This is a genomic window from Polaribacter sp. AHE13PA, assembly GCF_019278505.1.
GTDB lineage: Bacteria > Bacteroidota > Bacteroidia > Flavobacteriales > Flavobacteriaceae > Polaribacter.
On record NZ_CP058985.1, the window covers coordinates 2,402,402 to 2,457,500 of the forward strand.

General features: G+C 31.0%; 39 protein-coding genes and 2 riboswitches (2 of these 41 cut by a window edge). Of the genes, 8 read left to right on the forward strand and 31 right to left on the reverse strand.

All coding sequences use genetic code 11. From position 1 onward, the window contains the following. The 17 genes from H0I28_RS10455 to H0I28_RS10535 all read right to left on the reverse strand — a co-directional run. Nucleotides 1-106, reverse strand: partial view of a homocysteine S-methyltransferase family protein gene (locus tag H0I28_RS10455; protein WP_218759065.1) — the beginning only. It extends 896 nt beyond the left edge of the window; the window shows 106 of its 1,002 coding nt (coding positions 1-106); the start codon lies at nucleotides 104-106; its stop codon lies beyond the left edge, outside the window. Between the two features lie 51 nt (nucleotides 107-157). Beyond that, nucleotides 158-283: riboswitch (SAM riboswitch) on the reverse strand. A 61-nt stretch (nucleotides 284-344) separates the two neighbouring features. Continuing rightward, nucleotides 345-1,232, reverse strand: coding sequence for a cysteine synthase CysM (gene cysM, locus H0I28_RS10460; RefSeq protein ID WP_218731403.1), 888 nt, complete (start codon nucleotides 1,230-1,232; stop codon nucleotides 345-347). Between the two features lies 1 nt (nucleotide 1,233). Then, nucleotides 1,234-1,992 (reverse strand): serine O-acetyltransferase EpsC, encoded by a 759-nt coding sequence (gene epsC / locus H0I28_RS10465; protein ID WP_218759066.1) that lies wholly within the window; start codon nucleotides 1,990-1,992, stop codon nucleotides 1,234-1,236. Between the two features lie 8 nt (nucleotides 1,993-2,000). Then, entirely contained in the window at nucleotides 2,001-2,333 is a 333-nt protein-coding gene (locus H0I28_RS10470) for a 2Fe-2S iron-sulfur cluster-binding protein (RefSeq protein WP_218731405.1), read from the reverse strand. 163 nt (nucleotides 2,334-2,496) lie between these two features. Then, the gene (locus H0I28_RS10475) at nucleotides 2,497-3,552 is read right to left on the reverse strand and encodes an NAD(P)/FAD-dependent oxidoreductase (RefSeq protein ID WP_218731406.1); all 1,056 of its coding nucleotides are present in this window, start codon (nucleotides 3,550-3,552) and stop codon (nucleotides 2,497-2,499) included. A 1-nt stretch (nucleotide 3,553) separates the two neighbouring features. Then, a complete protein-coding gene (locus tag H0I28_RS10480; protein WP_165733131.1) occupies nucleotides 3,554-4,138 on the reverse strand; it encodes a bifunctional precorrin-2 dehydrogenase/sirohydrochlorin ferrochelatase in 585 nt (194 codons plus the stop codon). A 4-nt stretch (nucleotides 4,139-4,142) separates the two neighbouring features. Then, nucleotides 4,143-4,913: a uroporphyrinogen-III C-methyltransferase gene (cobA, locus tag H0I28_RS10485; protein WP_218731407.1), complete on the reverse strand. Its 771-nt coding sequence runs from the start codon at nucleotides 4,911-4,913 to the stop codon at nucleotides 4,143-4,145. Between the two features lie 16 nt (nucleotides 4,914-4,929). Beyond that, nucleotides 4,930-7,023, reverse strand: a complete 2,094-nt coding sequence (locus H0I28_RS10490; RefSeq protein ID WP_218759067.1) for a HEPN domain-containing protein — start codon at nucleotides 7,021-7,023, stop codon at nucleotides 4,930-4,932. Between the two features lie 97 nt (nucleotides 7,024-7,120). Continuing rightward, nucleotides 7,121-8,368 (reverse strand): sulfate adenylyltransferase subunit 1, encoded by a 1,248-nt coding sequence (locus tag H0I28_RS10495; protein WP_218759068.1) that lies wholly within the window; start codon nucleotides 8,366-8,368, stop codon nucleotides 7,121-7,123. Nucleotides 8,369-8,555: 187 nt separating this feature from the next. Next, nucleotides 8,556-9,461 (reverse strand): sulfate adenylyltransferase subunit CysD, encoded by a 906-nt coding sequence (cysD, locus tag H0I28_RS10500; RefSeq protein ID WP_218754439.1) that lies wholly within the window; start codon nucleotides 9,459-9,461, stop codon nucleotides 8,556-8,558. Between the two features lie 10 nt (nucleotides 9,462-9,471). Further along, nucleotides 9,472-10,086, reverse strand: a complete 615-nt coding sequence (locus tag H0I28_RS10505) for a phosphoadenosine phosphosulfate reductase family protein (RefSeq protein ID WP_218731411.1) — start codon at nucleotides 10,084-10,086, stop codon at nucleotides 9,472-9,474. Continuing rightward, nucleotides 10,086-10,349, reverse strand: coding sequence for a DUF2061 domain-containing protein (locus tag H0I28_RS10510; RefSeq protein WP_208891073.1), 264 nt, complete (start codon nucleotides 10,347-10,349; stop codon nucleotides 10,086-10,088). Before H0I28_RS10510 ends, H0I28_RS10505 begins: the two co-directional genes overlap by 1 nt. A 329-nt stretch (nucleotides 10,350-10,678) precedes the next feature. Then, nucleotides 10,679-11,092: an Rrf2 family transcriptional regulator gene (locus H0I28_RS10515; protein WP_165733138.1), complete on the reverse strand. Its 414-nt coding sequence runs from the start codon at nucleotides 11,090-11,092 to the stop codon at nucleotides 10,679-10,681. Between the two features lie 144 nt (nucleotides 11,093-11,236). Beyond that, complete coding sequence (locus tag H0I28_RS10520; protein ID WP_254712692.1) at nucleotides 11,237-12,448, reverse strand: polysaccharide lyase family 7 protein; 1,212 nt, start codon at nucleotides 12,446-12,448, stop codon at nucleotides 11,237-11,239. Nucleotides 12,449-12,585: 137 nt separating this feature from the next. Beyond that, a complete protein-coding gene (locus H0I28_RS10525; protein ID WP_218754440.1) occupies nucleotides 12,586-13,755 on the reverse strand; it encodes an O-succinylhomoserine sulfhydrylase in 1,170 nt (389 codons plus the stop codon). A gap of 167 nt (nucleotides 13,756-13,922) precedes the next feature. Continuing rightward, the gene (gene thrA, locus H0I28_RS10530) at nucleotides 13,923-17,327 is read right to left on the reverse strand and encodes a bifunctional aspartate kinase/homoserine dehydrogenase I (protein WP_218759069.1); all 3,405 of its coding nucleotides are present in this window, start codon (nucleotides 17,325-17,327) and stop codon (nucleotides 13,923-13,925) included. 104 nt (nucleotides 17,328-17,431) lie between these two features. Next, nucleotides 17,432-18,706 (reverse strand): O-acetylhomoserine aminocarboxypropyltransferase/cysteine synthase family protein, encoded by a 1,275-nt coding sequence (locus H0I28_RS10535; RefSeq protein ID WP_218759070.1) that lies wholly within the window; start codon nucleotides 18,704-18,706, stop codon nucleotides 17,432-17,434. A gap of 123 nt (nucleotides 18,707-18,829) precedes the next feature. Continuing rightward, nucleotides 18,830-18,953, reverse strand: a riboswitch (SAM riboswitch). Between the two features lie 421 nt (nucleotides 18,954-19,374). On the opposite strand from H0I28_RS10535, the gene metK reads away from it, so the two are divergent. The 8 genes from metK (at nucleotide 19,375) to H0I28_RS10575 (ending at nucleotide 28,565) form a co-directional block, all read left to right on the forward strand. After that, entirely contained in the window at nucleotides 19,375-20,631 is a 1,257-nt protein-coding gene (gene metK / locus H0I28_RS10540; protein WP_208891070.1) for a methionine adenosyltransferase, read from the forward strand. A 374-nt stretch (nucleotides 20,632-21,005) separates the two neighbouring features. Next, the gene (gndA, locus tag H0I28_RS10545; RefSeq protein WP_254712764.1) at nucleotides 21,006-22,904 is read left to right on the forward strand and encodes an NADP-dependent phosphogluconate dehydrogenase; all 1,899 of its coding nucleotides are present in this window, start codon (nucleotides 21,006-21,008) and stop codon (nucleotides 22,902-22,904) included. A gap of 20 nt (nucleotides 22,905-22,924) precedes the next feature. Continuing rightward, entirely contained in the window at nucleotides 22,925-24,199 is a 1,275-nt protein-coding gene (locus H0I28_RS10550) for an Nramp family divalent metal transporter (RefSeq protein WP_218759071.1), read from the forward strand. 43 nt (nucleotides 24,200-24,242) lie between these two features. Next, a complete protein-coding gene (locus H0I28_RS10555; protein WP_218759072.1) occupies nucleotides 24,243-24,953 on the forward strand; it encodes a FadR/GntR family transcriptional regulator in 711 nt (236 codons plus the stop codon). 29 nt (nucleotides 24,954-24,982) lie between these two features. Continuing rightward, nucleotides 24,983-26,098 carry a polysaccharide lyase family 7 protein gene (locus H0I28_RS10560; protein WP_254712765.1) on the forward strand — a complete coding sequence of 372 codons (1,116 nt, stop codon included), beginning with the start codon at nucleotides 24,983-24,985 and terminating at the stop codon, nucleotides 26,096-26,098. 56 nt (nucleotides 26,099-26,154) lie between these two features. Further along, the gene (locus tag H0I28_RS10565) at nucleotides 26,155-26,925 is read left to right on the forward strand and encodes an SDR family NAD(P)-dependent oxidoreductase (protein WP_218731427.1); all 771 of its coding nucleotides are present in this window, start codon (nucleotides 26,155-26,157) and stop codon (nucleotides 26,923-26,925) included. Between the two features lie 87 nt (nucleotides 26,926-27,012). Further along, nucleotides 27,013-27,447, forward strand: a complete 435-nt coding sequence (locus tag H0I28_RS10570; RefSeq protein WP_218759074.1) for an RbsD/FucU family protein — start codon at nucleotides 27,013-27,015, stop codon at nucleotides 27,445-27,447. A gap of 53 nt (nucleotides 27,448-27,500) precedes the next feature. Then, entirely contained in the window at nucleotides 27,501-28,565 is a 1,065-nt protein-coding gene (locus H0I28_RS10575) for a polysaccharide lyase family 7 protein (RefSeq protein WP_218731430.1), read from the forward strand. Nucleotides 28,566-29,147: 582 nt separating this feature from the next. On the opposite strand, the gene H0I28_RS10580 is transcribed toward H0I28_RS10575, so the two are convergent. The 14 genes from H0I28_RS10580 to H0I28_RS10645 all read right to left on the reverse strand — a co-directional run. Further along, nucleotides 29,148-30,476, reverse strand: a complete 1,329-nt coding sequence (locus H0I28_RS10580) for a RagB/SusD family nutrient uptake outer membrane protein (RefSeq protein ID WP_218759075.1) — start codon at nucleotides 30,474-30,476, stop codon at nucleotides 29,148-29,150. A 19-nt stretch (nucleotides 30,477-30,495) separates the two neighbouring features. After that, nucleotides 30,496-33,687 carry a TonB-dependent receptor gene (locus H0I28_RS10585; RefSeq protein WP_218759076.1) on the reverse strand — a complete coding sequence of 1,064 codons (3,192 nt, stop codon included), beginning with the start codon at nucleotides 33,685-33,687 and terminating at the stop codon, nucleotides 30,496-30,498. A gap of 731 nt (nucleotides 33,688-34,418) precedes the next feature. Continuing rightward, nucleotides 34,419-35,183 carry an SDR family NAD(P)-dependent oxidoreductase gene (locus tag H0I28_RS10590; RefSeq protein WP_165733151.1) on the reverse strand — a complete coding sequence of 255 codons (765 nt, stop codon included), beginning with the start codon at nucleotides 35,181-35,183 and terminating at the stop codon, nucleotides 34,419-34,421. A gap of 32 nt (nucleotides 35,184-35,215) precedes the next feature. Next, nucleotides 35,216-36,514, reverse strand: coding sequence for an MFS transporter (locus H0I28_RS10595; protein ID WP_218731434.1), 1,299 nt, complete (start codon nucleotides 36,512-36,514; stop codon nucleotides 35,216-35,218). A gap of 17 nt (nucleotides 36,515-36,531) precedes the next feature. Further along, a complete protein-coding gene (locus H0I28_RS10600) occupies nucleotides 36,532-37,233 on the reverse strand; it encodes a FadR/GntR family transcriptional regulator (RefSeq protein WP_218731435.1) in 702 nt (233 codons plus the stop codon). A gap of 1,386 nt (nucleotides 37,234-38,619) precedes the next feature. Continuing rightward, complete coding sequence (locus H0I28_RS10605) at nucleotides 38,620-40,113, reverse strand: PKD domain-containing protein (protein WP_218759077.1); 1,494 nt, start codon at nucleotides 40,111-40,113, stop codon at nucleotides 38,620-38,622. A gap of 21 nt (nucleotides 40,114-40,134) precedes the next feature. Continuing rightward, nucleotides 40,135-41,310, reverse strand: a complete 1,176-nt coding sequence (locus tag H0I28_RS10610; protein ID WP_254712694.1) for a hypothetical protein — start codon at nucleotides 41,308-41,310, stop codon at nucleotides 40,135-40,137. A 13-nt stretch (nucleotides 41,311-41,323) separates the two neighbouring features. Next, the gene (locus tag H0I28_RS10615) at nucleotides 41,324-42,895 is read right to left on the reverse strand and encodes a RagB/SusD family nutrient uptake outer membrane protein (protein ID WP_218731439.1); all 1,572 of its coding nucleotides are present in this window, start codon (nucleotides 42,893-42,895) and stop codon (nucleotides 41,324-41,326) included. A 6-nt stretch (nucleotides 42,896-42,901) separates the two neighbouring features. Next, entirely contained in the window at nucleotides 42,902-46,156 is a 3,255-nt protein-coding gene (locus H0I28_RS10620; RefSeq protein WP_218759078.1) for a SusC/RagA family TonB-linked outer membrane protein, read from the reverse strand. A gap of 133 nt (nucleotides 46,157-46,289) precedes the next feature. Next, nucleotides 46,290-46,664, reverse strand: coding sequence for a cupin domain-containing protein (locus H0I28_RS10625; RefSeq protein ID WP_165733157.1), 375 nt, complete (start codon nucleotides 46,662-46,664; stop codon nucleotides 46,290-46,292). 27 nt (nucleotides 46,665-46,691) lie between these two features. Then, entirely contained in the window at nucleotides 46,692-48,959 is a 2,268-nt protein-coding gene (locus H0I28_RS10630; RefSeq protein WP_218759079.1) for an alginate lyase family protein, read from the reverse strand. Between the two features lie 371 nt (nucleotides 48,960-49,330). After that, nucleotides 49,331-51,640, reverse strand: a complete 2,310-nt coding sequence (locus H0I28_RS10635; protein ID WP_218759080.1) for a chondroitinase-B domain-containing protein — start codon at nucleotides 51,638-51,640, stop codon at nucleotides 49,331-49,333. Nucleotides 51,641-51,916: 276 nt separating this feature from the next. Continuing rightward, a complete protein-coding gene (locus tag H0I28_RS10640) occupies nucleotides 51,917-52,993 on the reverse strand; it encodes a T9SS type A sorting domain-containing protein (RefSeq protein WP_218759081.1) in 1,077 nt (358 codons plus the stop codon). Nucleotides 52,994-53,005: 12 nt separating this feature from the next. Then, nucleotides 53,006-55,099, reverse strand: the 3' portion of a protein-coding gene (locus H0I28_RS10645) for a polysaccharide lyase 6 family protein (protein WP_218759082.1). It continues 288 nt past the right edge of the window; 2,094 of the gene's 2,382 nt are visible here — the last part of the coding sequence; its start codon lies beyond the right edge, outside the window; it ends in the stop codon at nucleotides 53,006-53,008.

The window sequence follows — 55,099 nt, forward strand, 5'->3', positions numbered from 1 at the left end:
CTCCTCTAAAATCTTCTTCCGTGAATTTATAGGCTTGTAGCATGGTACCCATAGCACCATCTAAAACCAAAATTCTTTCTTGTAAAGCTTTGTATATATTTGACATTCCTGAAAATTAATTTTTGTGTTATCAGGAAAAGAAGAATTGATACTTTTTCCGTTATCTCTCTGAAAGGTTCTGAACCTAGTTCAGAAAGAATCAGTAGAAATTAGCACCTTCTTTAAAGATAAAGGGTTGCCAAGGCTTCCTCGGGTCTAATCCCTCAACCTTTCTTGATAACAATATTTAATAAATGAACTAAATTACGTTACAAAGTAACGAACTTTTTTCTTGTTTTTATAATTTATTCGTAGATATCTGATGATAAATAACGATCTCCTCTATCGCAAATAATAGCAACAATTACACCTTTATCTATTGATTTTGCTACTTTTAACGCGGTAGCAACAGACCCTCCACTACTCATTCCTGCAAAAATGCCTTCTTCTTTTGCTAAACGAACCGTCATTTCTTTTGCTTCTTCTTCACTTACTTCAAATATTTGATCTATTTTTTTAGCTTTAAAAATAGCGGGCATATATTCTTCAGACCATTTTCTAATTCCAGGTATTTTAGCTCCTTCTTTAGGCTGCGCTCCAATAATGGTGATGCTTTCGTTTTGCGATTTTAAATAATCAGAAACTCCAGTTATGGTTCCAGTAGTTCCCATGGCAGAAACAAAATGAGTTACTTCTCCTTCTGTGTCTCTCCAAATTTCTGGTCCTGTTGTATTAAAATGTGCTTTAGGGTTATCAAAATTATCAAACTGATTTAAACGAAAGTATCCTTTTTTATATTTTAACTTTAAAGCATAATCAATAGCACCTTCAATCCCTTTATCAGCAGGAGTTAAAATTACTTTTGCACCGTAAGCTCTCATCGTTTTAACTCGTTCTATAGTAGAGTTTTCCGGCATTGTAAGCACCATATTTACACCTAAAACTTTTGCCATTAAAGCCAATGCAATACCCGTGTTTCCACTTGTTGCTTCTACTAAAGTATCACCTTTCTTTATATTTTTTCTTTTGATTGCTTCAGAAATCATATAATAAGCTGCTCTATCCTTTACACTTCCTCCAGGATTATTTCCTTCTAGTTTTAATAATAAAGTAACACCTTCTTTCTTTAAGATATTTTGTACCTCTACAAGTGGTGTATTTCCAACAAAATCTATGATACTTTTGGTTTTCATTCTAATTTCTTTTTTGAAAAATATTATTTTCTGATTTCACTGTTACCACCGAATTTTCTGGAACGGATTTCATAATACAAACATTGGCTCCAATTACAGAGTTTTTTCCTATTACAACATCTCCTCCTAAAATAGTAGCATTTGCATAAATAACTACACCACTTTCTATTGTAGGATGTCTTTTCGTAGATGCTAAACTTTTCTTTACTTGTATTCCTCCTAAAGTTACGCCTTGAAAAATCTGTACATTATCTTTTATAATTGCAGATTCTCCTATTACAGTTCCTGTTCCGTGATCTATATGAAAAGAAGCTCCTATTTCTGCTCCTGGATGAATCTCTGTACCGGTTTTACTGTGCGCATACTCACTCATTATTCTTGGAAAAACAGGGATTCCTAAGTTTAATAATTGGTGACTTAAGCGATACACTGCAATGGCATAAAAACCAGGATATGCTAAGTAAATTTCTTCTAAACTTTTAGCAGCAGGATCATTTTTTTCTGAAGCAGCAGCATCTAAATCTAATTTTTGACGAATAGAAACAAAAGAACTTTCAAAATCATTCCACAAATTTGCTCCATTTTCTATGGATAATCTTTCTAAAATTTTCAAAAACTTTAACCTTGTTTCTGCACCACTTTCAGACAAATGGCGTTCATCAAACAAGTTATTGATTAACTGTTTCGTAAAAACCTCTACTGCATCTCTTAAACACATGCTGTAGTTTTTAAACGTAATTATTTGTGCTGTTTCTTTCATGTTAGCTTTTACATTTCTGGAGCTAATACTACTTCTAACCCGTCCATTGCTGGCGTCATTTGTATTTGACAGCCCAATCTACTATTGTCTTCTACATTAAACGCTTCTGCTAACATAGCATCTTCATCATCTGTCATTTCTGGTAATTCGTGATCTGAATTTACATAACACTGACAAGAAGCACACATGGCCATACCGCCACAAATACCTATGGTACCTTCTTCTGCTAATTCGTAAGAACGAACAACTTCCATAAGATTCATTGCCATGTCTGTAGGTGCTACAACTTCATGTAGTACACCATTTCTATCAGTTATTTTTATATTTATATCTACGCTCATTATACATTTTTTACCAAAGCCAAAAGTAATAAATTTGTTTGGTTAGACCTCAAAGGTTTTAAAAACCTTTGAGGTCTATGTTATTCTCTTTTATTAATTGTCTACTAAATTAAGTAAACCTAACAATTTATACCAATAAGGTTTTTGAAAACTTGCTAAAAAATTACTGAATAGCTTTTACAACTGCTTTTGGCGCATCTTTTCTTGTTCCATCAAATCCTTCTACACCACCAACAGTAGTATATTTCATAACGTATTTCTTATCTGGAAAAATTCTTTTGTAAGCACTCTGACACATTAAAGTTGCTTCGTGAAAACCACAAAGAATTAATTTTAATTTACCAGGATATGTGTTTACATCTCCAATAGCGTAAATACCAGGAATATTTGTTTGATAGTCTAATGCATTATTTACTTTAATTGCATTTTTCTCAATCTCTAATCCCCAGTCTGCAATAGGTCCTAATTTTGGAGATAAACCAAATAAAGGAATAAAATGATCTGTATCTACAATAAAAGCATCTTCTCCTTTTTTCTCTACAGCAACACCCGTTACTTTATCTGTTCCGATAATTCCTTTTACTTCTGCAGGAGTTATCATTCTAATTTTACCTAAATTCTTTAATTCTTGTACTTTTTCTACAGAATCTAAAGCGCCTCTAAATTCATTTCTTCTATGAATTAAAGTTACTTCAGATGCAACGTCTGATAGGAAAACAGCCCAATCTAAAGCAGAATCTCCACCACCAGAAATTACTACTTTTTTATCTCTATAAAATTCTGGTTCTTTAATAATATATTCTACACCTTTATCTTCAAAATCTGCAATATTAGGTATCAATGGTTTTCTTGGCTCAAAAGAACCTAAACCACCAGCAATTGCAACAATTTTAGCATGGTGTTTTGTTCCTTTATTGGTTGTAACAATAAAAGTACCATCCTCTTGCTTATCTATTGTTTCTGCTCTTTCTCCTAATGTAAAACCAGGTTCAAACTGCTTTGTTTGCTCAATTAATTTATGTGTTAAATCTCCTGCTAAAATTTCTGGATATGCAGGAATATCATAAATTGGTTTCTTAGGATAAATCTCAGAACATTGCCCACCTGGTTGTGGTAATGCATCAATTAAATGACATTTTAATTTTAATAAACCAGCTTCAAAAACTGTAAATAAACCTGTTGGACCTGCTCCAATAATTAGTATATCTGTTGTAATCATCTTAAGACTCTTTTTTCTCTATTAATCCTTTGGTGAATTCGTTTAGTGTTTCCACTTTTTCTTCGAAATCTCCTTTTATTGTTTTTCTAAACTCGTTTAAATTCTTTACCAAATCGTCTACATTTTCCGGAATTACATCCTCAAAAAACTGACGTAATCTTTTGGCTGTTGTTGGCGATTTTCCGTTGGTAGAAATGGCTACTTTTACATTTCCTTTGGTTACAATACCGCCCATATAAAAATCACAAAAAGGAGGATTATCAGCAACATTTACCAATATACTTCGCTTTCTACAATGTTTATAAACCTTTTCGTTAACTTCTGGAAACTCTGTTGTTGCCACAACAATATGTTTTCCTTTTAAGTAACGTTTATTATATTTTTCTTTAATCAGTTTTACGTTTCCCTTCTTTGCTAATGCAGTTGTGCCTTCCCTAAACATAGGTGAAACCATGGTTACATTTGCATCTGGACTCGATTTTAATAAAAACGTTAATTTTTCTTCTGCTACAAAACCACCTCCAATGATTAAAACCTGAAGATTTTTAGTTTTTAAAAAAATAGGATATAAATTATTTCTTTCCATAAACCTATCCTTTTAACTCATTTGCATACTGTTCTTGAATATCTAAAATTACCTGACGATGTTTTACTACTTCACCCAAAACAATAATTGCCGGATTTTTCAATTCATTATCAGCAACAATTTTTTCTATGGTGTCTACAGTACCTATTCCTAATTTTTCTCTAGAAGTAGTACCTCTTTGAATAATTGCAACTGGTAAGTCATTTTTACCTTCTGCTTGAAATAATTTTACAATTTGAGGCAGTTTGCTCATTCCCATTAACACCACAATGGTTGCATTAGACTTTGCAGCCAACTCAATATCATTAGAAATTTTATGATCTTTTGTGGTTCCAGTAATTACCCAAAAACTCTCTGCACTACCACGTTTTGTTAAGGGTATATTTTGATAAGCTGCTACCGCTAACGAAGATGAAATTCCTGGAACAACTGCAACTTCTAAACCTAAATTTGCGGCATATTCCATTTCTTCTGCACCTCTACCAAAAATAAATGGATCTCCACCTTTTAAACGAACTACATGTCCGCTAGATTTTGCTCGTTCAACAATTAACTCATTAATTTGTTCTTGCTGATATTTATAACACCCTCTACGTTTTCCAACGAAAATTTGTTCAGCTTCCGGATTTATATATGCTAATAACTCTTCATTCACCAAAGCATCGTATAAAACTACATCGGCAGTTTTTAAAACCTTAATGGCTTTTACTGTAATTAAATCTATATCTCCAGGGCCTGCACCTACAACGGTTAACTTTGGTGTTTTTAAACTCATTTTATTCTTTTATAACTTACTTTGCAATTGCAGTTTCAGCATTTCTAAAAGCTCTTACTTTCTGTAAAAACGTATTCGCATCGCTAATATACTTCTTTGCAAATTCTTCTGTTGGCGCAAACTTATTAATTTGATAAATTAAATCCGCAAAAGAACCTCCTAAATCTATTTTTTCTGATGCAATAAAGTACTCATCAAATTGAGAAACGATACTTGCATGTGTATTTGTTTTCTTATCTGCTGCTAATAAAGACGCTTTTGCAGAGTTTACAATAGACTGATATGCGTAATAAATAGCTCCTGAATATACTTTGTTTTCAAAAGCTTCATTTGCATTTTCAATTTTCTCGTCACTTTCTAAAAATAAAGTTGCAATTAAATCGATTACAACACCAGCACATTCTCCAATTCCTATTTCCTTTACATATTTATCTGCCTCTCCCCAATCGATAAAATCTTCTTGAGTTAAATTAGTAACATCTTGTAAATCGTTTAATAAATCATAAAAATAACGTTCTCCCGTCACTTTATAATACTCTACAAATGATTTTCCATCAGCATTTGCTTCAAAATCATTAAAAATTCTACGCAATGCTTCCGGACCTCTTTTACTTGGTACTTTTACTACTTTATCTGCAAATAATGCATTTCCGTTTCCTAAGTTTCCTCCACCTAATAAAACTTGTAATGCTGGAGCCACTAATTTATCTGGAGTTCTAACAGTCATTCCTTGAAAACCAATGTTTGCCATGTTGTGTTGTCCACAAGCATTCATACAACCACTAATTTTAATTACTAAATCTTCATTTTTTAAGTATTGAGGATATTCAGCCGCAATCACTTTTTCTAGTTCTGCTGCAATCCCCGTACTACTTGCAATACCTAAATTACAGGTATCAGTACCAGGACAAGCGGTAATATCTACTGCTTTGTTATAACCTGCTTCTACAAATCCTAATTTTTCTAACTCTTGATAGAAATAAGGAACTAAATCTTCTTTTACAAAAGGAATTACAATATTTTGACGCAAGGTTAAACGGATTTCTCCTGCTGCGTAAGTATCAACTAAATCTGCTAATAAACGTGCTTTATCTGTGTAAAAATCTCCTAATAAAACTTTAATTCCGATAGCAACATAACCTGCTTGTTTTTGCGGAATTAAGTTGGTAGATTTCCATAAATCAAATGCTTCTTTATTTTTTATCTCTACTTGTGGAGCATCAACAGCAACTGGAGTTGATGCAACATAACCATCAGCATCAATAGCAACTGATTTTAATTCGATAGCCTTTTGTTCTTGTGCTACCAATTCTTTAAAAGCTTCTAAACCGATGTCTTTTAATAAGAATTTCATTCTTGCTTTGGCTCTACTTTTACGCTCACCATAACGATCAAAAACTCTTAAAACACCTTCCATTACTGGAATAATTTTATCTGATGGTAAAAACTCATATAAAGTTTCTGCATGTCTTGGCTGAGAACCTAACCCTCCTGCAACCATCACTTTAAAACCTCTTACACCGTTTTCAATTTTAGCTATAAAACCTAAATCATGTAAATAAGATAAACCTGTATCTTCATCTGTAGAAGAAAAAGAAACTTTAAATTTACGTCCCATTTCTTGACAAATAGGGTTACGTAAAAAGAATTTATACAAAGCATCAGCATACGGAGAAACATCAAAAGGTTCGTTTACATCGATACCCGCAGTTTCTGATGCTGTTACATTTCTAACAACATTTCCACAAGCTTCACGCAAGGTAACATCATCTCTTTCTAACTCTGCCCATAACTCTGGCGTTCTTTGTAAATCTACATAGTGAATTTGAATATCTTGACGTGTTGTAATATGTAATCTTCCTCTAGAATACTCGTCTGAAACTTCAGAAATTCTACGTAATTGATTACTCATTACTTTACCATAAGGCAATTTAATACGAATCATTTGTACGCCTTCTTGACGCTGACCGTAAACACCTCTTGCTAAACGTAAACTTCTAAATTTTTCCTCATCTATTTCTAGATTATTGAATGCTGCAATTTTATCTGCTAATTCAATAATATCTCTTTCTACAACTGGATTCTCTATTTCGGTTCTAAAACTCTGCATTTTTTCTAGTATTTAGTAGTTCGTATAAAATATCAAGCAATTCTTAATACCTTAAAATTCTACTTTAATTTTACTGTTCCTTTATTCTTTATTCTTACTACTTGATAAAACCAACACCTACTGTATTGTTCGTTTTTGGATCAATCAAAATAAAAGATCCATTAGATTTATTATCTTTATAAGAATCTACCAACAAAGGCTTGCTTAATTTTAATTGTATGTCTCCTATTTGGTTTAAGACTAATTCTGATGGATTTTCTTCAATTCCAGAAAAATCAGTTTTTATAATACTAGACAATTGTGTAATTTTTGCTTGTGCATCATTTACACCATGTTTAATATAGTATTTTTGAGAAGCTTTTAAAGGCTCTTTATCCATCCAACAAATAGTTGCTGTTAATTCTTTTGCAATTGTTGGCTCTTCATTTACTTTCACCAACATATCACCCCTACTTACATTTACATTGTCTTCTAAAGTAATGGTAACAGAACTTCCTCTTTTTGCTTCTTGAAATTCTTTATCGAAAAAATTAATCGTTTTCACTTTAGATTTTGTTTGCGATGGTAACACTGCAACGTCATCTCCAACAGCTAAATCACCTCCATAAAGCTTTCCTGCATATCCTCTAAAATCATGGTATTCTTCTGTTTTAGGTCTGATAACTGTTTGCACAGGAAAACGTGTTTGAGAAGCATCATTAATATCTTCTGCATCTAATCTTTCTAAGTGATGCATTAACGTTTCTCCTTTATACCAAGGGGTATTTTCAGATTTATGAACCACATTATCTCCTTGTAAAGCAGACATTGGTATAAACGTTAAATTCTGACCTTTGTACTCACTTTTACTTGCTAAGTACTCAATCTCAGCTTTTATAGTATTGTATTTTTCTTCAGAAAAATCAACCAAATCCATTTTATTAATAGCAATTACAACATCTTTAATTCTCAATAAATTATTGATAAAAAAGTGTCTGTACGTTTGTTCTATAACTCCGTTTCTTGCATCAATTAAAACGATAGAAGCTTGTGCTGTTGAGGCACCCGTAACCATGTTTCTTGTATATTCTATATGCCCTGGAGTATCTGCTATAATGAAACTTTTACTTGGTGTAGAAAAATAGATATGTGCTACATCAATAGTAATTCCTTGTTCACGTTCTGCAACTAAACCATCGGTTGCTAAAGAAAAATCTAAATAGTCAAAACCACGTTGTCTACTTTTTTCTTCTATTGCTTCTAATTTATCGTCAGTTAATGATTTTGTATCGTATAAAATACGACCAATTAAGGTACTCTTACCATCATCTACACTTCCTGCTGTTGCTATTTTTAATACTTTCATTCTTATGAGCTGTTCGCTATTGGCCTTTGGCTTTTAGCTTAATTTGTATTCATTTTTAATACTTACAAAGCGATTAAATTTTGTAAGGTGTTTGCAAATAGTTGCGTTAGGGATTGAAACGACATCCTTTTTTTGTTCTTTTCAAAAAAAGATATAGTGAAAAGCCCGTTAAAACGCCCAAAGTATTCTAAAAATACCCTTGTTGTTTACGTTTCTCCATTGCTGCTTCAGAACGTTTATCATCTATTCTTGCACCTCTTTCTGAAATGGAAGAATCTCTAATTTCTTCTACAACTTTTGCAATATCGACTGCGTCGGATAAAACTGCTGCTGTACAACTCATATCTCCAACAGTTCTAAAACGAACCATTCTTTCTTCTACAACTTCTTCTTTATCTCTAAAAACAACGTCGTCATCTGCAGACCAGATCATTCCGTCTCTTACAAAAATCTTTCTTTTGTGTGCAAAATAGATAGAAGGAATTTCGATATCTTCTTGTTTGATATAAGACCAAACATCTAATTCTGTCCAATTAGAAATAGGGAAAACACGTACATTTTGTCCTAAATCTATGCGTCCGTTTAACATATCGAATACTTCTGGACGTTGGTTTTTCTCATCCCATTGACCAAAATCATCTCTTACAGAAAAGATTCTTTCTTTAGCTCTAGCCTTTTCTTCATCTCTTCTTGCTCCTCCAATACATGCATCAAAACCAAACTCTTCTATAGCGTCTAATAAGGTTTCTGTTTGCAACATATTTCTACTTGCATATCTACCAGTTTCTTCTTTAACTCTACCAGAATCTATATTGTCTTGTACATTTCTTACAATTAACTCAACCCCTAATTCTTTTGCTAAACGATCTCTAAATTCTATTGTTTCAGGAAAATTATGACCTGTATCGATATGCATTAAAGGGAAAGGGATTTTTGCAGGATAAAATGCTTTTTGTGCTAAACGCACTAACGTTATACTGTCTTTTCCTCCAGAAAAAAGCAACACAGGTTTTTCGAACTGCGCTACTACTTCTCTAAAAATATAAATTGCTTCACTTTCTAAAGCATCTACTTGTATTGTTGTATTACTCATAATTATCTTTTTAGATGTGTAAACCACATTCTCTGTTACTTTCTACTTTTGTTGGATCGAAATATGTAAACTCATTTGGCAAATTTTGTGCTACTAAATAAGCGTCTAACTGTTCATCTGTCCAGTTATAAAACGGACTCACTTTTACCACACCGTCTTTACTTTGAGAAACAACATCTATACTATCTCTAAATGCAGTTTGACCTTTTCTTAAGTTTGTAAACCAAACATCTGGTTGATGTTCTTTCATAGCTCTAGAAAATGGCTCTAACTTAACTTGCTCTGTAAACAAAACATGTTTCGGATCTTCTACCGAAGGAACCCCTAAAACAACATTTCTATGAGCTGCAGTTTGTTTTGGTGTATATAAATGAATATTTAAATTCAGTTTTTCTATAATATCTTCTGCATGTTTATACGTCTGCATCGTATTGTAACCTGTATCGCACCAAATTACTTTAATGTCTTTTTGCACATCCGTAACCGCTTTTAAAATTGCAACTTCATAAGGTCTGAAGTTGGTTGTGATTACTGGATTTTTAGCAAAAGAAATAGCCCAAGCTATAATCTCTGCTGGACTTTTATCTTTTAATTCTGCGTTAACTTGTGTTAAGTTTAAGCTCATTACTTTCCCCATTTTATTTTATTCCATACTCTCTCGTGAAAGAAGTATAAAACTAACTTTGTTAAAAAATCTATTGATGCAATTGAAGTAGCTACTGATAACTCCCCTGTTAAGAGGTAAGACACTATTAAAGTATCTACGGTACCTATAACTCTCCAACTTAATGCCTTAAGCACACTTCGTAAAGGTTTTTCAGAAGTTTTATCTTCTTTAAAACCTTTAGTCTGTGCTTTTTTACTAAAAATGATTTGGTCTAAAATCATAAAAAAAATTAATTCAAATAATTACCCTACTACTTTAATAGGGTATGCAAATCTACATTATTATTATACAAAAAGTCGGGATTAAATCTTAAAAATTACCTAAACCCTATAGATTTAGTAGATTAATAAAAAAAAGGCAAATAAATTATGAATATGTAACTACTACAAGGATTTAGTAATTAAAATAATACAAAGGGACTATGAAGTGTATTTGTAAAGATGTATTGTACTCAATATTAATTGACTAAAGAAGCTTACAATTAATCTAACTATAGAATTGTTAATTAACAGATTACCTACTCTATAGAACTTACATTTTTGTTATAAATTTAGCAATTACACAAATCTGCAAGAGTAGTATTTTTAAAAATCTGCAAAGAACTATCCCTTACCTGAACCATTAACTTGTTTACAGCACAAAGGTTTTCATCAGGACAATCTGCACATTTTTCGTAGAAATTTAAACTAACACAAGGAATCATGGCAATTGGCCCTTCTAAGATTCTCATAATAGTAGTCATTTGAATATCTTTAGGCTCTTTTAAAAGATAGTAGCCACCACCTTTTCCTTTTTTAGACGCTAACAATCCGTTTTTACGAAGGGTTAAAAGAATAGTTTCTAAAAATTTTAAAGAAATATTTTCATTTTTAGAAATCGTAGCAATAGAAACAGGCGTTTTATCTTCTAGTCTTGCAAGATAAGTAAGCGCTTTAATTCCGTATTTTGTTTTCTTTGATAGCATAGTGCAAAATTACACAATTTAATTACTATACTAAAACAGTAGGATATACTTTTTTACAAATATCTTTTAAAACTAAAAACCCACTAAGTATTATCTCAATGGGTTTATAGTTTAATCTAAAATCTAAGTATTATTAACGCTAACTTAATTTGCAGTGTGCGACTTTTCTAAAGCGTAAAAAGTAGCTTGCACATAATCATCAGCATCTCCAGTGTTATTTTGATTATAAACTCCAGCCTTAAAATACATGTATTGTCCACCAGTATTATAACCACTATTTGCCATAACTACAGTTTTAACAACATCTGCTTTACCTTCTCTTATAATAGTAACCGTTAGATCATCTCCAACAACTTTAATGTTATAACTAAATTTTTCGTCTAGAGCAATTCCATCTGAAGGATTAGAAGCACTATCACTTCTAGAACCTATCATTTCGTGCCATTGTTCAGCTCCACTTCCCTCTGCAGGTTCGTGTGCAAAATAAATAGAACCGAAAGTATTACCTTCTAATTTTCTATAATAAAGACGGATAGGTTCATCATCATTTGCATGAATTTGACCAACAATAACACGCCCTTGCTGATCAGAATTACCTGTAGTTGTTACATGATTTACAGCAAGTGTTGCAGACATTTCTCCGTCATAACTTGCAGCGGCAGTTATATCCGCTTGCGGAGCAGTACCAAAAACCCAATTATTTTTATTAACTCCTTTGGTATCTATGCTCGTATTGGTTCCTCTTAACATTTCGCGAAACTCAACTCTTGTATAACTTGTACCTAGAGATGTTTTAAATCCATCAACTGGACATTTAAAAACCATTCCACCATCATTTGCTGTATAAAAATAAGTATCATTTTTATATTCGCTATTAAGCTCACTTACAGTAATTGTCTTAGCTACACCATTTCCATTATTAGTAGGAATACTCAAATTCCATGTTGATAAATCAAAATTTTGTGATGGAACTTTATTAGGATCTAATTCTCCTGAAATTTCTTCTCTTGCTGCTTGTGTAATTGTTAAACTTTTAGTGATATTATCACCAATAACAGTTATTATTCCTGTACGCTTATTAAACTCAGAGTTTGCTGTTACAGAAATATTTATGATTCTGTTAGTTGTTCCGTTTGTAGGTGTAATGTTAATCCAGTCATTATTATTACTCGTGTACCAATAAGCATTCGCAGTTACCTCAACGGTTTGTGTTTCTTGACTTGCAGAAAATTCAGCAATTGTAGATAAAGACAAAATATCTACTATTTCTTCTTCTGAATCTGCAGAGCTACAAGAAAAAAAAGATAAAAATAATGAACCAATAAATAATAATAATAATCTGAAAGAAATTTTCATAAAAATAATGACATTAATAATTGAATTTTTAAAAATACAAAATTGGTTAACCAATTTACTGTAATTTTAAATAAAATTATTATTTAATTAAATAAAGAGATTAAAACCAACTCTTTAAACAATCAAAATATCTATTATTAATTATTATCTAAAGCTTGTTTTAAATCAGCAATAATATCATCTGCATGCTCTAAACCTACGGAAACACGAACCAAACCATTTGTAATACCAACTTCTAATCTATCTTCTTCAGACAAACGTCCGTGAGTTGTAGAAGATGGATGCGTAACAATAGTTCTTGTATCTCCTAAATTTGCAGACAATGAACACATTTTTATAGCATCTAAAAACTTTCTTCCAGCTTCAATTCCTCCTTTTATCTCAAAGGCAACAATATTTCCTCCTAATTTCATTTGGTTTTTAGCTACTTCATATTGAGGATGCGACTTTAAAAATGGATATTTTACAAGCTCTACATTTTCATTTTCTTCTAAAAAAGAAGCAACTTTCAAAGCATTTTCACAATGTTTTTCTACTCTAATTGATAAGGTTTCTAAACTTTTAGACAAAACCCAAGCATTAAAAGGAGACATTGCTGGTCCTGTATTTCTTGCAAACAAATAGATTTCTCTTAATAAATCTGCTCTACCAACTGTTACTCCACCTAAAACTCTACCCTGACCATCAATCAATTTTGTTGCAGAATGAATTACCAAATCTGCTCCGAATTTAATTGGCTGTTGAATGTATGGTGTTGCAAAGCAATTGTCAACAATAAAAATAAGATTGTGTTTTTTGGCAATTTTACCAATCACATCTAAATCTAAAATATCAACAGCAGGGTTTGTTGGCGTTTCTATATAAAGAACCTTTGTATTTTCTTGAATCAAACTTTCTATTAAATCTACCTCATCAACCTTAAAATAAGAAGTTTCAATATTCCATTTGGGCAAGTATTTAGTAAACATTCCATGTGTTGATCCAAATACAGACCTACAAGAAACAATATGATCTCCGGCACTTAACAGCGCTGCAAATGACGAAAATATAGCTGCCATACCTGTTGCAAAAGCATAACCAGCCTCCGCACCTTCCATAGCAACAATTTTATCTACAAATTCTGTAGTATTTGGATTTGTAAAACGACTATACAAGTTACGTTCTTTTTCTTCTGCGAAGGATGAACGCATGTCTTCTGCATCGTCAAAAACAAAACTAGAGGTTAAATATAAAGGTGTAGAATGTTCAGAAAACTGACTTCTTTCTGTTTGACTTCTAATTGCTTCTGTTTCGAAATGTTTACTCATGATTTGTATTGTATTATTGTTAGACCGCTATCGCTTTTTAGAATCAAGAGTTAAGATAAAAAATGGTAATCCATTCTTTCGCTGCCTTATTCTTGTCTCTTTCAATCTCTTGTTTTTTTTAAAATCGTAGTTGACTGAAATACCGCCAACTCATAACTACCTACTATTTAATTATTATGCTTTGCTAATCTTAGAATATCTCCAAAAACACCTCTTGCAGTAACGCTTGCTCCCGCTCCTGCCCCTTGTATTACAATTGGTTGTTCTCCGTAAGATTCTGTATAAATTTCAAAAATTGCATCAGAACCTTTTAAAGAACCTAATGGAGTGCTTTTATCTGTAGAAACTAATTTCACTTCTAATTTCCCTTTATTTTGAGACAAATCTCCACTTAATTCACCAATATAACGTAAAACATGATTCGGTTCTTGGTTTTCTTTTATCTTTTGATATTCGTCATTCAATAAGTCTAATTTCCCTAAGAAATCAGCAGCAGAACCTTCTCTTAAATTTTCTGGAATTAAATTTTTAATTTCAACTTCATCAAATTCATTTTCTAACTCTAATTCTCTTGCTAAAATTAGTAATTTTCTAGCTACATCATTTCCTCCTAAATCTTCACGAGGGTCTGGCTCTGTAAATCCTTTATCAATTGCTTCTTGCAATGTTTTAGAAAAAGGAACATTTTCCGCAGAAAAAGTATTGAATAAATAACTCAAACTTCCAGAAAACACCCCTCTAATTTTAGTAATATTTTCTCCTGATTCATGCAATAAACGAATGGTATCAATTAAAGGTAAACCTGCACCAACATTGGTTTCATACAAATATTGTTTTTTGTACTCTTTTAACTTTGCTCTTACTTCTTTGTAGAAGTCAAAAGACAATGTATTTGCTATTTTATTACAAGAAACTAAATCGAAACCAGCTTCGATAAACGGAATGTAATTACTTACAAAATTGACGCTCGCTGTATTATCTACCGCTATTAAGTTTTCAAAATGATTTGCTTTTGCAAAAGCGATAATATCATCAACTGTTACATTTTCTTCCCCATTTTCTAATAAATTTTGTTTCCAATCTTTAGAAACTCCATTTTTATTCAGCAATACTTTTTTAGAATTTGCTACGGCAAAAACATTCAATTGAATTTTCCTACGCTCTAAAACAGATTGTGTGTTTTCTATAATTTGATCAATTAAAGTTCCACCAACCAAACCTTTACCAAAAACGGCAATGTTTATTTTTTTAGTAACTCCAAAAACTTGACCATGAATTACATTTACTGCTTTATGTAATTCGGTTTTTTTAACCACCAAACTCACATTTTTTCCAGTAACCGTATTATTGAATAAAAGTGGTACTATTTGATTTTTGATTAACGCATTATAAGGATGATGAAATTCACTTAAATCTTGACCAATAATAGAAATCACCGCAACATTACTTACAATAGAAATATGATTTACATCTTGCGAATAAAAATCATTTTCGAATTCTTTTTCTAATGCAGAAACCGCTTCAACCGCTCTATCTGCATCAATAATAAAACCGATTCCTCTTTCTGATGAACCTTGTGCAATTATACTTACACTAATATTACGATCACTTAAAACCTTAAAAATACGAGCATCAACACCCACTTTACCTAATAAACCTCTACCTTCAAAATTCAGTAAAGCAACATTATCTATGGTAGCAATAGATTTAATTCCTTTTGCTGATGAAGATTCTGATGTAATTAAAGTTCCTTTATCTTCTTTATGAAATGTATTTAAAATTCTAAGATTGATATTTTTCTCTAATAACGGAATAATGGTTTTTGCATGTAAAATAGTTGCTCCAAAATTGGCCATTTCATTGGCTTCAGAAAACGATAATTGTTCAATCTTTTTAGCATCTGCAACCAAATCTGGATTTGCTGTAAAAATTCCGCTTACATGTGTATAATTCTGTAACTCATCCGCATCTAAATAATTAGCCAATAAAGCTGCAGTATAATTACTACCATTTCTACCTAAAGTAGTGGTTTCTCCTTTTTTGTTGGATGCTATAAAACCTGTAACAATATTAACTGTTGTGTCATTATTTTTGAAAAAATTAATCACATTTTCTTTAGAAACCGTTGGAATAGGTTGTGCATTTCCAAAGTTTTCATCTGTAATTATTAAAGATCTAGAGTCTACAGCATTTGAAGAAATTTGCTGTTTCTCTAACAAACTAGCTACCAATTTTACAGATAACAATTCTCCTTGAGCTAAAACCTCATCTTTAATTTTATGACTATAATCTCCCAATAAAGAAACACCTTCAAAAATGGTTTCTAATTTAGAAAATTCTTGAGAAAAGTCTACAGAACTATTTGGTTCTGATTGATATGCTTTAAACTTTTCAAACTTTGTTTTATACTCCTTTTTTGATGCTGCCTTATCTAAAATATCTTCTAGTTCGTTTGTAGAATTTCCTCTTGCAGAGGCTACAACGGTTACTTTTATTCCGGCTTTATATTTACTTGCAATAATTTCTATTGCATTTTCTAATCCTTCACCATTGGCTAAAGATTTTCCTCCAAATTTTAAAACTTTCATCTTCTTCTCTCTATAATCTTTATTAAAAATAGGCTCAATAATTTTTTGCAACTGGTCATATTCCATCAAAAAAGCATCATGACCGTGCACAGAATTTATTTCATTATAGGTAACATTATCTTTTGTTAATGCTAACTTTTTATGCGTTTCTCTGTTTTCTTCCGCAGTAAAAAACAAATCTGAATCCACACCTATAATATGAATATTTGCATTAATTTTATCTAAAATCTCAATATCTTTTTGTCCTCCAATAGTAACATCAATCGTTTTTAATAATTGATTCATTAACTTATAAGAAGATAATTGATAACGTTCTTGCAATGATTTTCCGTGATGCAATAACCAACTTTCTACATCAAAAATATCTGAATCTTCTTTTTTAGATCGATGAAAGCGCTCTTTAAAACTTTCTGGAGTTCTGTAGCACAACATAGCGTGCATACGTGCATCATGAACAGGATTGCTAGAATTTACCAAAAATTGTTCTTGAATTTGACAATTGGCAATTAACCAATCTGTAGATTTCCAATCGGTTGCTATTGGTAAAAAATGTTGTGTTAAATTGTTGTTTAGCACCATCATTTCCCAAGCAATTCCGCCTCCTAAAGAACCTGCAATCAATGCAAATAGTTTATCAATTTTCAAAATTGATAAACCTTCTAAAAATATGTTTGCAACATCTCTAGCTATAAAGTCTTTATAATTATCAATTAAAATTCCATCGAAACCATTACCAGGAATATTAAAGGATAAAATGGTATAGGTTTTTGTATTAATCGCCTTTTCATCTCCAACAATATCTCGCCACCAACCTTCTTTACCTGCAACATAAGAGTTACCAGTAAGTGCATGATTTACCAAAATGATAGGAGCTGTCCCTAAATCTTGACCAAAAACCTGGTAACTTAAATTCATTTCCGAAATTAAGGCACCTGATTCTGTAGTAAAATCTTTTATTTTGATATGTTGTAATGGATGTTCCAAATTATTTACTGAATTTTAAATTATTGTCTGTTCGAGCGCAGTTGAGAACTCTTCTATTACAAAAAGTAAAAAAACCTTTCAATTACCCTCGAACAGACATCATTTTATATTTTTGAAAAAGCTGCTGTTAAATCTGCTTTTAAATCTTCTAAATCTTCAATACCAACAGACAATCTAATTAAATCTTGACTTACACCTGCACTTGCTTGTGCCACTTCATCTAATTGTTGATGCGTTGTACTTGCTGGATGAATTATTAATGATTTAGTATCACCAATATTTGCTAGTAAAGAGAATAATTTGGTATTATCTGCGATTGTTTTTGCTGCTTCAAAACCACCTTTTACTCCAAAAGTTACCAAACCACTTTGTCCTTTAGGCAAGTATTTATCTGCTAACGTTTTGTATTTATTACTTTTTAAACCTGGATAGTTTACCCATGTAACCTCTTCTTGCGCTTCTAACCAAGTTGCCAAAGCCAATGCATTTTCTGAATGTTGCTTAATTCTAACGGGTAAAGTCTCTAAACCTTGAATAATATTAAATGCATTTGTAGGACTTAAAGCTGCACCAAAATCACGTAATCCTTCTAAAATCAATTTAAAAGTAAATGCCGCTGCACCTAAAGCTTCATGATATTTTAAACCATGATACCCTGCAGAAGGCTCTGTAAATTCAGGAAATTTTCCGTTTGCCCAGTTAAAAGTTCCAGCATCAATAATTGCTCCTCCTAAAGAAGTTCCTTGTCCGCCAATGTATTTTGTTAAAGAATGAATTACAAGATTTGCTCCATGTTTAATAGGATTCAATAATGCAGGTGTTGCCACTGTATTATCAACTATAAAAGGAACTTCTGCTGCTTTTGCATGTTCAGAAATTACCTCTAAATCTAACACATCTAATTTAGGGTTTCCTAAAGATTCTACAAAAAATGCTCTTGTGTTCTCTTGAACTGCAGCTGCAAAATTATCTGGATTATCAGCATCTACAAACGTAGTTGTAATACCTAATCTTGGTAAAGTTACACTTAATAAATTGTAGGTTCCTCCGTATAAACTACTTGAGGCTACAATATGATCTCCTGCTTTTAAAAGCGTTAATAAACCAGTTGCAATTGCTCCTGTACCAGAGGCAAAAACTACGGCTCCAATTCCGCCTTCTACAGCTGCTAAACGATCTTGTAAAATTTGGTTTGTTGGGTTGTTTAATCGGGTATAAATAAAGCCTAATTCTTTTAATGAAAAAAGGTTTGCAGCATGTTCTGAGTTGTTAAAAACGTATGATGATGTTTGGTAAATAGGAACTGCTCTTGTACCTCCATTTTGTGTTACATCATGCCCTGCATGTAATGCGTTTGTTGCTAATTTGTGCGTACTCATTTTTCTATTTTTTTTGAGTTAATAAATAATTAAACCAAAAGTCGAATGCATCAAAAATTTGATGTACTTACTAGAAAAATGTTATTAAGAATTTTACAAATACACGGAAGTGTAATTGTTTACGGGTTATCTATCCAATTTCTGATAAATGAATCTGAAATTAAGTAGAATTTAGCACCTTCTTTTCCTCACGAAAAGGGTTGCTAAGGTTTCAACGGGTCTTTCCCTCCACCTTTCTTGATAACATTTCGATAAGTTATTGAACTTTCTGAATGCAAATATATGTTTAGAAAAATTTAATAACCAAGAAAAAACCGATTTATTTTTTTAGAAATATAAATATCACATTAAAACCCCTTGTTTAATAAGTATCAAACAAATAACAAACAATGAAGTTTGTTTTATTGATGATACCATAATAAAATATTATGCTGAAAAATTATGTTATTAGAATTTAAGCTGTAACTTTGCAAAGAATTTTAGAGGAAAAATTTGAACTGATTGCAACCTCTGACGCTGATATTTATATCTGCTGAAACAAAAAATGCTAAAGCAGTAATATTCTACTACTTTCAGCGACTTATGCAATCTCTTTTTATTTTTCTTGATTTCCAATAGGAAGAACACGTTTAAAAAAAATCAATTTTTAATATTAAAAAAGATTTATTATGTCATATTTATTTACCTCAGAAAGTGTTTCTGAAGGACACCCAGACAAAATTGCCGATCAAATTTCAGATGCTTTAATAGATAACTTTTTAGCATTCGACAAATCTAGTAAAGTTGCTTGCGAGACCATGGTAACAACCGGTCAAGTATTTTTAGCAGGAGAAGTAAAATCTAAAACGTATTTAGATGTACAGAAAATTGCTAGAGATGTAATTAACAAAATTGGTTACACCAAAGGTGCCTATATGTTTGATGGAAACTCTTGTGGAGTTTTATCTGCAATCCACGAACAATCTCCAGATATTAACCAAGGTGTTGATAGAGCAAACCCAGAAGAACAAGGTGCAGGAGACCAAGGAATGATGTTTGGTTATGCTACAGATGAAACGGAGAACTATATGCCTTTAGCATTAGAATTATCTCATAGGTTGTTAATTGAATTAGCTGCTTTAAGAAGAGAAAATAAAGATATTCCTTATTTACGTCCAGACGCTAAATCTCAAGTAACTATTGAATATTCTGATGATAATGTACCGCAAAGAATTGACGCTATTGTAATTTCTACACAACATGATGATTTTGACAAGTCTGATGATGTGATGTTAGCAAAAATTAAAAAAGACATTGTAGAAATTTTAATACCAAGAGTGGTTGCAAAATTACCTGCTCATCTTCAAAAATTATTTACAGATAACATTACCTACCACATTAACCCAACAGGTGTTTTTGTAATAGGTGGACCTCACGGTGATACTGGTTTAACTGGTAGAAAAATCATTGTTGATACCTACGGAGGAAAAGGAGCTCACGGTGGTGGTGCTTTCTCTGGAAAAGATCCTTCTAAAGTTGATAGATCTGGAGCATATGCAACAAGACATATTGCTAAAAACTTAGTTGCTGCTGGTCTTTGTAAAGAAGTTTTGGTACAAGTTTCTTATGCAATTGGTGTTGCAAAACCAACAAGTATAAATGTTGAAACGTATGGTACAGCTACTGTAGATTTAACTGATGGAGAAATCAGCAAAAAAGTAGAATCCCTTTTTGATATGCGTCCTTATTTTATAGAAAAACGTTTAAAATTAAGAAGCCCTATTTATTCTGAAACTGCTGCTTATGGTCACATGGGAAGAACTCCAGAAGTAAAAACAGTTACATTTACAAATCCTATGGGAGAGACTACCAGCGAAGAAGTAGAAACTTTTACTTGGGAAAAATTAGACTATGTAGATGCAATTAAAGAAGCTTTTAAGTTGTAAAACTTAAAAAATATAATATAAAAAAGCCTTTAGAATTAATTTTCTAGAGGCTTTTTTTATTGCATATCATTTACTCATATTTAAATTATCTTTATAAAACGAAACGTTTTCAACCCTCTTCTATTGATAAAAAATCAACCTATAAAATTTTACTTTAGTAATTTTTTTATCAAAATTATTCTTACTTCTAAAATTACATTTTACAAAAATCATATTCTAAGAAACTAGACAGATCAGAAGTCTGGTCTAACTTAAAACATCTTTAACACTAATTATCAAGCAATTATATGAATTTCAAAAAAAACAGGTGGATGTAATGGCTTTTAATTTAAAATACATATATTTGGGTGCCCAAACTGGTTAACCAAAAATATATGAGCGATTTAAAACCAAACATTACATTTATTATGGGAGTTTCTGGTTGTGGAAAAAGCACCATCGGTCACCTATTATCTAAAGAATTGAATGTTCCTTTTTTTGATGGAGATGACTTTCATCCTGAAAAAAACATTTTAAAAATGTCTAATGGAGAAGCCTTAAATGATGATGATAGATTCGGTTGGTTACAAACATTAAACAAGTTAGCAATAGAACAACTAAAAGATAAAGGTTGTATTATCGTTTGTTCTGCATTAAAAGAAAAGTATCGTACTATTTTAAATACAAACATAAAAGATAGTGTAAAGTGGGTTTTTCTTGATGGTTCTTTTGATCAAATTAAAGAAAGAATGAATCAACGAGAAGGTCATTTTATGAGTTCTGATTTATTGAAATCTCAATTTGATATTTTAGAAGCACCAAAAAACGCCATTAAAGTAGATATAAGTTTAACGCCTAAAAATATTGTAAAAGTGATTAGTAATGAATTATTAAAAAAATCGGAATTTGGATTATTCGGATTAGGAGTTATGGGGAAAAGTCTTGCTCGAAATTTAGCTAATAAAGGGTTTCATATATCGCTATTCAACAGACATGTTGCAGGTATAGAAGAAGATGTTGCTAAAAATTTTAAAACCGAATTCAAAGAATTATCAACAAGTCTTCCGTTTGATGATATAACATCTTTTGTAAACTCTCTAGAGAAGCCAAGAAAAATCATGTTAATGGTGAATGCAGGTAAAATTGTAGACAATGTTATTGAAGATCTATTGCCTTTTTTAGAAGATGGAGATATTTTAATAGACGGAGGAAATTCAAACTATAATAAAACAAAAGAACGTTTTGATTATCTAAAAGGCAAAAACATTCATTTTGTTGGAGCTGGAGTTTCTGGTGGTGAAGAAGGTGCTTTAAAAGGACCATCTATTATGCCCGGAGGAAGCAAAGAAAGTTATAAAGGCGTACAACCTTTTTTAGAAACAATCGCAGCTAAAGATGCCAACAACTTACCTTGTTGTACATATATTGGAACAGAAGGAAGTGGTCATTTTGTAAAAATGGTACATAATGGAATCGAATATGTAGAAATGCAATTGTTAGCAGAAGTGTTTGTAATGCTAAAAGCATTAGGTCATAATCCAGATGAAATAGCAGCCATTTTAGAATCTTGGAAAGAAACAACAAATAGCTACTTATTAGAAATTACCATTGATATTTTAAGAAAAAAAGAAGATGATGATTGGTTAGTAAACCAAATAATGGATAAGGCAGGTAATAAAGGAACAGGAAACTGGACTACCATAACTACCGCTCAATTAGGAGTACCAAGTTCTATGATTGCTACTGCCCTATTTGCTCGTTATACTTCTTTTTATAAAGAGGAAAGAATTGCTGCAAGTAAAAATTTAGAATCACGAAACAATACTAATTTTAACGTTGCCATTGATGATATTTTAAAAGCATATCAATTTGCAAGAATCATAAATCATTATCAGGGTTTTAAATTGATACAAGAAGCATCTAAAAGCTATCAATGGGATTTAAACTTGAGTGAGTTGTCTAGAGTTTGGACAAACGGTTGTATTATTAGATCTGATTTAATGATAGAATTAGTTACCGTTTTTAAATCTACAGACAATATTTTAACTGACAAAACCATCATTCATAAAATAAAAGCTTTAAAACCTAGTGTTAAAAAAGTGGTTTCTGAAAGTATTTTAAATGAATTACCGATTCCTAACTTTAGTGAATCTATCAATTTCTTAAACAGTTTTGCGATAGCAAATTCATCAGCAAATTTAATACAAGCACAACGCGATTATTTTGGTGCACATACCTACCAAAGAATTAATGACGATTCAAATAAATTCTATCATACTGAATGGAATAATTAACTAAATAAAAACAATTAACTATGACAACACCCCAAAATAAAAAGTCATTCCTACAAAAAATAATAGCAGTTATTTTAGGATTTGGCCCTGGGATTTTCGCCATTGGATATACCATTGGTACAGGTAGTGTAACTTCTATGATTGTTGCAGGTAGTAAATTTAACATGCAACTCTTATGGGTACTTTTAATAAGTTGCCTTTTCTCTGGAGTACTAATGTTTACTTATGGAAATTACGCTTTAATAACAGGAAAAACAGCTCTTTATGGCTTTAAAAAACATTTTAAATATGGTAAAATATTCGCCATTTTAATTATTGTTGGTATCACCTTTGGTCAATGGAACTCATTAATGGGAATTTTAGGTATTTCTGCCAATATTATTTTTGAAATATTAGCCATGAATTTTGAAGGTTTAATCGCCTATAAATATGAAACCGTTTTAATTACTGCAATTGTAATAATTATTACTTTTTACTTATTAATGCTGGTAGGTAGATACACCTTTTTCGAAAAAATACTTGTCATTTTTGTAAGCTTAATGGGGCTTTCATTTATACTTTCTTTATGTTTTGTACAACCACTTTCTATAGATGTAGTTAAAGGTTTAATACCAACAATACCAGACGTAGCAGGTGGTAAAATGTTAGTTGCAGCCTTTGTTGGTACTACAATGGCATCAGCCACTTTTTTATCAAGACCTTTGTTTGTAAAAGGAAAAGGATGGACTATAAAAAATTTAGATCAACAAAAAAAGGATTCTATAACTGCAGCAATTTTAATCTTTATTATTAGTGGTGTTATTATGGCAGTCGCTGCGGGTGCATTATATTACCAAGGTAAAGAAGTTACACAAGTTTTAGATATGGCAAATACTTTAGAGCCCGTTGCAGGAAGTTGGGCGGTTTCAATTTTCTTTTTTGGAGCATTAAGTGCTGGTTTATCTTCTATTTTTCCATGCTTATTAATTGCTCCTTTATTAATTGCCGATTATCAATCTGGAGAACTAGATACCAATTCACGTCAATTTAGAATCATAACTGCAATTGCATGTTTAGTAGCTTTAATAGGTCCTGCTTTTGGAGCAAACCCAATAGAAATTCAAATTTTATCGCAAGTTTTTAATGTGTTTGTTTTACCAATTGTTATTCTAGGAATAATTTTAATCGTAAATAACAAAAAAATAATGCAGGGTTACGAAACAAGTCTATTTGTAAATATAGGATTGTTTGCTTCACTCCTTTTTGCATGCATCATTTCTTATAATGGAATATTAGCTCTTATAGAATATTTTTAATACAAAACACAAATCCCTTTAACACAAAAGAATAATCAATTTCATGAAAATAAGTCTGATAGATACGAACGCAAAGAAAACCTCAGAAAACATTGTGATTTGCATGATTAGAGATTTAATTAACTCTAAAAATTTAGAACGAGGAGACAAACTACCTTCCGAAAGAATTATGTCGGAAAAGTTTGATATCAAAAGAAATCACATTAGAGAGGCAATCAGAAAGTTAGAGTTTTATGGAATCATAAAATCAATGTCTCAAAGCGGTACTATTTTAAATATTGGATTAACAGGTTTTAACGGAATGGTAGATGAAATTATTTCTTTGAACACTCCAACTTTTAATGAACTCGTAGAAACCAGAATATCATTAGAGTTAAAGACTGTTAGTTTAGCTGCTCAGAGGAGAACAGAGACGGACTTAAAACGAATAAAGGACACCTTAAATGATTTTAAAGCTAAAATTACTGAGGGAGATGATTATTTAGAAGAGGATTTATTATTTCATTTAGCCATCGCAAAAGCAAGTAAAAACAATACAATGATTTCATTAATGCTTTTAATTACGCCTCCTATCCTTGCTACTTACGACAGAAAAACGGTGTGTGAAGGAGATAAATTGATTTCTGAAATAAAAAAACATGAAGATATTTATTTAGCCATAGAGTCTCAAGACCTTGAACTTGCAACGGACATGATGAAACAACATTTTAATAAATTATCTAAACATATTACAAGTAGTGATTCAAAAAAATAAACTTAAATAAAAATAAAATGAACAAAAAAATGATTAAATCGGTATCAACCATCTTTATATTTAGCATTCTATTAATATTAAGTAGTTGTAACAACAAGCCAAAAAAGGCTGATAAAAAAGAAGCTGAAAAAGAAGTTGCAAAAACAGTTTACCCTAGTGACGTTATTCCATTTTTCGATCATTGGAAATTAATATTAGGAGACGGTTCTAATGCTGGAATTGCAAATAATTTTGAAAACAAAGATTTCTTTTACGCTACAAACGATAAAAAAGAAGATTGGGTTGTTTTTAAATCACCTAACGGAGGAAACACACACGGAACGTCAAACAACACAAGAACAGAATTAGCACAAGTAAAAAAGTGGTATCCAAAAACAGCGAATGACAAATTAACCGCTACACTTAAGGTAATGAATGTATCTGCAACTGGAGACGCTCGTGTAGCAGCTTCACACGCCGTTGTTGTTGGTCAAATTCATAGTGCAGACAAACATGAAAACGAACCTCTTAAAATATTTTATAAAAAATACCCTAGTCACACAAAAGGATCTGTGTTTTGGCATTATGAAATAAATACGGCAGGAGACGATAATTCTGGAAGATGGGATTATTCTTATGCTGTTTGGGGTGATGACTTTTCAGTTGTTGGTACAGATGCAAATACACCGCCAGAAGAACCAAAAGACGGAATTGCATTGGGAGAAGAATTTAGTTATGAAATTGAAGTGAAGGATGGAATCATGAACTTAAAATTTACAAGTGAAGGACACGAAACTAAAACATTTACAAAAAACTTAATTGAATCTGAATACACAACAAAAGCAGATATACCAGAACAAACTAAAAAATTATTTGGGCCACTTGGTCAAGATGGTGTAGAACGTAAAGAAGCTTACGCAGGTGAAGGTTGTTTTTTTAAACTTGGTACTTACAATCAAACAAATGGAAAATCTCCAGAAGAAAATAAAAACTGGTGTTCTGGTGCAGAAACACATGGAGGAGATCTTAAAAAACAATATGCAGATGGCAACTATGCAGAAGTTTGGTTTAAAACAGCTAGCATCACTATAAGCAGTAATTCTGTTTCTAACGATGGTTATTTCTCTAAAAATGATTTACTGTACCAAAAAGAAACAAAACACTAAAAGAAATATTTTATTTATTAGTCCATCAAAAAAAATCTAACAGACACAAGAATAACATGAAGAACGATAACAAATTAGTTGGAAAAAACATATTAGTAACAGCTGGTGCTCAAGGAATTGGAGAATCCATCACTAAACATTTTATTGATAATGGTGCACACGTAGCAATCCATTATTTTTCTAGTGCAGATACTGCAAACCAATTAGTAGAATACGCAACTAGTAAAGGACAGAAAGCAATTGCTATTGCAGGAGATTTAACCAAAGAAGCAGATGCTAATAAAGTAGTAGAAAAAACAATAGAAGCATTAGGTGGTTTAGATATTCTAATTAATAATGCAGGATCTCTTGTTGCAAGAAAACTAATAGGAGAAATGGAAGCTGAATTCTGGCATAAAGTAATGGACATTAACATGACCTCTATGATGTTTGTAACAAAAGCTGCAGTACCTCATTTAGCAAAAAATAACCATAGTAGTATTGTTAATTTGGCGTCTCTTGCAGGACGTAAAGGTGGCCACCCAGGATCTTTAGTTTACGCTACCAGTAAAGGTGCTATTCTAACATTTACAAGAGCACTTTCTACCGAATTAGGTCCTCAAGGAACAAGGGTAAATGCAGTTGCTCCAGGACTTATTTTGGGTACTTCTTTCCATAACACACACACAACAAAAGAATCTGCAGCAGAAACTACAGCAGGAATTCCAATTCAAAGAGCTGGTAATGCTGCGGACGTAGCTCGTGCTGTTTTATTTTTAGCATCAGAATATGATGGATTTATTACAGGTGCAACCTTAGATATTAATGGTGGTGTTTACAATATGTAATTATAGCTTTTAATAAGAATTTAAAACACTAGGAACTATACTAATCTCTAGTGTTTTAAATTTAATCAATTAATAAAAAATTAAATTATGTTAAAAACGGCAGTAATACACCCTACAATAATGGAAGTGCTTGCAAGATCGGGTCACTTTGCACAAGTTGTTATCGCAGATGGTAATTTACCAGTTGGAGCAATGACAGGACCAAACTCAACTACAGTACACCTTAATTTTCGTCCAGGGCTTTTAGATGCACTTACCATTCTAGAAGGCATCCTAGAAGTTTGTCCTATTCAAGGTGCAATCGTTATGGAAAAGCCAGCAGAAGCAAATGCAGAAATTCACCATGAATATAAAAATTTATTGGGTGATGTAACTTGGGATGAAATGGAACGTTATGCTTTTTATGATAAAATTAGAGACCAAAATACAACCTTAATTATCCAAACAGGAGAACAACGTCGTTTTGCAAATTTGATTTTAACTGTTGGTGTTGTTAAAATGGCAGAAGAAAGCAACTTTTAAAAACAAAATACCGAGTGCATTTATAAGAATTATATATCTAAAATAGAAACAAAATGAAAATAACAATCACTAAATCATCTTTACAGTCTTTTTTAATGATAAGCTTAGGTTTATTATTAATTGGTTGTTCTACTCCAAAGAAAAAAAAAGAGCCGTCTAAAGAATTAATAGCAGTCACTTACCCTAGTGATGTATTACCCTTTTTAAATGAATGGAGTATTCTTTGTGGAGATGGTACAAAATATAAAGAATTAGTAGACGTAGAACATAAAGACTTTTTTTATGTAGAAAATGAAAAAGGAACTGATTGGGTAGTGTATAAAACGCCTAACGCTGGTATTACTTCTAGAACATCTAGTAATACAAGAACAGAATTAGGTCAGAAAAAACATTGGATACCAGAAACAGGTGGTAAATTAACGGGTACCTTAAAAGTACAACATGTTTCTACTTCTGGTGACGCTAGAGTAGCCGCTTCTTATTCTGTTGTAGTAGGACAAATTCATAGTGATGAAGGTCATGAAAATGAACCAATCAAAATATTTTATAAAAAATTTCCTGGTCATACAAAAGGATCTGTTTTCTGGAATTATGAAATTAATACAAAAGGAGATAATTCTGGAAGATGGGATTATTCATCAGCCGTTTGGGGAAATGACATGTCTGTTGTTGGACCTGATGCTACCACATATCCAGAAGAACCTAAAGATGGAATTGAATTAGGTGAGGAATTTAGTTATGAAATTAATGTATATAAAGGTATCATGTATTTAACTTTTACAAGCGAAGGACATGAAACAATTAAGTTTACTAAAAATTTATTAAAATCCGAATTTTCAACAAAAGCAGATATTCCTCAACAAATACTATCACTTTACGCAGCAATAGGTCGCGATGGTGTAGAACGAGAAAATGCATATGCTGGAGAAATAAATTATTTTAAACAAGGTGCATATAATCAAACAAACGGTAAAAACCCTGAAGATAATATTGTTTGGAGCACTGGATCTGAAACTTACAATGGAGATATCGCTAAACAATATGCCAACGGATGCTATGCAGAAGTTTGGTTTAGAGAGGGAACTGTAGGAGAAGGTACTTTACCTGATGAGGAATAATATCAATTTTGAATTAATAACTTCATTATAAAAAAGGATCAACTTATTATATTTATTTAAAGCTCAGAATACACTTCATTGGTATTTTGAGCTTTTTTTATGACTAAAAATAAAGTCTAAATACAATTAAACCTTCATCAATTACAACTTACTACTCTGATAAATATCATTACATTATTCTTAATAGGAAAGAATATAATCATCTTAATATCTAATATTCTCGAATATAAAACGTGTACAAACTATTAAATAAGATACCGCCTTATTTGGTAATCATCTTTTATTAAGGGTAAACAATTCAATAAATTCTCTTTAGTTTTCAAATTTCTTTAGTGCTTAACACTTAAAATCATAGGTTAACTGCTATATGTTATCAGTAAAACCATTTACGATCCTTAACAGATAACAAAACCAATAACATCTTTTAAGATAACTTTTATACATGTTTAAAAATAAAGACTAAAACAAACCATGTGCTATATTAATAATATTACAAAATAATTTTATTAGAATACAAAAAAAGGGTTGCAACTTTTAAAAGTTGCAACCCTTAGTAAAAAACCAATTTAAAAAACTTAATTATTAGTAACCTGCATTTTGAGTAATTACTCCATTGGTTGCTGTTATTTCTGAGGTTGGAATTGGAAATACATAATAGTTAGGATTAACTGATAATCCCATTTCAGCATCAACTGTACCTGTTCTTACCAAATCGAACCATCTATGTCCTTCTAAAGCTAACTCTAACCTTCTTTCATTTGCAATTGCTTCTCTAACATCTGCTTGAGAACTGATTGTACCTGTTAAACTACTTAAACCTGCTCTACTTCTTATATCATCTAACATAGGAAGTACAGTGCTTGCAGGAGAACTCGTTTCGTTTAAAGCTTCTGCATACATTAGTATCACATCAGACAATCTCATTTCAATAAAATCTTGTTCTAAACCTCCTGTATATTTTACAGCTACTCCATTAGCAGCATCAACTGTTAACGCTTTTCTTAAGTCTGTATTTCCATCAGCTGCACTACTAGTATCAAATGCAGCAGTTAAACGTGGGTCTAACGGTGTAAGAGATTTTGTGTCAGCACCTTCAAACCATCCTACAAATGTAGAAGATATAGAAGAACCATCAGCAATTGAAACAGAGGTTGATAATTGAGTTGCAAATAATCTTTCTGAACTTAAATCAGTTACAACATCTTCAAAGTTAGCTTCTAAACTAACACCTGCTGCAGATGCACCACTTACAACAGCTGCAAGCTCTGTTACTGCACTCGTAAAATTATTTCTGTGCATATATACTTTTCCTAAAAATGCACGTGCAGCAATTTGTGTTGCTCTACCTTCTTCTAATCCAGAATTGTCTAAACCTGCTATAGCATCTTGAAAATCTGGAATAATTACATTATTATAAATGTCTTCAGTCGGTTGTCTCTCCAAAATAGATAAATCTGAAGTACTTGGCGTAGCAGATAAATTTACTGCAACATCACCAAAAATTGTTACAAGTTTAAAATAAGATAAACCTCTTAAAAACTTTGCTTCTGCTACCTCTGTAGACTCCGATGAGTTTTCTATTACATTGTTTGCACTTAAGATTGACTTGTACAAGTTTGTATAAATTGGATTAAAAAAGGCTTCAGTCATATCTCCACCTGATAAATCTGGATTATAGGTATCTAAAGATGTAAATGGATCTTCTAACATTAACATGTTATCTGCTCTAAAATCACCTAAAACTACTTGTGACATTGCAACTCCTGTATGATAATAATATGCTGCATTTAAAACAGGACCATATACTTCTAAATTACTTGATTCTAAATCTAAAGCTGGTGTTTGTTCTAAGTCATTATCGCATGATGTAAATAACATCATCGCTGTTAATACTATATATATAGTTTTCATTTTTCTCATTTTTTCTTAATTAAAAATTAACATTTAATCCAAAAGTAAAACTTCTAACAATTGGACTTGCACCTTCTTGGTATCCGTAAGTTGTAGGACCTCCATAGTTACTATTTTCAGTCTCTATCCCTTCAGGATTAAATGAAGTATAATCATTACCCATTATATATAACAAATTTGTACCTGCAAGATATAATCTCAATGAGCCAATACCCATTTTACTTGTAAAATCTGAATTAAGAGTATAACCGATAGTAAGGTTTCTTAGTGCGATGTATGAGGCATCTTGAATTAATGCACCATGTACATCTCTAGTTTGTAAATAATGTTTACCATTATTATCAGCAATACCGTCACTATTAGCATCAAAAGCAGTGTTTGTTGCATCACGGAATTGAGATTGCCAATAGATAGGATCGATATTATATAATTCTGCCCCTTGAGATCCTTGTAACTGGAATGATAAATCAAATTCTTTATAATTCATATTACTTGATACTCCCCAATAAAAATCTGGAGTAGCAGAACCTAACTTTACGTAATCATCTTCATACGTTATTTGACCATCATTATTTTGATCTACTACGTATTGTACACCACTAGTATAACCTATAGATCTTGTTGGGTCTTCTATATAAATAGATTCTACTTGACCTGCGCTTTCATATCCCCACATTTCACCAAGTTCTCCACCAACATAATTTCTAAACTCAACACCTCTACCACTAGGACCTCCATATATTTGACGAGGTAATTCGTCTACAGCTCCTAAACTTGTAATTTCTGAATTAACAGTAGATAAATTCGCACCCATACTCCAAGTAAACTCATCATTTTGGATAATTCTAGCATTTAATTCTAACTCTAAACCAGAACTAGTAATATCTCCACGGTTAAGTCTAACCTGATCTGTACCAAGAACTTCAGAAACACTTTGTTGAATCAACATGTTATTCACATCTGATGTATAATAGTCTACACTAAATTTTAAACGATTGTCTAAAAATCCTGTGTCAACACCATAATTAGTTTCTTTATTTGTTTGCCAAGTTAAATCAGCATTTGCAACCTCATCAGGAATTAAAAATCCTGTACCAAAAGCAGTTGACGAAGTTCCTAAAACACTTAATGAACTGTAAGATCCTAAATCAGATGAAGTTCCTAAAGATCCCATACTAAATCTAAGTTTTAATGTACTTAATGTTTCATTGTCTTGTAAAAAATCTTCTTTATGTACATTCCAACCTAAAGAAACTGCTGGAAATACTGCATATTTTTCATTAGCTCCAAAACGAGAATCACCATCTCTTCTAACAGATGCAGATACTAAATATTTATCGTCATATGCATAAGCAACTCTACCAAAAATACCTCTTCTTGCTTGCACTTCATCAATTCTGTTAGATACTACATCTTCAGCATTAAATAAAGAATAATTTAAAGGTAAACTAATTGGCACATTTGATCCATAAGATTCTAAACCTTTAAATTTTGTACTTACAAGTTCAACTCCAACTACAGCAGAAAGATCATGCTTATCAGCTATTACTGTTGCGTAATCTAAAGTAGTTGTACTTAAAATGGTAGATTTTTTAATATCTGAAATATCTAAAGCAGTCTGATTAGAACGTTGTTGACCATCTGATAATATTCCTCTATAATAATACAACTGTACATCTTGTACATCTGCTCCAAAAATGGTTTTGATATTTAACCCATCAGCTATTTCATATTGTAAATAAGAACTTACATTACCATAAAATGTTTTTTTGGTTCTTTCTGAATTATCAAATTTAGCAGCTACACCTGCATCACCAGTTCCTCCAATACCATTCTGATTTCTACCATATTGCCAATCATGAGCAACATCACCAGGTTGTAAATCATAAATACTTGTAGCATCTAAACCTATACCTCTATAATCTTGGTCAAATGAACGACCAATATTATTACCTGTAAAACCAGAGTCTGCTAATGCTTGTCTTCTAGTATCTAATTCTTGAACAAAATCAATTGAAGATTGCGTATGGTAAATAGGACTAATACTATATGCTCTTAAAAGATCTCTCATTTCCCAAGGCACAATATCTTGGTTACCATAAAACCCATTCATACTTAATCCTGCCTTAAATTTATCATTCAAATTAGCATCAATATTCATACGTCCATTAAATCTTTCATAACCTTGTCCTTTAACAATACCTTCAGTATTTAAATACCCTACAGAAGCAAATGCTTTTATATTTTCTGATCCACCACTCACACTAAAATCATGACTAGTTGTAGAACCATCTTGGAAAAGCCAATCTTCTATACTTACAACATCTGGTGCATTCTCATAAGCCCATAATCTATAATCTAATAATCCAGCATCTGTTTGTGTAAGATCATAAGCATCTGTCTGCAATTCTTTTGCCCATTCTCCAGAAGTTTTAAGCATATCAATGTCTTTCACATATTTTCTAGAAACACTTGTATAGGCATTATAACTGAAATTTAATTTCCCTGTCTTTCCTTTTTTAGTAGTAATTAAAATTACACCATTTGCACCCAAAGAACCATAAATGGCAGCAGAAGCAGCATCTTTTAATACTTCCATGCTCTCAATATCATTTGGATTAACTGTTGCTAAATTTCCAGAAATAGGAAATCCATCTACAACAATTAATGGATCTGAATTACTTGAAAGAGATGATCCTGTTCTAATTTGAATTTTTGGATCTGAACCTGGCTCTCCACTTTGGTTTTGAATTAAAACACCAGATAACTTACCTGTTAAGGCCTCATCTACACGCGCAACTTGAACAGATGCAAGGTCTTCTCCACCTATTTTAGAAATTGAACCTGTAAGGTGAGATTTTTTACTAGTACCATAACCTACCACAATAATCTCATCAAGTGCACTAGCATCTTCTACTAAATTTACATTGATATTATTTCTATTGTCTACTTTTACTTCTAGCGCTGCAAAACCTAAATAGCTAAAAACTAAAGTAGCATCTCCATTAGAAACTGTTAAAGAATAGTTTCCATCAAAATCTGTTGAAGTACCATTTGTTGTTCCTTTCTCTTGAATACTAACCCCAGGTAGCAAGCCTTCACTTACACCTCCTGTTACAGTACCTGTTACTTTCTGCTGAGAAAAAGCAAAAAGCGATGCTAACAAAAAGAAGCATGTACTTAATTTTTTAATAATGTTGTGTTTCGACATAATAAAATTTAATTTTAATTAATTAAAGAGTTATATTTTTAATTGGTAATCCAATTTGGTCACCCAAACTGGTTAACCAATATGGTTTTTCAAATATACAATTATATTTGAATTAACAATATATTAACTCTAAAATATTCTAAATTAACCTCTAAAAACTTCAACAACTTTCAAAAAAACACATAAACACCACTATTACAAAGAGATGACATTAATTTACACAAATAAAAAAATGAGCTATTATTGAGGTAATTTTAACCAATATCAACGTTTTAAAAACCATTTAAGAGTTCTTTTCACGATCAGTTGAACGTATAATTAAAAGAATAAAGCTCGCAGACTGAACTTAATTATCCTAAGAAATAATATGATTATGTAATTTTTTGATTTTTTTATTAAAATCTAATCTTAATAATCACATTGTAGATAACATAAATTGTTCATTAAGTACAAACACTTTTTAAAGAGTGAGAAACACACAATAGCCATTTGATTTTGTGCGACAAACATATTTGTAAACAGGAGCGTGATTAGAATTACAAAGAATATGGTAATAATTTTTTAAACTTTTACATCTAAAATTCAATAGAAGGGTAAACTAAAAATTGTAATGAATTCTTTAAAATTAAATACACAACTAATATTTACAATAATTTCTAATACTAAAATTAGAACAAAAAAAAACTCCTTTACATATAATGTAAAGGAGTTGTATATAAAAAAAAATCTAATTAGATACCTAATGCTTGACCACCACCAATTTGGATAGTTTCTGCAGTAATAAAAGCAGCATCTTTACTAGCTAAGAAAGCAACTACACCTGCCACATCTTCTGGCTGACCTAATCTTCCTAACATAATACTATTTGCCCAAGAAGCAAAAACTTCTGGCTTAGTAGCTTTAATTTGAGCATGAAAAGGAGTATCAATAGTACCAGGAGATACTGCATTTACTCTAATACCATATTCTGCTAAATCTTTTGCTAACGCTCTTGTTATTGCATGAACACCTGCTTTAGAAGTACCATAGATTCCTGCTCCTGGTCCACCTGCATTCCAACCAGCGTTAGAAGTATAGTTAACGATTGAAGCATTGTCACTTTTCTTAAGGAAAGGAATTGCTGCTCTAGAAGCAAAAAATGCTGAGTCTAAGTTTAAAGCCATTACAAATCTGTAAAATTCAGTTGTCATTTCTTCAAATCTAGATCTACCACCTAAACCACCTGCGTTATTAACTAACACATCAATTTTACCAAACTTTTCACCAATTTTATTGATGTTTGCAGTTACTTCTTCTTCTTTAGTAACATCAAAACCATAGTATTCTGCAGTAATTCCTTCTGCAGTTAACTCTTCTACTCTTTTAGCTCCTGCTTCATCTTCTATACCGTTTAATATAACAGTATAACCATCTTTTCCTAATCTTTTTGCTACTGCAAAACCAATTCCTCCTGTTGCTCCAGTAATTACAGCAACCTTGTTGTTTAATGTACTCATTTAAATTATTTTTAAATATTAATTATGTTATATTAAATTTTTGTAATCGACTTAACTTTTGGTATAAATACCCAAACACTTACTAAAGTTAAGATAGCTAATCCAGCACCAATAACAAATGCAGGTGTATAATTACCACCACTTGTTAACCAAGGCACTAAATATGTTAAACCAGCAGCAGTCAGTTTAGCAGCCATACCAGAAAGTCCAGATAAGGTACCTACTGTTTTTCCACTAAAAAGATCACTTGTTAAAGTTTGAACATTTCCAATCGCTGTTTGAAATCCGAATAAAATAACAGCCATAATAATTACTGCAGTTGTTGGTCCTCCAGGACTAGCCATAGCCAATAATGCTGGTAACATTATTAGACAACCTAATGTAATTATCATTTTTCTGGTCTTGTTAATAGTCCATCCTTTTTTAAGTCTGTTTTGTGCCAAAAGACCACCAAACCAAGCTCCTAACATAGCTCCTGCATAAGGCACCCAACCATAAAGTCCGATAGATTTTACATCCATACCATACACTTCATTTAAATAGATTGGTATCCAAAAAACAAACAACCACCAGATAGGATCAATAAATGCTGATGCTAATATTACACCCCAACTTTCTTTATGACCTAATAACTCTTTTGTATCTGGATTGTATTCCTGATCATTTACTCCATCTCCATCAAAATCTTCATTCTTTTGACCTGTTAAGATATAATCACGCTCTTCATCTGTAATCCATGGGTGATTTATTGGTGGCGCTTTTACTAAAATTAACCAAGGCACCAACCATAGTAAACCTGCTAAACCAATTAAAATAAATATACCTTTCCAACTAAAATACACTGTTAAAAAAGCAATTAACGGAATGGAAATAATTCCACCTATCGCAGCTCCTGAGTTAAAGATACCTTGTGCAAGTGCACGTTCTTTAGTAGGAAACCATTCTGCATTTCCCTTTGTAGCACCTGGCCAGTTTCCTGCTTCAGAAACTCCTAAGATTGCACGGAATATACCAAAACTTAAAACTCCTTGAGCAAATGCGTGTAATGCTGTAGCAACAGACCACACACCAATAGACAAAACAAACCCGAATCGTGTACCTACCCAATCAAATATTTTCCCAAATATTGCTTGTCCGAAAGCATAAGAAAATACGAAAATAATTGAAATAAGAGCATAAATTGCTTTCGTTTCATCAGCTGTATGCCCGGGATATAAATCCTTGGCTATTTCTGGCCAAAGGACACTTAATGATGTTCGGTCAATGTAATTAATAATAGTAGCTATAGCAATCAATGCGACGACCCACCAACGTAATCCTTTTACTTTCATTTTATATACTTATTTAATTAAACATTATAACAATATGTATAGAGCTCTCTAAAATGCTCTTTCATTTTTAGTTTTGCCATTTGAGGGTCTTTAGCTTTAATAGCTTCAAAAATAGCCTGGTGATCAGCGATTCCTCTATGCGCTAAGTCTGCATCACAAACATGGTGCTCCTTAAAGTTTGTAATAATTTCTGGAGTAATAATCAACATAAATGTATTCATAGTGCTGTTACGACAAGCCTTTGCTATTGCTAAATGAAATAACAAGTCTTCTTGTACAGCGTCTTCTCCATTAAGCACCTTTTCTTTGTGTGCTTCTAACGCTTCCTCTATTTTTAGTAAATCATCATCCGTTCTCCTTAATGCAGCTAATCTTACAGTTTTTAATTCTAATAGTATTCTAGTTTCTACTAGAGATTTAAAACCTGATTTTTCTAATCTTAAAATATCGTCTATCATACCATTCATAGCAATAACACCAATATTAGCTACAAATGTTCCACTTTGTGGAATGGATTTTAGAAGGCCATAAAATTCTAATTTCTGAATCGCTTCTCTTACGTTACTTCTACTCACTACAAATTTTTCTGAAAGCATCCTTTCAGAAGGTAATTTATCTCCAGGTTCTAAATTTTTATAATTAATAAGTTCTTTAATTCCTTTAATTATTAAATCCTGGATTTTTTGATTTTCATTTTTTGTAAGCACCTCTAATTTCATTTATTCAAATTTTATAGTTTTATGACTTACTAACATTATTTTTAAAAGAAACATTGTCATAAAAATTAAATTAACCGTTATACTAATTGTTAATTGTTTTGAATTATTTATTATAATTCTAGAAACTTTAATTAACCTTTTAAACTTTAAATACTGCTATTTTATAGTTAAAATAAATTGGTTTTTAAAGAACATCTAAAACAAGCTTACTTCTGGTTTACCAAATTGGTTTACCAGTTTCAGTTTTTCAAAGATATACTATTTTTTTTACCTATAAAACACTTTATTAATTAATTCACTAAACTATTGTAATTTAATTAAAATGACAAATTATGTTTTATTGAAGATTATTCTACTTAAAATTCTAAACAAATTATTGACTTAATAATAATTATTTTACTAAGAAGTTAATCGTTAGTTATCTATTAATTTTTCCTCTTGTAGGTTTAAAATAAAAAAGCAAAAAACAACACAATATTAAAGTGAATTATTATCAAATAATTTTAGTTTTAAAAAGCAATAAAACCAAAAATAAAATATCATAAAAATAGCTACGCTCCTCTCTTAAATATTAAAAAAAATAAAAAATACACCTGAAAATCAACATATTAAATCCTATTACAATATACCAATTAGAAAATTCTGTTTACAATAAAAAGCAACTATTCGTATTATATTCAAAATAAAACGGACTTAAAAAGAGATAACTATTCTCTTAATTTTCAATATTATTTTAATGTCAATAACATCACTTTTAAAGCTTCTAAATTATCAATAAAAAGAAGAAATAAAATTAAGTAAATATTCAAAAAAGACCTTAAACGAAGTATTTTTCATGAGTCTTTTTAGAAGTATTTAGGAGGTAAATTAAGTGCTGTTTTATTTAGTATTTATACTTATCAAATACAGTAATTTATTAATAATAAATTGGTAAGAAATTCATCATTTAAAAGATTCAAAATGAAAGAATGGGTATTATTTTCTGATAAAGGCTATTTATCAGTCAAACTTCAACCTGATTTATTTAGATACGTAAATATTAAAATAGCTGTTACAATAAAAAAAAGAAGTGAAATATTATTACTCTACGCAGAAATCATCCTTAATATATTGATTTTTAAAGCTAAAATATACGTAAAAAACCACCACTGATATCATACTTAAATATGCTCAAAAATTTGAATAATTAGAAGTTTAAAAATTAAATATCATGAATTTATAAAGCATATTTATGGCTAAAAATTAGCACAAAAAAAAATAACACACATTATTTAAAAATTATAATGTGTGCTATTTATTCTATGATAGACTTGTAAAACTGTCTACTTCTTTACCATCGAATGAAATAAAATAAGTGTTATTTCATTGTGATATAGTACTTCTTAATTAAAAGCCAGGAGTAATAATATCAATATTATCTATAAATACCTCATTGCTGCTATCTACCGCTTTTAATGCTCTCGCATAAATTACAACAATATTTGATGTAGCCTTAAAGGTAAATGTTGTAGTTGTAAATGTATTATCAGATGAAGATCCTTTACTTGAATTAAAATCATTAGTAATATCAAAATAAGCATCAACATTGCTATTATTTGCAGGGTCTGTATTGATATCTTCTTCCGTAGTAATTTCATTATTTAAAATGAATACTTCGGTATTGATTCCTTCAGCTTCAGAACGAGTATCAATAGTAAAAGAATACACAACACCTGCTTCTACCTCTACAAGTTGGTATAGACGTCTAGAATTATTAGAAAGTTTAACTGCTCTCGTTTTTTCTCCATTCACATAAGAACCATCACTAGAAGAACCTGGTTGTTCATTTGTACCAAAAGCTCCATCTATATAGGCATTTAGAGCAGTATTATTCCATAGTGCTCTAAAAGGACTATCTATAGTATTCCCAAAATTATCTTCTACACTACTGTTAGGAGTCATATCCCAAGCATCTGCATTATCACCTGTATTTTTAGTAAAATCATCTGCTGTACCATTTTGAACAATAGCTTTAAAAGTTGGTTTTACAGCACCTACTGGTACCGCTTTTGTTTCACTTTTAGAAACACCTGCTTCGTTGGTTGTTGTTAAAGTTACATCATAAGTAGCTTCTGCCGGAAAAGTGTGTAATGGACTAACTTCTGTTGATGTAGTTCCATCTCCAAAATCCCAACTATGTGTAGTTGCTAAAAGAGAAGCATCTGTAAACTGAACAGTAAGACCATTTACATCAAAAGTAAAATCTGGTACTGTAGATAAAACCAATCCTTCAATATTTTTTGAAACTGTAACCTCAGCATCTAAAAAATTAGTTACTGTTAAAGTTACTTCAAAAGTATCTGCTGTTTTATAAATATGAGAAGGGTTAAATTCTGAATCTAATTCTGTATCTTCTTCAGAGTTCCATGTTAAAGTTTCTCCGTCTCCAAAATTCCAAACTAAAGATTTTGCACCAGAAGTTAAGTTTTCGAAAGTTACTTTAGAATCTATAGAAGTAAAATTAAAATCAACAAAAACAGGAGCTACTGTTGCTGAATCTACAGCTACTAAACCATCTGAACTTGTAGTAGTAAGTTTTACTTTATACTCTCCACCATTGGTATATTTATAATCTGGATTTGCTTCCGAAGAAGTTGTACCATCGCCAAAATCCCACAAATAAGAAGCAGCATCTGTAGAATAACTTCTAAACACGATAGACATAGTATCATCTGCACTTGTACTTGTTGTAAAAAGTGTAGATGGTTGTATATCATTTACATTACCTGTTGGTGGCACAAATTCTTCATACCCGTTGTCATAACAAGAAACTAGACCTAGAAATACAAAAAACAGTGCAAAAATACTGCTATTGAATTTTTTATTTTTTTTATAATTCATAATATTAAATTTTAGAATCTATTATTGTTTAACTATTATATCAAAAGCATCTAGCCTACACTCTGTTCCTGAATTAGTAAGTAAAATAATTACTGATTCATTAAGACCTGCCTCAAACGTAATAGCATGTTTTTTAAATACATCATCTACACGTCCTTCACTACTATCTGTTCTAGATGCAATAATATTAGCTTCTAATTTAGACTCTGCAAGTGTTGTAGCATTTGGACTTATTAAAGAAACTGTTACGTCTCCTGCATTATTGGTATCTAACTCACTAAAATAAGTTAACACATAAGTTGCTCCAGGAGTAACCTCAATTTCTTGATACCCTACTCTACTACCATCTGCAGGAAATTTAGCAGCTTGTAAACCAGAAGGCAATACACCTAACTCAGATTTTGAATTGATTTGAAATACTCCTCCCCAATTTGCGGTACTAGGAGATCTCCAAGAATCTCTACCGTCTCCTGTTCCATCAAATAAAGTTCCATCATCAAAACCTGGCTCTCCAATTTCTGGTATAGCAATGGTTGGTACGGCTTGATTTACAGTTACTAACTTTTCTGTATAAGCAGATTTACCAAGGTTGTCTGTTACCGTTAAACCAATAGTATATGTACCTGGACCAGGAAAAGAAAAAATTAATTCTTGATCTTGTAATGTTGCTGGTGCTAATTCTGAAATTTGTGTATTTAAAGCAGCAACATTTTCTGTAACTTCTGCAGAAACCTCATCTTTAGCTGCTTGTAATTGAACTTTTAAACTTGCAATAGAAGCTTCTAAGACAGCCTTTTTGTCTTCATTTACTTCACATGGTAATTTAAATTCAATTTTAGCAATTTCATTTTCTAACGCTACCACAGTTGCTAATTCCGCATCTATAGATTGCTTAAGAATTGGCAAGTCTTTATTTATTAAAGTTACCCCTTCAGATGGTGTTACTGTCCAATCGTACTGTGTACCATTTACAGCTAAATTAGAACCTGCTTGAAAATTAACTTCATAATTAGCCCATAATTCTACATCATTACAATCAAATTCAGATGTTGTAATATCTGTTGAATTGTAAAAAGGTGTTGGACTTGTAAAATCTTCTAAATCGCCAACTTCTGGTAAGTCGTTACTTACACAAGAGGTTAGAGAAACTACTGTCCCTAACACAATATATTTTAAGTTAAACAAATATTTTTTCATAATTGAGTGTTTTTTAGTATCCATCATTTTGTTTATAAAAATTAGGCAAATTATCTCTTTCTCTTTGTGGGAATGGAAGGTATTTCTTTCCACTAGTATAATTTAAACTATTGTCTGTAGAAAATTTAGACAACACATTATCTGCTTCTCCAAATCTTATTAAATCATACATACGTTGGTTTTCATATACAAACTCAACTCTTCTTTCATCTAATAAGTCTTGTTTTGTTAAGTTTACTACCTCTTCTAAACCAGCTCTTAGTCTTACTTGATTAAAAGCATCTATAGCTCTTTGGTCTGTAGTACTATCTGAGTTTCCTAGAATAGCTTCTGCATATAATAACAACACATCTGCATATCTTAAAACAATCCAATCATTATCTCCAATTTCACCATCCGTAGGATATTTAGCATTAAAAACATCTACAGTATTATTTGCTAAAAAAGCGCTATATCCTAAAGACAAAATAGAGGCAGGAAATCTTACCGGTTGTGCTGTTGGGTTCATAACTTCTAAGAATTCTAAAGTTGCAATATTTACACCGTTAGAAGGTCCTTGTAATGTCATTGCAAAACTGTGAGATTCTGAATCTGTTTCTACTTGGTCACCTAAACCACTATCACTAGTTGCATAGTTATCACTACTAACAAGATCATAAGCTATTGAAAAAATAATTTCGTTGTTAATTTCAAGACCTGAGTTATTAACCCAATCTCCATCAAGAACTGGATCTGATTCTAAATTTGATTCAGAAAAATCACCCGTAAATTCATTCCCAAAAATATGTCCATAATCTACAGCTAAAGTTGCATAATAATCACGGTCTGATAAACCAGCTGCTTTTTCTGTAAACATTAAATCATATTTATAGGTAACATTGTTTTCTACAACTGAAGCTAATAAAAGTTCTGCTTCTACATAATTTGGATTCGGTTGACTTAAATATGCTTTTGCAGCTAAAGAAATTGCAGCTCCTTTAGAAGGACGGTATCTATTTTGCTCTGCATTGTTTAAGTAAGCAATTGAAGTTTTAAAATCTTCAATAATTTTAGCATACACTTCAGCTTCTGGTAATTGAGGATAATCTAAAGCTTCCTTTTCTGTAACATCTAATACTTTGTCTATAAAAGGTATGTTTTGATATGCTCTTACCAAGTTAAAGTGACATAAAGCTCTCATAAAGTAAGCTTCACCAACAGTATATTGTTGACTTTCTGGTGCTAAAAATTTATTATCAATAATTGTATTTGCATGCTTAATAGTATGCATATTATTAGAGTAATACGTTGCTACATCTCCATTATTTGCATCTACATTAAATGCGTTAATTGCAGGAAAGTTTCCGTTTTCTGAATTTGCTCTAACATTATCTGATCTTAATTCTGTTAATAAGAATTCGTTTGCAGGAATTTTTTGATAAGAATCTAAAACTCCATTAGATAATGCTATAAACCCATCGTCTGTTTGTAGTAACTCCTCTAGCGAAAGTGCTGTAGGATTACTTAAGTCCAGTTCTGTTTCACAACTTGTCAATAAAGCTATAAAAGAAAAACCAACTATTATATTTTTATATATATTTTTCATAATTATTTAAAATTGAAAGTTAATTCCCGCTGAAATTGTTTTAACTATAGGTCCATCTCCTCTTTGGTATCCTGCTGTTAAAGGCGTATTCGCATTGTCTGATGTTTGACCTGCTGCTTCTGGATTAAATCCTTCATAACCTTTAGCTGTAAAGAATAATAAGTTTTCTCCTGCTATGTAAAATCTTAATTTATCAAAATTATATTTTGATGTAAAAGACTCTGGTAATGTATATCCTAAAGTTACATTTCTTAAAGCTACAAAAGATGCATCTTGAATGTGGTCATCAGTAAATCTTCTATGAACCGTTAAGTCTCTATCCGGAAAATTAGATACTTCGTTAACAGCAGACTCACTTGCATAATACAATTGATCTAAATCTGCAACTCTAACTTCTGCTCCATGAGAACCTTGTAATTGAAAAGAAAAATCGAAATCATACAAAGTAAAATCAGAATTAAAACCCCATTCAAAATCTGGGTAAGGACTACCTAATTCTGTTCTATCATCATCATCAATAATTCCGTCTCCGTTTAAATCTTTTACATATACATCTGCATAATCATTGTTAAATCTATTAAAAGGATTGTCTACCCATTCTAAAGGAATTTCTTTTTCATATACCCATCCATAAAAAGAGGTAATTGGCTGCCCAACTTTTGCAATAAATTCTGTTGGTCTTGTATCTTGATCAATTCTAGAGATAATTTGTTCGTTATTTCCTAAGCTTGTTACTTCGTTTCTATTTAAAGAAAACTGACCAGAAACACTCCAACGGAAGTTTTCTTTAGACATCAATCTAGAACTTACCTCAAATTCTACTCCTTCATTTTTAACTTCACCAAGGTTTTGTAACCAATTGTCTGTACCATAAGCAGCAGCAGATGGAGCAAAAAGTAATAAATCTTCACTTGTTCTAATATAGTAATCTGCTGTTAAGCTAAAAAGACCTCTACCAAAAGTAACATCTATACCTGGGTTAAATTCTCTTAGTTTTTCCCAACCTAAAATTTGATTTGCTAAAGTTGTTGCTTTTACACCAGTTGTTCCATCATAGCTAATTGTACTATATGCTTCTTCAAACCTGTAAAGAGATTCGAATATGTTATTAGAAATTTGGTTAGAGCCAGAAAGACCATAACTTGCTCTTACTTTTAAGAATGATATTAAATTACTGTCTGATAAGAATTTTTCATTAGACATAACCCAACCAAGAGATGCAGCAGGGAAAAATCCGTTTTTAGAATCTGGACCAAATCTTGTACTTGCATCATTACGTACTGATAATTGAAACAAGTATTTTTCATCATAATTATAGTCTAACCTACCAAAAAATGAAACTAATTTTTCGCTTGCGTTATCTGTATATGTTGTTCCTCCATCTGCAATAGCAATATTATTGTTAAAGTCATTAGAAAAACCAACTGCTTCAGATTCTTGTCTGTAATTATCACTTTGCATGTACTCAAATCCTAATACTGAATTAAAGTTATGCTTTTTATAACTTGTATCATATTTAAGTAATGATTCGAACGTGTATTGGTTTAATTCGTCTCTTCTTTCTAATCTAAAAGATTCTTGATCTCTGTTTTCTTGACCATACAAATAATCTGCTTCGTTACTTTTATTGTGTCTAAAATCACCAGAAATAGTTTGTCTAAAACTAAGACCTTTTGCTAATTTAAAATCGATATAAGAAGATGCGTTTAAACTTAACTTCTTCTTAGTTCTAGATCTTTCCATATAATGTACCAAAGGATGTACGTTTTTAGTGGTAGATAAGGTTAAACCACCAGAAGTTAAACCACTAGCAACAGGTAAACCTGTAGCTGGGTCTCTAAGAATACTTCTTGGGTTGCTAGGATCTGCTGTAAAGGTATGATCAAAAGCTCTAGAAAAACCGTAACTTCCTACACCAAGGTTTTCAAATAATTTTCCTGCATCTGTAGAAACACCTACCTCTGTAGAAAATGGAGTTACATATTTTAAATGTTCTTCATTTAAATATAATGGCACATGCCCCATTTGTCTTAATGGATCTGTAAATCTTGCAGGTACTTTAGTTTGGTCATTATAATTAACACGTATACTTGCACCATATTTTATTTTTTTATTCTTAGATCTACTATCAATCTTAACTCTAGCATTGTATTTTTTAAAATCATCATTTAAAACAATTCCTTCATCTTCTAAATAACCTAAAGAAGCTGAATAACTAGTTAACTCAGAACCACCTCTAGCAGCAAAAGAATGACTTTGTATAAAACCACCATCAAAAATTTCATCTTGCCAATTTGTTTCACCACTTCCTAATGAAGCAATAAACTCCATAGCTTCTAACTCAGCGTAAGCATTATTATAAGATCCATTATCTGCATTTGCGTTATCACCAACAATTCTACCATAGTTAGGACTATTTACTGATATTGCACTCACTTGACCTTGTAAACCATCTAACCTTGCTCTTTCTTGCGCTATTGTTGTATTAAAGTTGCTATTGTTGTCAGAATATTTATACCCTGTAAAGCTGTTATAAGAAAATCTTGTTTGACCAGAAATTCCTTCTTTTAAAGTAACTAAAATTACACCATTTGCACCACGAGAACCATAAATGGCCACAGAAGATGCATCTTTTAAAACACTAATAGATTTAATATTATTATTGTCTATAGATCCTAAAATATCTGAATCTGTACCTAGAATTACTCCATCTACCACAATTAAAGGAGAAGAAGAACCAGTAACAGAACCAGGTCCTCTTAATGTAATCTTTGGATCTCCCCCCGCTTCAGAAGAAGTTACTTGAATTCTTAAACCTGCTACTCTACCCTTAAGAGCATCCTCTACACGCGCTACTGCTTGGTTTTGAAGATCTTCTCCAGAAACTTTTGTTAAAGCACTTGTTACGTTTTTTTGTTTTTGATTTCCATAACCTACTACAACAATTTCATCTAAAATATTAGAATCTTCGTCTAAGGCTACATTAATTGTTTTTTGATTTGTAAAAGTTATTGTTTTAGTTTTAAAACCTAGGTAAGAAAACTGAATAACATCTCCAGACTTCACGGTAATTTTATAATTACCATCAAAATCGGTACTTGTTCCTTTTGTTGTTCCAACCAAGATAACATTAGCACCCAATATAGGCTCACTATCCGTTTTAGACATAACATTTCCCGTTACTGTAACACTTTCTTGCGCAAATCCTATTGCACTAAAAAGAAGCATTGCAATAAATACTAACTTAATTTTTAAGTTCATTGTTAATTGTTTTGAATTATTTTTCTTTAAAAAACATTTAATCTTAAATATCTCTTTAAGATTAAAACTGCTATATTTTGATGTAATAGTAACGTCTATCACCTCATTAAATCTTCCTTAAGAGATTCTTATTTTACTTCTTGTCTGCAAAATAAGAAGGTCCATCTCCAGTTAAAAAATCTTCTCTTACAGGACTAAATGTGTCAATTAATTGTCCTTCTTCTAAACAAACAGCACTATGCAATAAATTAGGTTCTATATAAACCCCATCTCCTGCTTCTACAATTTGTTTTACACCGTCAATTTCAAATTCGAATTTACCTGAAACCACATAAGTAGCTTGCGTATGAAAATGTTGATGAGGTGCACCTAATGCTCCTTCTTCAAATTTTACGCTTACCATCATAATTTGATTATCATAACCTAAAAATTTTCTAGAAACTCCTCCACCTAATACTTCCCAATCTAAATCTTTAGAAATTACGTACTTTTCACTAAATCTATTCATTTTTCCCATTTTATTTATTTTTTTTATTTACTTATAATAATAAGAACCTTTCCAATTATACTCCTTATTGCCTATTTTAATTATATGATTTTTATCTGTAGAATTATCTTTATTAGAAATTATAAAAATTTTAGTAGTATTTTTCTTAGTAGTAATTTCTACTGCAGTATAAGCCTCTGTATCTAAAACAACATTTAAGTTTGTAATACTACTATATGCGTTTAAAGCTAATTCAGAAACAGAACTATAACTACCATGAGATTCTATTACAGAAGCAAAAGTGGTGTTTTGAGTATTTTTTCTTCGGATAATAAAAGAAGGTTCTTTACGTAAATTATACTCTGGATCGTTTGCTCCAATTCTTGCCAAAATCAACTCATCATTTGCATTAGAAGCGGTTGTTAATGTGTAGAATAAATCATTATTTTTCCAAGAGAACACCGTATTAGCATCAGCAGGTTTTCCTGAAGCCTCTTTCCATAAATGCTGATAACCATTCTTTTTTCCTAAAGGATTTAGTTGATCATACGTTTCAAACTCAAAATTAGTTTTCATAATATGACCTAAGTAATAATAAGGTAAATCATATTGCTTTTTACTATCTGATTTTATTTTAAAAAGATCTATTGTAAATGGTCTTTCAAAATCTTCATCTTTAATTAAGGCAAGAGTTCTAAGCATTTCTGTACCAGGATAAGCATTTACCTCTGTTGCACTTAATATCTGTATATTAGGATTTTTATCATCATAAAAATACAAGTCTGAATGGTGTTTGGTTCCAATCTCAAACTTACCTTCAAAATGACTTTCTTCATTTACGGTAATTGTATTATGTGCAATAGTTTGTTTTGCCCATGTTTGGTTTTCTTTTAAATAATTACCTCCACCTTTTTGTTCAATATTTACAAAACGAGCTAAACCATAATCTTGCAATACTTCATTACCCTTTTCATGTAAAGAGAAAGATAATTTATCATAATGACCATGACTAGAACCATGTGAAGCGTATTTATACACCAACTCTAAATTATCACTTCTTAAAACACCAACTCCACCTTCGTCTCCTTTTTTACCGTCAGATAAATTAACAGATTTTTTTGTAAAAGGTTTCTCTAAGCCCTCTTTAATTCCAATTGCAATTGCTAAACCAGTATCATCTAAAACAACTCTATCTTGTTTTTTAGCAATACTTAACAACTCAGGATTTTCTCCTCCAAACTTATAAGCAATGTCTACTGCAGAAACCAACGCTGCTGTATAATAAGACATCCCTTTCTGGCCATCATTTAATGGAAAAAAATCTCCATCTGCATCCGATAAGTTTAGTAAAGCATCTACTGCTTTTAATAAAACGCCATCTTTATATTCAAATATTTTTAATTCAGGTTTTACATTGTGTAATGCTTCAGCAAAAATTAAAAAAGGATACATGGCATAACGTTGGTAATAAGGACCTTCATTATAATAACCATCTGGAGAAAAAGGCTCGTCTAAGTTCCCGAAAAAGCCTAACCTTAATCCTTCAACTTTAATAAAACCACCATCATTGTCTCTCATTCCGGTATTTAAATTATCAGTTTTTAAACCGTTTAATGCATTGTCTAACAACTCATCGTTGTCCATAACCAAGGCAATCATTCCAACAGCTACATTACCCCAAGTACTATGGTTATGTACTCTGTTAAAAAATTGTGGATTCCCTTCTGATATAAATTTAGCAAACGGAATAAATAAATCGTTTTCTAATGTTTCTCTCTCTTCTTTAGACAACCAATCATATACGCAATCATAAGCTTGTGCAGAATACACTAACCAATTAGAATCATTTAAACATTGCCAAAATAATTTACCTCTTGCATACGACCTTGTTTGTGGGTGTACAGGTAATGTTGGATATAATTTTGCATACGCAAACAACATATCTTTAACATAGTTTGCATATTTTTCATCATTCAAAATCTGAAATAAGACTCCAGCTTTTTGAATAATTATAAAGTTTTTCTTGTGACGTTCATGTGTATAACCTCCAGATAAATCTTTAGGAATAGGAACTAATATTCCTAATTCTATTTCGGCATCTACTTCTGCTTTTGTATCTGCTAACGTTTTATCGAAAATAGGCACATTGCCTAAGTTTTTTCTGATGTTATCTACACCTTCTTTGGTTAAAATCAATTTAGGATGTGAACCCTCTTTTTTTGCATCCTCATTAGCATTCTCTGTTGTTTTATTACAAGAGATCGCAATAAAACTAATAAAAAAAAGAGCTATTAATTGTATGCTAAATTTTTTCATATATAAATTGAAATTAAAATTGGTTAACCAGATTGGTGTACCAAATATATGGCTAATTAGTATTTTAACAAAATAATAGTATATAAAATAGTGAATTTAACATATTTTACACGCAGAATTTCATCTTTTTACATTAGTCATGTTATAAAAAAACAAAAAAAAGGCCCATTTATTAAATAAATGGGCCTTAAAAGTAATAATTCAAAAAACTACTCAATAATTATTTTTATAGAACCTACTAAGTCATTACTTATTTATAACATAAACTCATTAAAAAAACAGACAATTCAATTGTTTTTTTGCCTATATATTGTTCGAAAACGGATATTGAAAAAAAATTAAAAGAACGATTAGAGGTATAATATATTTTATTAATACATTAATTTCATCACTAAATTTTCTTCAGTTTTAATTTTACCAGAATTGATTAATGTATTATTAGATTCAACGTTGTTTTTTGCTCCCCATAAAATAGAAACAAACTCCACTTTATTGTTTTTAAATACATTCTTAGTGATGTTTACATTTACTATACCTCTATGATTTAACAACATACCATTTTCCTCTTTACTCCCACATTCTGTAAAAGTACTATTAGAAACCAATAAGTTTCCACCAATAGTAGACTCATCATAACCACCTCTGTAATAGTCTATCACATTTTGCTTAACATTTGTAAACTGACAGTTATCTACCGTTAAATACTCTGTATTATAGTCTCCTCTATCATTTGTTTCTTCAGATAATTCAATACCATTTTCACAATTGGTAATGGTGCTATTTTTAAAGGTAACTTCTTCTGCAAATGTCTGTTTATATGCTTTTAACACATAATTAAAATTATTAATATCGCATCCAGAAACTGTCAATCCAAAATGATTAGACATGTTTTTATTTAAGTTTGCAAACGCTTTTTGTTTTCCGTTTCCAGAAAGCACAATGTTATTGATTGTTAAAATTCCGTACGGATTCAAATTAAACAAAGGCGTATTGTCTGCTCCTTCAAAAATAATTTCCGCTTTTTTATCATCCTTAGATTGAATTGTAAGTGATTTATTAATTACAAGAGATGCAGAAACATTATATGTACCAGGACTCAAAGCAATAACGTCACCAGATTTAGCAGAAGCAATTACCGCTTCTAATTCACCTTTAGCATTTGTAACAGCTAAAACATTTGGTGTTGCAGCTTCTACTACATTAGAATACCAAGAAGCTCCATATTTAGTTTTATCTAAAATTGCTGGATCTTTCATTAATCCTTGAACTGCAGCTCCTATAGAGTTCGAATTTTCTCTAGAGTTTCCAAAAATATCTTGTTTAATAGTTTCAAAACCAAAACCGTTATAAACATCAAAATCACTCGTTAATTTAGGCATATAAATATGCTCACTCAATTTTGTTAATTCAAATTCGGCAGCTTGTATTCTTTCTGAATTATCAAAACCTACACCCTGATTATTAATGATGTTGTTTTTAAATTTAACTCCATCCGCTTTATCATGTTCTATAATTGGAGTTTCATCTCCTACACTGTTGTAAATAATATTATTTGCAACAACTGTTCTAAGCGCTCTTGCAGAACGAATTTCTGACTTAGGCAATACAGCTGCTTGAGCAATATTTGTACCTACACCAAATTGCCAAGGAGATTTAGAGTCTACATATGTATTATATGCAACTACGACATCGGTAACTTGATTATATCTATTTAATGGTGATTTAGGAATACCATTCATAATAGCTAATGGACTTCTAAAGTTTTCTCCTATAATTTTATAAAAATAATTATTGATAATCCAGTGTCCGGTATTTACAATTCTAATTCCACCAAATTGTTTATTTACACCATCACCAATAAAATAATTACCATCAATAGTAACGTAATTTCCATGACGGGTTACAACAGAACCTTCACTTTTATAAAAAACGTTATTTTTAATGATATTAAAATTTGTCTTACTAGAAATTATTTCAACTTCTCCATTACATTCTTCAAATAAATTGTTTGCAATGGTTGTATTACTTGGAGACATAGATGTAAAACTACTTCCTAATTGAATAGTTTCTCCTCTTGCACCACCTTTTCTAGGTCTTGGTCCAAAATGATTATTTATAATTTGGTGATAATTTCTAATGCTTTGGTTCCCTTTTAGATCTACTCTAACAGTTGGTCCACCATTTGTTTTACCAGCAATATAGTTATTACTTAATTCGTTATGCGTACCATAAAGTTGCACCCATAAATTATCCTGATCACGCTCTAAACTGTTATAATCTAAAATAACACAATTGGTAACTTTACTATAGTTTGCAACATTTTCTTCTGTAATTCTAAAACCAATAACATTTTTAAACGGTGAATATCCGTTTCTAAAAAATAATCCATTTACTTCTAAATAACTACCTCCCATTTGTAAACTAGAAATACCTTCTATAAAAACTTTACCAGCATTTTCTGCTTTTAAAATAATAGGATTTTCTTTTGTTCCTTCACCTTCAAAAACAATTTCTACATCTTTATAAATTCCGTCTTTAATAACAATATTATCTCCTGCTTGCGCGTTTTTTGTTGCCTCTATTAGTTCGGATGAATTTGTTACAACAATACTTTTAGCAACTTTTTGCTCACAAGAAACGATTAGCAATAGTAAACTGATAATTAGAAGTGTTTTTTTCATTTTCTTTTAGTTAATATGTTTTGGGTAAACTCTTATAAAATTTTTAGAGACTGCTAACCCTAAAAAAGTATGTTGTTTTAAAAAATAGTACATAAATTATTTGGTAAAACACAAACTGGTTTACCAAATTGGTTTACCAAATATAGTTACTAATTTTGGAATGATAAAACTATTTAAGAAGAATTAATAGTTTCATTAAGAAGTAATTAATTTTATGTTTCAAAAATTAAAAATAAATGTAGATACTTTAATTTAACTTATAATGCTTTGAAAGCATTATTTAATATAGCATTTTAATACTTTTACTATTACTGAATCTTTTGTAAGAACAACAAAATACAATCCTTTAGAAAAACCACTAAAATCTACCGTTTTATTATTAAACCTATTTTCTATAGAAATATTTCTACCAGTATTATCAAACAACGCAACTTCATCATACGTATCTGAATCTGTATTTTTAAACTCTATCTCATTAGATGATGGATTTGGAAATAATAAAATATTTTCTGATTTTGCTTTTAAATCATCAACAGAAAGTAATCCTGTAATTTCTTCAATGCTAAAATCTGCATATTTTACTATTTCATCTTGCAAATCTTGTTTGTTATTTAAACTTCTATAAATACCCCATTTTGGTCTTGCAAATTCTGCACCATCTTGCCAAGTGTCTAATGGACTATTAGAATAACTAAATATTTCTTCATTATTAGAAACTTTTCTTATTTCTAAAGAATAACTCCCTGCATCATCAAATTTAATATACTCTGTTACTTCTACCCAATTCCCTCTAAATAAATCTAAGTTTGCCGTTTCTAAAGTAGTTTGATCATTGGTTGCTGTATACCTTAATTCAAATTTATCCGGATTTCCTTTTCTTAAAGTAAAAGAAATCATTGGTATAGATGCATACGAACCACCAACTGCTTTTATTTGATGAATATGTGTAAAACTTGCTGAAGTTTTAAAGGAATCACTTAACTTAAATTTCCATTTATAAGCTACAGTTTCTCCTTTAGTTACCTTTAAATTTTCAGGTGAATCAGAATATGTTTTTATCTCATTACGTTGCCTATCAAACTTTTTACAACGATCATTATCTGGAGTTACATGAATATGAAAACGGAAAACATTCTTATTTAATTCTGTATCAAAAACTTCATCTATATGATTTCCAAAATCTGTATGATTACAATCTGGAGCTTCCACCACACTTCTGTTTGGATTAGCAAAAACAGCATTTATCAACTCATAGGTATTTCCAGGACCATCTGCACTTAAAACAACCTGACTAAAAATTGTTTGTGAGACTAAAGTCAAAAAAACAATACCAAAAAGAAAGTTTTTCTTCATCAGAAAATATATTTATTGCTTTAAACCTATGTTATCGATATCATTATTTACTTTTAATAATGGAGATTTATCACTTGGAATAAAAAGATAATTATCATCCCATCGGGGATTTTTATAAATTAAATTTTCCTTTTTAGCATTATCACTTATTTTAACAAAACCACTTTTATGAATTAAACAATTAGAAATACTATTACTAGAACCTTTTAAAGAAACAGGCGTTATAACTTTATAACTATCTTCAATCACAGAATTTGTAATGGAAACATTGCTAATTCCATCTGCTCTAATAATTTTACCTTTTTCATTATTAAAAACATTACTAAATATTGAATTATTTATAATTAAGTTACCACCCGGAATTTCTGTCGACACCGTTTTTCTATAATAATTAATTGCTGCTTCTTCTATATTTTTAAATACAGTGTTGTCTATAATAATTGTATTTGCATTGTATAGCTCCATAATATCTTTATCATAAGATAAATTTAAACCTCTATAATTGTTTTCGAATCTAGAGTTTACAAAACTTAAAGTATCTGCTTTTGTACCATTATAGGCTTTAAAAACGCTTCCTCCATTTTTATTCGTAAAGTTTTGGAAGATAATATTATCTACAAATAAATTATAAAGTCCGCCTTCTTTTTTGTCAGGAGAAACAATAGCATATTTTAATTCAGAATTTACACCATCTAGAATTGCATTGCTAATGTGTAAGTTTATCCCTTCATTTACCCTAAACAAATAACTAATCGGTTTTTCTAAATCTTTTTTGGCTGCTATAATGGTAGTACCGCCTTTATCTCCAACAATAGTAATATTCTTAGATACTTTAATTGATTTTTCTAAAATATACTCTCCTGTTTTTAAATTTAAAACAGAACCTGGAAACGCTTTATCAATCGCTTTTCTTAAAGTTTCTATACCTGGTTCTACGGTAATTTCTTCAGCTTTAATAATTGGCGCAACAATATTAGGTGTCCAACCCGGACCAGATCTTAACTTTAAAGCTCTTGGTAAATTGTTGGCATCCAAATTAAAAGCGCCTGCATTAAAAACTTCTCTTATATTATTGTTGATATCGTTTTCTAGACTTTTACTATTTTTAGTAACTACTAACAAATCGTTATTCTTAGCAGTCGGCACAGGAAAAGAACCTATCTCTTTCCAATCTATTTTGGTTGCATTAAAACCGTTAATAACTTGTGGTGTTGCCGCATCTATATAATTATTATTAAAAGAGATTCCCGAAACGTCATCAACAAATAAAATATTTTTCCCTGGTTTGTCGTTAAAAATTAAATTGTTTGAAAAATTAGTATTTATAGGTGCAAGCGTTTTTTCATCATCTTTACCTTCTCCAAAGGAAATTGGCCCAGAATTGATAATGGTATTATTCTGAATATCTACATTCTTTACTTGTTCATATCTATTTAAAGGTGAATTTGGAACCCCGTTCATTACTACAATTGGTCCTCTAAAACCATCACCTAACAAACCTACAAATAAATTATTTCTGATAATATGATTAGAGTTGATTACCCTAACTCCACCTGTTTTAGATACACCATTTCCTAAAAAAACATTTCGTTCTACCAACGCGTTATCACCATGTCTTAGCGTTAAAGCTCCTTGGCTACCTACAAATAAATTATCTCTGTAAATATTGTCTCCAGATTTATTAGAAATAATTTCTATTTCACCGTCACAACTTGAAAAAATATTTTTTTCTACAAGAGTTTTAGATGATTTTTTAGAGTTCGTACTGGTACCAATTCTAATTGTTTCTCCTCCGTTTTTACCTAGGTCTGGTCTTGTACCAAAAAAGTTATTATCTATTCTATGATTATTTTCTACATGTTCTTCTCCTTTAAGCCAAACTACCAAAGTAGTTCCTTCACTTATTTTACCTGTAAAGTTATTATGATCCACACGGTTATTTTTACCCCAAAGATCTACCCAATGGTCTTTTAAATTTTCTTTAGATTTATAATAAGATATTGTAGTGTTTGTTAAACGACAATTATTAGCAAAGGTTTTAGAATCTTTTCTAAACTGAACAACCGATTTATAGCTTGTATTACCATCTTTAAACCACAAGCCACT

Excerpts from the sequence above, each read along its gene's own strand:
- cysM (WP_218731403.1), bottom strand. The coding sequence starts at position 1,232 with ATGAAAACCAAAAGTATCATAGATTTTGTTGGAAATACACCACTTGTA.
- epsC (WP_218759066.1), bottom strand. The coding sequence starts at position 1,992 with ATGAAAGAAACAGCACAAATAATTACGTTTAAAAACTACAGCATGTGT.
- H0I28_RS10470 (WP_218731405.1), bottom strand. The coding sequence starts at position 2,333 with ATGAGCGTAGATATAAATATAAAAATAACTGATAGAAATGGTGTACTA.
- H0I28_RS10475 (WP_218731406.1), bottom strand. The coding sequence starts at position 3,552 with ATGATTACAACAGATATACTAATTATTGGAGCAGGTCCAACAGGTTTA.
- H0I28_RS10480 (WP_165733131.1), bottom strand. The coding sequence starts at position 4,138 with ATGGAAAGAAATAATTTATATCCTATTTTTTTAAAAACTAAAAATCTT.
- cobA (WP_218731407.1), bottom strand. The coding sequence starts at position 4,913 with ATGAGTTTAAAAACACCAAAGTTAACCGTTGTAGGTGCAGGCCCTGGA.
- H0I28_RS10490 (WP_218759067.1), bottom strand. The coding sequence starts at position 7,023 with ATGCAGAGTTTTAGAACCGAAATAGAGAATCCAGTTGTAGAAAGAGAT.
- H0I28_RS10495 (WP_218759068.1), bottom strand. The coding sequence starts at position 8,368 with ATGAAAGTATTAAAAATAGCAACAGCAGGAAGTGTAGATGATGGTAAG.
- cysD (WP_218754439.1), bottom strand. The coding sequence starts at position 9,461 with ATGAGTAATACAACAATACAAGTAGATGCTTTAGAAAGTGAAGCAATT.
- H0I28_RS10505 (WP_218731411.1), bottom strand. The coding sequence starts at position 10,086 with ATGAGCTTAAACTTAACACAAGTTAACGCAGAATTAAAAGATAAAAGT.
- H0I28_RS10510 (WP_208891073.1), bottom strand. The coding sequence starts at position 10,349 with ATGATTTTAGACCAAATCATTTTTAGTAAAAAAGCACAGACTAAAGGT.
- H0I28_RS10515 (WP_165733138.1), bottom strand. The coding sequence starts at position 11,092 with ATGCTATCAAAGAAAACAAAATACGGAATTAAAGCGCTTACTTATCTT.
- H0I28_RS10520 (WP_254712692.1), bottom strand. The coding sequence starts at position 12,448 with ATGAAAATTTCTTTCAGATTATTATTATTATTTATTGGTTCATTATTT.
- H0I28_RS10525 (WP_218754440.1), bottom strand. The coding sequence starts at position 13,755 with ATGAGTAAACATTTCGAAACAGAAGCAATTAGAAGTCAAACAGAAAGA.
- H0I28_RS10535 (WP_218759070.1), bottom strand. The coding sequence starts at position 18,706 with ATGAGTACGCACAAATTAGCAACAAACGCATTACATGCAGGGCATGAT.
- metK (WP_208891070.1), top strand. The coding sequence starts at position 19,375 with ATGTCATATTTATTTACCTCAGAAAGTGTTTCTGAAGGACACCCAGAC.
- gndA (WP_254712764.1), top strand. The coding sequence starts at position 21,006 with ATGAGCGATTTAAAACCAAACATTACATTTATTATGGGAGTTTCTGGT.
- H0I28_RS10550 (WP_218759071.1), top strand. The coding sequence starts at position 22,925 with ATGACAACACCCCAAAATAAAAAGTCATTCCTACAAAAAATAATAGCA.
- H0I28_RS10555 (WP_218759072.1), top strand. The coding sequence starts at position 24,243 with ATGAAAATAAGTCTGATAGATACGAACGCAAAGAAAACCTCAGAAAAC.
- H0I28_RS10560 (WP_254712765.1), top strand. The coding sequence starts at position 24,983 with ATGATTAAATCGGTATCAACCATCTTTATATTTAGCATTCTATTAATA.
- H0I28_RS10565 (WP_218731427.1), top strand. The coding sequence starts at position 26,155 with ATGAAGAACGATAACAAATTAGTTGGAAAAAACATATTAGTAACAGCT.
- H0I28_RS10570 (WP_218759074.1), top strand. The coding sequence starts at position 27,013 with ATGTTAAAAACGGCAGTAATACACCCTACAATAATGGAAGTGCTTGCA.
- H0I28_RS10575 (WP_218731430.1), top strand. The coding sequence starts at position 27,501 with ATGAAAATAACAATCACTAAATCATCTTTACAGTCTTTTTTAATGATA.
- H0I28_RS10580 (WP_218759075.1), bottom strand. The coding sequence starts at position 30,476 with ATGAAAACTATATATATAGTATTAACAGCGATGATGTTATTTACATCA.
- H0I28_RS10585 (WP_218759076.1), bottom strand. The coding sequence starts at position 33,687 with ATGTCGAAACACAACATTATTAAAAAATTAAGTACATGCTTCTTTTTG.
- H0I28_RS10590 (WP_165733151.1), bottom strand. The coding sequence starts at position 35,183 with ATGAGTACATTAAACAACAAGGTTGCTGTAATTACTGGAGCAACAGGA.
- H0I28_RS10595 (WP_218731434.1), bottom strand. The coding sequence starts at position 36,514 with ATGAAAGTAAAAGGATTACGTTGGTGGGTCGTCGCATTGATTGCTATA.
- H0I28_RS10600 (WP_218731435.1), bottom strand. The coding sequence starts at position 37,233 with ATGAAATTAGAGGTGCTTACAAAAAATGAAAATCAAAAAATCCAGGAT.
- H0I28_RS10605 (WP_218759077.1), bottom strand. The coding sequence starts at position 40,113 with ATGAATTATAAAAAAAATAAAAAATTCAATAGCAGTATTTTTGCACTG.
- H0I28_RS10610 (WP_254712694.1), bottom strand. The coding sequence starts at position 41,310 with ATGAAAAAATATTTGTTTAACTTAAAATATATTGTGTTAGGGACAGTA.
- H0I28_RS10615 (WP_218731439.1), bottom strand. The coding sequence starts at position 42,895 with ATGAAAAATATATATAAAAATATAATAGTTGGTTTTTCTTTTATAGCT.
- H0I28_RS10620 (WP_218759078.1), bottom strand. The coding sequence starts at position 46,156 with ATGAACTTAAAAATTAAGTTAGTATTTATTGCAATGCTTCTTTTTAGT.
- H0I28_RS10625 (WP_165733157.1), bottom strand. The coding sequence starts at position 46,664 with ATGAATAGATTTAGTGAAAAGTACGTAATTTCTAAAGATTTAGATTGG.
- H0I28_RS10630 (WP_218759079.1), bottom strand. The coding sequence starts at position 48,959 with ATGAAAAAATTTAGCATACAATTAATAGCTCTTTTTTTTATTAGTTTT.
- H0I28_RS10635 (WP_218759080.1), bottom strand. The coding sequence starts at position 51,640 with ATGAAAAAAACACTTCTAATTATCAGTTTACTATTGCTAATCGTTTCT.
- H0I28_RS10640 (WP_218759081.1), bottom strand. The coding sequence starts at position 52,993 with ATGAAGAAAAACTTTCTTTTTGGTATTGTTTTTTTGACTTTAGTCTCA.